Genomic DNA, 55,048 nt, shown 5'->3' with positions numbered 1-55,048 from the left:
TCACGTTCAATGCCTTGCTCCTGTCACGGCGGCGGCACGGTCCAGTAGCTCTTGAGCGTATGTGGTGTCCCCCACCGCTTGTAGGTCGCCGAGCATCGTCTCGACGTGCTCGTTGAGCCGGGCCGACTGAAGACGCTCGGCGAGTTCGAGCGCCCTGTGTGCGGTGTCGCACCCTGCTTCGACGTCCCCCTGCCGAAGGTGAGCAGATGCGGCCCTGGACAGGAACAGTGCTCGCGTGCGCTGGTCCGCGGGGTTGAGGGAGTCGTGCGCCTGGGTGAAGCTGGTGACCGCCCGCTGCGGCTCGTCCAGGTCGAGGTAGCAGCTGCCAGCTTGGCCGTGAATCTCACCCTCGTTGATCCAGTACAGCCAGTGCGGATCGCGTTCAGAGCGCCCCTGAGCGCACAGCTCGGCGGCTTGCCCGAGCGCGGTGAGCACTGCCTGGCGTTCGCCGAGCTTTGCGTGTCCGCGGGCCTGCCGGGTGAGCAGCATCGCCTCCAAGGCGGGGGCACCGAGGTGCTTGATCTTCTCGCGCGACGCCTGCGCCGCGGTTACGGCATTTCGCGGCTCACCTGTGGAGTAGCCGTGGATTGCCAAGTAGGAGAGAGCCCCGGCTCCGAGCCGTGCGTCGCCGGAGGCTTTCGCCGCGCGGAGCGCGGCGAGAAGGTAAGCGGGGGCGCGGTCCCTGTGCCCGGCGTCGAAAGCGAACCATCCTGTCTGGATGGCGGTGTCCGCGGTGATCGCGGCGAGCCGCCGACCGGTGTCCTCGTTGTACGACGCCTGCTCGACGAGTCGCTTGAGGAACGCCAAATGAGCGTCGCTGAGGTCGGCCAGAGTGCCGCTGCCGGCGCTCGCGTCCGTGATCCGCAGGTTGTCTGTGGTCTCCTGCAGGCTGTCGAGGAGCTTGTGCGTGAGCCGACTGCCCTCCGCGGCCCGAACCAGCGGTTCGGCTTCGGCAGTGCTCCAGTGATGTACGAACGCGGTGAGCGCCAGGCCGCTCACCGCAAGGAACCGTCGGCGGTCCATCGCGCTCCCTCCAACCGCGGTGCCGAGTGCCGCCACCATACGGCTCGCCGTCCACGGCAAGGCCGGATCGAGGTCCCCGGAGTACAGGTTCCGGGGCGGATGGATGCGCTGCGGAAGAGGGAGCGGAGCCAGTTCGGGGGGAACGCCGAGACCGGTGAGGAACTCGCCGATCTTGTCGATGTTGGTGAGGCGACGGCGTCCTGACTCAAGCATGGACAGGAACGCCTGGCTCAGGCCGGTCATCTGAGAAATGTCATCTTGACGCAGCGCCCCCTGCTGGCGGATCAGGCGTGCCGCCCTGCCGAAGTCCCACGACGCTAGGGCTTGCTGGACCTCTGGGCTGCGCCACACGCGTTCTGCAACGGCGGGGGCGTGTCGGTTCAGATTGTGAGAGCGAAGGCAGGCCGAGCACAGCGTTCCAGAGTTGTACTGGCTCAGTTGGCAGCCGCACTGTTCGCAGCGCCGCGGCGACTGCGCTAGCACCTATGCCTCCCCGTTGAACAAGTTCTTGGGGTCTCAACTACCCCTGAGAAAAGTGAAATCACTCCAGTGATATCACCTGGGAAATGTGTGCACCGGGCGTTTTCCCATCACTCTGGGACCCCCGCAGCGCACGGCGTCGACGAACCGCCTGAGAGCGGATCATTCGGGCGTATTCCTGGCCCCACGTGCTGTGGATCACCAGTTGACCCTGAACCTGTCCACCGGAGTCCAAGGTGTCCTCGGCCCGATACGTACGGATGGCACAGTCCCTGGCGCTGGATCGCCCGCGGGAAGCAGCGTGGCGGTCCCTCCCGCGTTGTGGACCGTGAAGAAGGCCGGCCTGAACGTAGGCCACGCCATCGTGTGCGTCCTGTTCGACGTCTTCCTGCCGGGAGCTCCGCAGCGCCGAGCACCAGGGACGGCGTGCAGGGCGCGGTCCAGCTGATCAAGAAGATCGACTTTAGACCGACCGTCGGGGCGCTGGCGAGGTTCTGGCTCCCCTCCCTTTGCCCCCGGGCCCCGGCGGTCTTCCACCTCCTGATGTGACCCGAGGACCTTGATGACGCCGATACCAACTGTGCCTCTGAGCCTGGCTGTGGGTTCGGCCACCACCGCCGCGGCCCTGGTGTCCATGCCCCTCGTGCTGACCAAGACGAGTGAGCAGGACGACCTGGCCGTGCGGGGAGTCGTCCACTGCGCGGGACTTCAGCGGCTGTACTTGTACGAGCGAGGGCGCCGTGGGTGGTCGTGAACCGGCTCTGGACCGGCATCCGGCCCGCGACGACGCCCAGCTACGGGTGGTGGTCGAGGACGCGGCGATGGGCCGCTGGGAAGGCGCGCGGGAACTGCTGGCTGCAACGGGAGCAGACTGGGACCGGCGCATCTTCCGCCTTCAGATCCTCGCCCGTGTCGGAGCACGGCTGACGTTTGCTGACACGTGGGCGCAGGCCGAGCCGCACTCTCCGCATGCTCTCGCCCTCCTGGCCCATGTCCTGGCCCTGCGGTCGATGGCCGGCGGTCGTGCACGGGGGCGCAGTGAGGCGATGGAGCATGCCTGGGTTGCCTGTGATGCCGCCGCGGACGCGATGCCGTGCGATCCGTCACCGCACGTTGTCATGCTCGCACTAACGCGCTTCCACTCGCCTCCCCGAGATCGTCAGTGGCGTGCGACGGTGCGGCAGCTGTGGGAGCAGGTCAAGCAGTGCGATCCGTGGAATCGCGAGGCGCACCACGAGCTCCTCACCTACATGTTCCCCTCCTGGCACGGCACAGGAGGGGAGATGTTCCACTGGGTGCAGGAACGGTGCACTCACGCCCCGCGCGGCCTGCCGGTGCATGTCCTGCCCCTGGTCGCCCTCGCCGAGTCGCACCGGCAGCGTATGCAGGTGGAGGGGCACCGCTACGGACTGACCGTTCATCCCTGGACGGACAATCCGTCGACCTGGCAGGCGTGGGACAACTGGTGGTCCTATCGAGCCCCGAACAGGCCGCACGCCGCATTCCACGAGGACGCCAACTACCTCGCCCACGCCCTGTCATTCGCGAACCGGCACCGCGAAGCCGGCGAAGTCTTCGACGCCATCGGCCCGTACGCCACCGACGTGCCGTGGAGCTACTGCGGAGACGCCCGAACGCTCTTCAACCGCCATCGTGCCTGGGCTGTCAAGGCTTCCGCGCCGTAGCCCGCACCGTCACCACAGAGCCAGCCGCCGTTTCCGGCCCATCAGTGAGCTCCGACGAAGATGAAGGAATCAGCCGAATGCCCTTGGACATACCAAGCGTTACCCCTTCGGAAGAAGAGCGCCTCGCCGAACTCGGCATCACTCAGACCCTGGACCGTTCCATGTCCGGGCGCCAGAACTTCGCCGTCTCGTTCACCATCATCAGCATCCTCTCCGGCTGCCTGACCATGTACGGCTTCGGTATGAACACCGGCGGCCCTGCCCTGATCATGTGGGGCTGGGCCATCGTGGGTCTGATGACCTTGTTCGTCGGGCTGGCCATGGCGGAGGTCTGCTCCAGCTACCCGACGAGCGCCGGCTTGTACTTCTGGGCCCACAAGCTGGCTCCCCGCAGGTCGGCGCCCGCCTGGGCATGGTTCACCGGCTGGTTCAACACCCTCGGCCAGGTCGCCGTCACCGCGGGCATCGACTTCGGCGCTGCCTCATTCTTGAACGCCTACCTGAACCTTCAGTTCGGCTACGCCGCCACCCCCGGGCACACCATCACGCTCTTCGGCATCATCCTGGTGCTGCACGCCCTCGTGAACACCTTGCGCGTACGCATCGTGGGCTTCTTCAACACTGTCAGCGTCTGGTGGCACCTGATCGGCGTGGTAGTGATCGTCGGCGCGCTCCTGCTCGTCCCCGATCACCACCAGACCCCGAAGTTCGTGTTCACCGAGTTCGTCAACAACACCGGCTGGGGATCTGCCGTCTACGTCGGCTTGATCGGCCTGTTGATGGCCCAGTACACCTTCACCGGGTACGACGCCTCCGCCCACATGACGGAGGAGACGAAGAACGCCTCGGTAGAGGGGCCGAAGGGGATCGTCCGCTCCATTCTCGTCTCCTGGGCGGCCGGTTTTGTGCTGCTGTTCGGCCTGACCTTCGCCATCCAGTCCTACACCGGTGCCCTTGAGTCAGGGACCGGTGTGCCGCCGGCGCAGATCTTCATGGACGCCCTTGGCGAGAGCACCGGCAAGATGATGTTGCTCATCGTGATCGGCGCCCAGCTGTTCTGCGGCATGGCATCGGTGACGGCCAACTCCCGGATGATCTACGCCTTCTCTCGCGACGGTGCCCTGCCCTTCTCCAAGGTGTGGCACAAACTGCACCCAGGAACGCGTACCCCGACTAACGCGGTCTGGCTCGCCGCCGGCGGCGCCTTCGTGCTCGGCCTGCCCTACCTGTTCAACAGCACTGCGTACGCGGCCGTCACCTCTATCGCGACGATCGGTCTCTACATTGCCTACGTCATCCCGACGCTGCTGCGGCTGCGTCAGGGGGATTCCTTCCAGCGAGGCCCGTGGCACCTGGGCCGCTGGTCCAAGCCCGTGGGCGTGCTCGCGGTGACCTGGGCCGTAGTGATCACCGTGCTGTTCATGCTGCCGCAGGCCGCCCCGGTGACCATCGAGACATTCAATTACGCGCCCCTCGCGGTCGGTGTGGTGCTCGCCTTCTCCGGTACGTGGTGGCTTGCCTCCGCCAGAAGGTGGTTCCTCAACCCGAGCCATCCGAAGAACAGCACTCCACCTCTGTCCGTCTCGCAGGGAGCGACGCGCTAGCTGACCCGTTGACGGCCTCCTGTGGTGGCGGATGGCTGGGGCAGCGACGACGTTGCGCTCTCGCTGCCCCAGCGATTCCTCGATCACCCCTACCTAACCCACGGCATTTTTGTAATCACCCAGAGTGTCGAGTGTTGCTGACAGAAAGGTGCACCACCGTGAAGCCCCTTCCCACCGCTCACTGCAGACTGCTGTCCGTGGTGACCGACACCTACACCGTCGTCGCTGAGCACCCCCGGCGCGACTCGCTCCGTTCATCGGTGTGGAAGATCAAAGGACTGGATGGAACACGGCGGTTCGCCAAGCAGAATGCCGGCGACAGGCTGCACGGTCGTGAAGTCGACGCGTACGACCACTGGACCGCCGCCCTTGGCCCAGACCGCACCTCGACGCTGGCTGCATCGGAGGCCGAAACGCGGACGCGGCTCATCACCGCTGTCCCGGGCAAGTCCGAGTACACCCGCCGTACTGTCGGGTGGTGACGCACATGCAGGAAGAGACCGTGCGCGGCGACGTGATCCTCGCCAAGGTCCTGTCCGACCGGTACGGCGTCGACGTGGACTCCGCTGAGCTTGTGCCGATTGGCACGGAGACCATCAACCGGCGCGTCACTCTGTCCGACTCTCGCCGGATCTTCGTCAAGCAGTACCGCACGTCCGCCGACGTGCGGCAAGCCAAGACCGCGTGGGCCATGTCGGAGTTCTGTCGCGCCGCCCACGTGCCCACCCCAAGAGTCTGGCCCAACCGGGACGGCGAGCTCCTCACACTCGTCGACGGCACCGCCTGGGTGGTGACCGATGAAATGCCCGGCCGTGTCGCGACCGAGCCGATGACCGTGCCGCGCGCCCAGTGCATCGGTCTGGTGCTCGGCCGCACGCACTTAGCCCTGGCGTCGTATCCGCCGCCGGGGCGTATCCGCCAAACCAGATGGCGGAGAGCGCCCCTCGACACCGCGCTCGCGGCGACCGAGGTCGTCCTGGCCCGCGCGACCGAACAACGTGATCCGCGGCTTAACCAACTTCGTGGGGAGCTTGAGCAGCGCCGAGACGACCTGCAAACCCATGTGCCTCGTCTCCGCAGCGGCTTGCCCGAACAACTCGTGGTCCAGGCTGGGCACGCCGACTTCACGCGCACGAACCTCCTGGCTCAGGAGGACGTGATCACTGCTGTCCTGGACTTCCAGGGAGAGACCTGCCTGCTTGCATGGGAGTTGGGGCGCGCAGCGTTCGACCCGCGCACCGTGGCGAACAGCCCGTCCTGGCGGCAAAGAGCTATCCGCCTGGTAGGGGCCTACCTGGTAGAGAACCCCCGACTGCCCTATGCCGACGTACGGGCCTGCGCCCGCGTTGCTCTGCTGTATCTGCTGTTCAGCCTGTACGGGGCCACCACCGCCGAACATGGGCTGCTCGCCCCGGCGGAGGCCGACCTGCGGCGGTACTGGAGCGAGCGACAGGTCACCATCCGTCGCCTCCTCGACGAACTCGAAGACATCGAAGCCGCGCTTGCAGCGATCAGGCCGCGCAAGTGGGACAGGCCATGACGAGAGCCCGTCCTATCCGAACTGCTCGCCCGTGGTGAGCTCACCGCTCGGAGGCGGTCCGCGGGCCAGGCGCTGGCGGTGCTCACGTGACCATGCTGTCGACTGCGTTCCTGCGCTACATGTCCACGTACGCGACCGGCCGCCGCGACCCCATTCAGCTTGGGCGCCCGGTCGCCGCTGGCAAGGAGACACATCATGCCTCGGAGGGAGTGGCAACTCCCCTTGGCCATCATTGTGATGGCATATGTCAGCAGCATGCGACGATCGAGGTGGCCCATGAGCATGGCGGGAGCAGTAAGGCTGATGATGACCGAAGTCCTGGTCCGACGGTTCACCCCAGGATTGCGCGCCGAGCTGGAGCAGCCGCTGAGCTGCCCAACGTGCGGGCAGTGGGAGATGCTGACCCTCGTAGCGCAGGGGCGAGACGCGCATATCGAGTGCTCCTCGGGCCATGCATGGACGGACTCGTACATCGTGGCCTCAACGGTGCGCCAGATGGATCACATGGCCGCGATGGGGGCGCCGGTCTGGTGCCCAGGTGTCAAGGTCTACGAGTCGCTGGTGCCGCGGTTGGACGAGGATCAGACTCTCTACCACGAACCCGCGATACCCGAGGCGCTGGACAAAGGCGAGTTCAGGAAGCGGGATTGGTGGATGGCCAGTGCCGCAGCTGTGGCAGGGTGGCCGGCCTTCACCGAGTGCCTCAGGTTCGCCCGGAAGCTGACGATCCATGCGCTGCCCGCCTGCGGAAGCCTGTACGAACGGCTGTACCCACGTGCTGGAGGCAGCGCCGTGGACGCGCACATGAGCATCGTGGTCCTCGCCCTCGCCATGCTCGAAGCCGCCTACCAGGCCGACACGACCAACATCGGCCGAGTGCCGCTCTCGGACGTGGAGGCCACGCTCCGCCCTGAGTGTGCTGGAGTCCTGCGAGGCATTCGGCCGCCGTCCCATCGCCGCGACTACGCCTCTCACCTACGGGTGACCGATGTAGAGCGTCTCGAAGAGGCCGACGGTGCCGAGTGGGACCGTTGGTGCCAGGCCGCTACCGACATCCTCAGCTACCACATAGAGGACCGGCGGGACTGGCATCGTCACGTCGCTGGACGCCATACCGAAGACGACGAGATCACTGTCTCCGACTGCTGCGCGCAGATGGACCTCCTTGACGACGACCTGACTTGGTATGTCGCCCCCGAGCCCTCCTCAACCGAGTAGGCGAGGTAGCGAGCAGCTACGGCCTGTCCAACGGGGCGTGACTTGGCTCCGTCGACTCCGGCCGCGACGCCTGCTTGACGATGTGGCGGAAGAGCTCACGAGCCACATCCGGGTCGTCGAGCTGCCACTCGTGGCCGACCGGGCACTTGAGCTGCGGCGGGCCACCGACGCAGCCCGTGACGACGAAGTCCCGTTCGGCCTCGCACTCCGGGCAGCGGATCACCTCTTCACGCGGCTCGTACGGCACCGGCCAACTGATGCTCGACTCGTCATAGCGGGGGCGAGGTGGCGGAGGCACATCGTGATGGAAGATGCGCATCGTGCCGTCGACTGCGACCCGCCAGTGCTCGCCCTCACGCTCATCCGACACGGCTGTCTCCGAGGATCTGGTGGCTGGCAACGGCGTCGAGCAGCGTGACCACCTCCGCCAGCGCGTCTCGGCCTGCATCGGTGCCGGCCAACGAGGGGGCGTCCAGCAGCACGGCGGCCCGAGTGAGCACCGGATATAGGCGGCAGTCGTCGATCCTCGATCGTGGCCCTGCCTCGCGCAGGACGGAGGTGATGGCTTCACGTGTCAGTGCGCCGTCCACGGTGACCCCCGCGGACAGGATCTGCGCGACAAGCTGTTCCAGCGAGGACGGCACCCACTGCCCCGACTCGCGTGCCCTCGCCAAGTCTCGGGTCCACGTCCTCAGCTGATCCATGAGGCCACGATCCCACGCCCGCCGCTTCGGCGGCACCTCATTGGCCATGCCGCAGTGTTGCGCAGAGTGCACAGCGTCTCGGCTGCCTCCACAGGACCATCCGCTATGCCGGAGACGCCAGCACCCTTGCGCTCGTGTCACCAGGCGTTGCATTCATGGCCTGGCTGTCCGATCCGGGAGCACCGCGTGCGGGGCCGGTCGGCGGTGAGGAAGATGGTGCCCTGCGCGATCCAGTGGCCCGTGCCGACCAGGGCGTCGTCTCGTGTGTCGTGCGCCAGCACGCGGAACTGCGGATACTCCTGCGGTGAGAGCCGCAGGAGTACGGCGGTCCCCAGGTCCGCGATGGCGGTGCGAAGCTCTACGCAGGTGTCGACGGAGATCCGCTTCGCCGGCTCCAGGAAGGCCAGTCCAGCGGCGAGGGGTGTAACCCAGGTGAAGGGCTGATCCATCGAGTCGGCTATCCGGACGCTCAGCGTTACGGTGAGGGTCCGATCGGTGGGGTGGTTGATATTGGCATCCGCCTCGCGGTGGCGCATCAGGCGGCTTCCGGCCTGGCCGCAGCCGGCCCGACCTGTTGCAGTGCGGGGCTCGCCTCGTAGTGGGCATACGCGCGCGCGAGGCGCCGGAGCCTGCGTGTTTCGTCGCGGAGGTCGGTAAAGGGTTTCGGTTCGTGCTCGCGGTGTGCTTGGCGAGGCGTGGGCTGCCAGTCGCTCCTCTTGGCCTGTACCGCGGCGGCGAGGATCGCGGCCTCTACGATCGCTTCGGAGTTCGGGGAGTCGAGGCGCTTACCAGCGGCTCGCAGTGCCTGTTCCGCCGCTTTCTGGACGGCCCGGGAGTGATACGGGCGCAGGGCCAGGATGCCGTCGGAGATCTCGATGACGCGACGGTGGAGGAGGTAGTCGGGCGAGTCATGGCCCGTGGTCCCGGGTAGCGCGACCTGCGGGTTGAGCGAGATCAGCTCGGACCAGAGCGGTTCGAGTTCGGCGAAGCACACCTTCTCCCAGATGCGCCAGCGCATCTGGTGCAGGGGCCAGGTGGCCGCTGGCACGGTGAGGCCGAGGACGACGAGCAGGGTGGCGGTGCCTGGGACCGTAATGGTGAACAAGCATGAGGTCGGGGAGGACACAGAGGCGCACGTGGTGACGGGCGCCGGTACGAGGTCCCAGCAGAACCGAACGGACAGCACCATGGTGATCTTGAACGCGCTGTACAGCAGGCTGATGGCGAGCCCTGCCGCGGCGGTGAGCAGGCCGAGGCGCAAGTAGCGGGACCGCGACGAGCGGGCCCGCCGCCAGGTCTGGCGCAGGAATTCCGCCGTCGCGACGGCCAGGTAGAACGTGCAGAGCAGGGTGAACAGGCCGAGCGTCGGGTGCATGTAGTCCAGCACCGGGGCGGCGGGGCCCCTCGATCTCGCCGAGGTCGCCAGGTACAGCACGATCACGGTGGTGGTGACCGCGACAGCCGTGGCCAGGTGGATCCGGATTCGGCGTCGGGCCTGTGCCGGTGGGCGGTTGAGGCGGAGCAGGAGGAGGCGCAGGCTGACCGCGACAGCGAGAACGGTGACGTTGCTGGTCAGGAGGGCCAGGTCGGGGCGGAGGCTGTTCTCCCACTTCTGGACCTGCGGTGTGAAGGCGAGGAAGGCTGCGGCGAAGGCGGCCATGACCCCGCTGAGTTGGGCCGCGCCGTCGGGACGCTGGTGGCGTCCCGTCAATCCCCAGTACAGCGCTGCCAGGCAAGCTGCCGAGGCGCCGGTGAGGAAGAACGCGGTCACCATGTCGCGGGGCCGGCGAGAAGCGTCTCCCAGCGATCGACCGGTCGTGTCGGGTGACCGAGAGGCTTGTGTAGCCCTTGATGGGCGCGCTGGACGATGAAGGAGGCCAGCATCTCGGCCTCGCGCTCATGCTCGGTGGTGTAGCTGGTGCGCCCGGACATCCTGCGGATGTCGCCGGGCTGGACGGCGTCACCGACAAGGTGGGCGTTGTCGCTCAGCGACAGGGTGCCCGGGTGGTCCCACAGGATGTGACTGATCTCGTGGGCGACGATGTGCATCTGGTGATGAGCCGATGTCCCGGCTTCGTAGAAGAGCCAGTCGGCGTCGTCCGTGGCGACCCAGATTCCGCAGGGGACGTTTCCCCCGCGGTGTGCGGGCAACGGCTCCAACTTGATCGGCCGGTCACGCAACTGGGCAACCGCTTCGCACAGCTGCTCGGCGTCGAAGCGCTGAGGAAGGTCGAGTTGCCGCAGGCGCTGTTCGCATGCCTTCCGCAGCTGGGTGTCGTGCATGGTCGTCCTGTCGGATGCCGAGCTGTGAAACGGATCCCCACCCCAACCGGAATCATCGACTCCAGTTCTCATCAAGGGTAAGCATCGGCCCACCACGGTCCAAAAGGATCATTCGAGCGGAACGTGATCAACCGGGCGAGCCCCCGGTCAGCTGTCGGATAGCCCTTCGGACTTCCTCACACGCTCGATCACGTCGCGCACGAGCTCCATACCTTCGGGCGAGAGGCCATCCGCGCGCAGCGCGACCTGCCTGATCCCGGCGTTCCGCATGGCTGCGCGGAGGGCCGCCTCGGCGGGGACGTCCGCTTCGGCGCGGTCGTCGAAGAAGTAGGCCGTCGGCACCCCGAAGAAGGAGGCCAGGGCCTGGATCTTCCCCATCCCATGATCCTCGGACACGGCCGCCCGCATCTTCTGGATGGTCCGGACCGACACTTTGCCCTTGCCGGACTCGGCTATCAGCCGGGCGACCTCTTCGTTCTTGTACGGACGCCCCTCGGGATGCAGGACCGTACCGAAGAGGTGATTGAGCTTCTCCGCGAGGACGAGCGCCCGCTCCTCCGCCTCTACCCCGCCACCCATCTGCATTCTCTCCAAGCTCGCACTCAACGTGATTCGACGCACTTTCCTGCGCGGCCGCCCGATTTACCCCGATCTGGAGATTGACCGCCGCCGCTTCTCGCAGTGTACGTTGACCGCGTTCGCGCAGAATTCTGCGCAAGATCGATGCCGTCGGCGCCCTCCTCCCGGTGGAGGCGGAGACGACTGGCCCAGCCCGTTCCGGCGCTTGGTGGCACGGACGGGTCATAAGCAAGAGGAAGACCTATGTGGTGGCGAAACCGCGACCCGCTCGCCCAGGCGATGTCGCTCCTGCCGATGGTTCCCCGCCAGCGTGGTGCCGCAGAGGACAGGCGCCGGAGACTGAGCCCGTTTCGTATGCCCCGCTTCAGCCGCGGCGGCGAGCGGGATCTGCAACGGCGGCTTCGGCGCCAGCTGCGTGCGCTGGACATCCAGCCGCCGCTGAACGTGATGGCGTTGTGCCGTGCGCTCTCCGAAGAGCGGGGTCGGCATATCGAACTGCGCCCGTACCCTCTGCCCATGCCCGGGCCGCTGGGCCTGTGGGTCGAGACCCCCGCCGCGGACCTGATCGTGTACCAGCAGCACACCACGCGGCTGCACCAGGACCACATCATCCTGCATGAGATCGGGCACATCCTGGCCAACGACGACAACAACGCTGGGGACCAGGAGGATCCGGCGGAGGGTTGGTGGGCCGCAATGCTCCCCAGCCTCACCTGCGGCGGTGTCCGCCGCGTGCGGCAGCGCTGCGCCTACGATTCCGAGGAGGAATGCGAGGTCGAGCTGACCGCCACCATCGTCCTGGAGTGGTCCTCCGTGCTGGACCGCATTACTCCGGCTGTCGCCCAGGACCCTGCTGTACGCCGGGTCAACGCGGCCCTCGGGGACCGGCGGGGGTGGCTGTGATGGTGAGCACCGTGTTCTTCGCCGCCCTCGCGACGGCCATCGTGTGGAAGATCCGCCAGATGGTCCGGGACCCCCGCAACGCCCCGCTGCGTTCGGTGACGCTGTGCCTGGTGTGTGCCGCCGCGTCGCACCCCCTGGCTCGGCCGGGCGGCTCCTCCGGAGTGGACGCGGTCGCCGGCCACGGGGCGGCCAAGCTGCTGCAGAACGTGCTGCTGCTGGCGACGGTCTTCTTCCTGATGTGCTTCTACCTGTATTCGGCCGCCGATGAGCAGGGCGGACGGCGGCGCGCTCGCCGGGAGGGAGTCGGCCTGCTGGTGGTGATCGCCGCGCTGGTGGCCATCGTCGAGAGCGACTCCCACCACCGGCTCGTCGGGAGCTTCTCCACCGCCGACATGACCATCCCCCAGGTGGCCGGCTTCTACCTGCTGGCGGGCCTGTACCTGATGTATGCGCTGAGCGCGGCCTTCTGGTGGACGCGCCGGTACGCGCGCCTGTCGCCCCGGCCGCATTCCACCGGCCTGTGGATGGCCGCCGTGGGCATGGCGGCGATGGCGGGCGCCTGCGCGGTGCGCGCCGTCTTCGTGGTCATCCGGAGCACGGGCGGCACGGTCCCACCGGCCGTGAACGCCGCCGTCGCCCTGCTGCTGGTGGTCTCGATCATGCTTTTCGTCGTCGGGGTCAGCTACCCCGTTGCCCGCGCCCGGCTGACCGTCCTGCGGATCTGGTTCCGGCACCGGCGCCTCCACCGCCGGCTTCAGCCCCTGTGGCAACTGCTGGCCGAGGCGTATCCGGACACCGTGCTGCGCCCCACGGCTCGGTCGTGGCGGGATCGGTGGCGTGCCCGGAGCGTGCACCGCCGCTACCACCGTCGTGTGGTGGAGTGCCGTGACGGGTTGGTGCGGGTCAGCCCGTATCTGCTGGCCCTGCCCGCACAGAGCGCCCCCGGTGCCATCCTGGACAGCGCCCCGCCCGAGGTACTGGCCCAGCGCCTGCGCGAGGTCCTCGCCGAAGGGGCCCCGGGCGCATCAGGCACAGTGGAACCGGTGGCCGCGGTTCCCGTGGCGATCCCCGCCCAGCAGGGCCGGGACGCCGATGTTGAGCAGCTGGTGGCGCTGGCCGATGTCCTCCGCGCCCCCGCCCTTCGAATCGAGTCGGCTGTGACGGCCGCGAACCACCGTGAACCAGGGAGTTACGCATGTTGATCTGCGCCGGACGAGTCCTGACCGGGGCGAGGGGCCAGTACGTGACCGACGGGGCGGTCCTGATCAAGGATGGTGCCATCGCGGCCGTCGGGCCCCGCGAGGAGGTCGAGGCCCTGGCCCCGGCAGGCGGGCCGCGCCTGTACTACCCGGCCGGCACGCTGATGCCTGGACTGATCGACGCGCACGTGCACCTCGCCTTCGACGGCGGCCCCGATCCCGTGGCCACGCTGCAGGGGCAAGACGACGAAGCGCTGCTGGAGGACATGCGTCTGCGCGCCGAGCAGCTGGTGCGCATCGGCGTGACCACCGCCCGAGACCTGGGCGACCGCGGCCACCTGGCGCTGCGGCTGAGTGAGGAGATCGCGCAGGGGACTGCGCCGGGGCCGCGCATCATCTCCGCCGGCATCCCCGTCACCCCTCCCAGCGGCCACTGCTGGTTCTTGGGCGGCGAGGTCTCCGGTATGCAGGAGATCCGCGACCTGGTCCAGCGCAACGCCAAGGCCGGGGCGCAGGTCATCAAGGTGATGGAGACCGGCGGCGGGCTGACCAAGGGCGGCGCCGCAAGTCACGAGACCCAGTTCACACCTGAGGAACTCGGCGCGCTCGTCGAAGAGGCCCGCGCTGCCGGGCTGCCGGTCGCCGCCCACGCGCACGGTGTCGACGGCATCGCCGCGGCTGTCGAGGCTGGGGTCGACACCATCGAGCACTGCACCTGGATGACCGCCGACGGCATCGAGGTACGCGACGACGTCCTCGCCAAGATCGTCGAGAAGGGCATCTACGTGTGCCCGACGGTCAGCCCGCACTGGAAGATGCTGCCCCGCTTCTTCGGGCCGGAGCGCACCGAGGCCATGTTCGGCGCCGTCCGGCAGATGGCCGAAGCGGGTGTGCGCCTGATCGCGGGTACGGATGCGGGGGTGCAGCGCGCCGGACACGACGGGCTGATCTCCGCGCTTGGGTTCTACGAGCACCTAGGGGTGCCGAACGACCGCGTTCTGGAGATGGCCACGACCCAGGCCGCGCACGCGCTGGGCATCGCCGACCAGACCGGGCGGATCGACCCCGGCTACAGCGCCGACCTGCTCATCGTGGACGGGGACCCCCTCACCGACCTCACAGCACTGGAGAACGTGCGGGCCGTGTTCGTACGGGGCGTCCGGCACTACCAGCCCGGCCAGGCATAGGCGCCGGCATGCGGCCGCACAGATATAGAGGACTACTGGCTGGGGCCGTCGCCGGGGCGGTCGGCCCCAGGCAGTTCTCGTTGTTGCAGCTCGGCGGCGACGTCGTTGATGAAGGCGAGCACGTCAGCGCTGAGCCCTTCGGCTCCCAGCCCGCGCGCCGCCACCTTGCCGACGTTGCCCGAGCCCAACAGGCGCAGGCCCTCGATGACCTGCCGCGCGGTGGCCTCATGGGGCTGGAAGTACATGGGCGAGACGCCGAACACCGCGGCCAGCCCGTCGCGCAAGGCGGGGGCCGCCTCGGTCTCGGCACCGGTGCGCAGCGCGCGGACCTGGGCCTCGGTTGCGATGGCCGCGCCCGCGTGCTCGTTGATCTGCTCGGCGATCTCCTGGTCCGAGGGGGGCGTCCGGGAGCCGGTATAGGAGTGAGCGAGTAGATAGCTGATCTTCTCGGCCAGGGACCGGGGGACCTCCGTGGCGACAGGCGGCGCCTCGCGCCCGAACGATCTCTCCTGTGCCGCCAGCAGCACCTCCACGCTCACCCCGTAGCCATCGGCCAGAGGCTTGACGAACTTCTCGCTGAGCGGCCTCTTACCGTTCTCGGCGTTCGCCACGGGGCCCGCGCTCTTCGTCCCGATCAGCTCCGGCACCTGCTGCCGGTAGATCCCCGCATCACAGCGCAGATCCGCCAGGTCCGGCAGCCCCGGGCGCGGGAACAGCTCGTCCAGATCCCGGCCGAGCACGGCAGCAAGGGCCGGCAGCTTCTCCGCGTCCGGCGGCCACTGGCCGGTCTCCCAGCTGCCGATCGACGAAGGCGCAACGCCCAACGCCTCCGCCACCCCACTCTGGGTGAGGTGCGCGGCGCGCCGTGCGTCGTATACGCGACGTCCATCGAATAGCCGAGGTGGCATGCGGCTCCAGTCCGATCACGGTTGCTGTCACTGAAGAAATCCCAGCCCATTGACCCGTTTCTCAGACTGGGATAGCTTCAGCTTAGCGAACGAGGGGTGATCCGTACACCTCGTCGCCGACCTGCCCCCGCCGCCCGAAGGAGAGTCCGCGTGCCTCCCTGCCTGATGCCACAAGCCGGTCAGTGCAGCGGGCACCGACAGCGCTCGGCGACCAAGGCGACATCGCACAGTGGAGGGCGGGCGGCCTCGCAGGCCGCCGGGCTGCGGAATTCCCGATCTCATTACTCGGTGCGAGCGCGCCTCGATCTCCAGCTGAATATGTCGAGTTGGCCTCGGAGTGGAGCAGCGCCCCCTATCCGCTGGAGTGTTCGCAGCGCCACGCATATGTTGCTGGTCCCTCGGCGAAGCCGCCGAACCGGAGCCGACACAACGGAAGGACGCCAGAAGCCAGACCAAGCGCCAAGCCCATGATTTCCAGCGGGAAATGAAACAGGCGCCCAGAAGTTAGCAGCTTCCGGGCGCCAGCCCCGCCACCCCGAAGGGTGCGGATTCATAACCGGGGCGAGTCGGCTGACCTTTTCGACGAGAACGGCCGTCCCACCCCACCTACGAGTAAGGAATTCTCGCATGCCCGAGTCCCGGACCGGAAGGGCCCTCGCCGCCCAGCCCGCCGAGGCCGTGGAACCCACCGTCGGCACCCGCCAGCACCGCCTGGCCACCCTCCTTGCGGACATGGTGCCCGGAGCCCGCACCATCCGCGTCTCGCAGCGCCAACCCGGCCAGAACTGGCCCAGCCCCTACACCCGCGCGTACGACACCCAGGGGCAGCTCATAGCCCTCAACCGAGCCCAGCGCGTGACGGTTGCCCGCTGGGTGATCCGGGCCCACCCCGACGTTTCCTGGGACGAGACGTACGACCTCGACCTGGCCACCGGCACCCTCCGTCTCGCTGCCGCGGTATACGCCACAACGGGCGAGGGCCGCTGACCATGGCCCGCATTCGCACCATCAAGCCCGAAGCCTTCACCAGCGAATCGCTCGCCGAGGTGAGCGTCCACGCCGAACGGACGTTCTTCGGCCTCCTCACCCAGGCCGACGACCACGGCCGTTTCCGCGACAACCCGGCCATCATCGCCGGGCTGCTCTGGCCCCTGCGCGCCGTGCACACCGCAGTGCATGTGGAGGAAGACCTGCAGCAGCTGGCCGATGCCGGGCTGATCTGCCGGTACACCGGATGCGACGGCCGCCGGTACCTCCACATCGTCACCTGGTTCGAGCACCAGAAGATCGACAAGGCTTCGCAGACCCGCATCCCGGCCTGCCCGGACCACCACGCCACACAGCGCTGCGGAGCCTGCAAGGGCACCTGCGCCGTGTTCGCCGAAAGCCGGGCGAACACTCCCGGAGGACTCCCCGAAGCTTCGGCGAAGGCTCCCCGCACCCTCGATCGGCCGTCGAAGACTCCCGCGACGCCTCCCGCTGACCAATCCGCGAGCACGAACGCCCAGCAGACGGCGCTCGACGGCGCCATCGATGCCCCCAAGCCCACTGCGAAGAAAACCGCAGGTCAGAAGCCTGCAAGCGATGACTCCCCGAGGGCTCACCGAATCCTCCCCGAGGGTTCGGCGCCTGGATCTAGGATCTTGGATCCTGGATCTACTAATCCTTCGGGGCGCGCGGCGCCCGCGCCCAGCCCATCGACGCAGGACCTCCTCGGCGAGTACGTCGCCGCGTGCGCCCAACGCCCGCCGGGCGATGTGATCGGCCACCTCGGTCGTATCACCAAGAAGCTCCTGGACGAGGGCATCGCCCCGGAGCACATCCGGGGCGGCCTGCAGCGCTTCGCCGCCAACCCCAAGCACCCCAGCGTGCTGACCAGCATGGTCAACGAGGCCATGAACGCCTCGTCGGCCGGTTTGGTGCGGCCGGAATCGCGGTCTAACCTGCCCGGCCACCGGGCCTGGGCTAATCCCGCCGACCCTGCCGCCGCCTACGCCGAGGAGCTGTGATGCGCGACCACGACGCCCAGCCCGTCGGCGGCATCGCCCGCCGCCTGGCCCACATCCTCACCTCCCGGGGCATCGACCCGGCCGCACGGCTCACCGACCCGGACGAACCGATCCCCGCCCTGCAAGCGGCGCAGGCCCGTATCCCGGCCCGCTACCAGGAGGCCGTCGCCGACCACCCCGCGGTCGCCGCCTGGGTCCGCGAGGTCACCCAAGCAGGCCGCCCCGGGCCCAAGGGAGCTCCGGGCATCGCCCAGGGCCGTTCGCTGCTGATCGTCGGCACCACCGGCACCGGCAAGACCCACCAGGCATACGGCGCGGTCCGGTCCCTGCTCCTCGCCGGCGTCCGGCTGCGCTGGAAGGCGATCACCGCCGCCGACCTGTACGCGGACCTGCGGCCCCGCCCCGGCCACGACGGCGAGCGGGAGCTGATGGACCTCGCCCGCTGTCCGCTGCTGATCATCGACGACCTCGGCGCGGCCAAGAGCAGCGAGTGGACCGAGGAGATCACGATGCGGCTGATCAACCGCCGCTACAACGAGATGCTCCCGACCCTGGTGACCACCAACCTCGGCATGGCCGACCTGCGCGCCCACATCGGCGACCGCGTCGCCTCCCGCCTGACCGAGATGACCGACAAGGTCATCCTCGACGGCCCCGACCGCAGACGCGCCCTCGCAGCCAACCGTCGCAGCATCGCTGCCACTGCTGTGCCGCCTACACGTACCGAACTCGCCGCACCAGCTGCTTCCACCGCGGCATCGGCTGCTCGCCGACTCAGCCGCTAACGGCCTGTTCGCGACCGCCGTCACTGGTCGCCTCCCTTACGTACCAATCCTCAAGACGCGTCTGCCCTGCCCGAACGCGCTCTGGGGGCAACGGAGATATCCCATGCATCACACCGAGAACGAGACGCCGCGCACCCTCGGCGACCTGACCTGGCACGACGAAGCCGCCTGCCGCTCCACGGGTCCCCACGAGGTCGATCCGGACGTCTTCTTCCCCGAGCCGGACGAGATCGACCGCATCCGCGCCGCCAAGGCTCTGTGCGCACAGTGCCCCGTCCGCAACACCTGCCTGGACGCCGCACTCGAAAACGGCGACACCATCGGGATCCGGGGCGGCATGACCGAAGAGGAACGAGCCTCTCTGCATCGCAACTTCCAGAAGCGCCTCAACTACGCCCGCGTCAACGCCGTCCTGGCCGGCGATGACATCCACCTCACCTATGCCGAGCGCGACGCCGTCGTCCTCGCCGCCTACCAGGCCGGAATGCCGGTCGAACAGCTCGCCCGGATTCTCAAGATCACCAAGGAGCACGCTCAGAAGCGGTACCGCAAGACCCGCCGCCGGATCCGCGACCGGGCGGTCGACCAGCAGAAGAAGGCGAACAAGGGCAAGAAGGAGCCCACGAGCCAGACCACGGTGCTCAAGCAGCCCAGGACGAAGACGTCCCGCGACGACCTTGGGACGGCCGCGTGAGCCACATCGTGCCGATACCCGCGCGGATCACCGGCTGGGACCGGGCCGCCATCGTCGCCCTCGGCGGCGCCGGATGCGCCCTGTCCTATGACGCCCTGCAGCAGATGGCCGTCGCCATCCACATCCGCGGACTCCTCACCTACGTCTTCCCCTTGGTCATCGACGGATTCATCGCCTACGGAGTGCGCGGCCTCCTGGTCCTGCGCACCGCCCCGCTCGCGGCCCGCTGCTACGTCTGGATGCTGTTCGGCACCGCGACGGCCGCGAGTATCTGGGCCAATGCTCTGCACGCTGTACGCCTCAACCAACAGCAGCCGCAAGGCGCGGGGCTTCGGCTCGGCGACGTCACCGTCGGCATCCTGTCCACCCTCGCCCCGCTCGCCCTAGCCGGAGCAGTCCACCTGTACATCCTGATCGCCCGGCGAGTCGCCGAGCCTGCTGTCCCCGGACATTCGGACACCACCAGTGTCCGAACTGGCCGGGTCACCGCCGACCGTCAGGACACTCCCGCTGGCCAGGACGAGCCCCGGCCGGCGCCGGTCACCTCCGGATACCCGGTCGAGCTGTCCGCCCCGGACACCAACCGCCCAGCGGTCACCGTCGGCCGGAACACCCAGGAGGCAGGTGCCTCGCAGGACCCGTCCGGACAACAGGGCGGTGTGGCCGAGCCGGAGCCGGAGCACGATGGCCGAACCGCTGACCTGGGCGGACAGTCGGCCAGCAGACCTGCCCCAGTCACCCGTCTCCGTCCGGCCGCTCCGCCTGCCGAACAGCCGGAGACTGGGCTGGTCACCGCTGCGGAGAACGAGGACAACCAGACTTCGGCCACCGATCCGGTGACCGAAGAACTGCTACCGATCGCCCGCCGGGCGGTCACCGAGGCGGGGAAGGCCACCCGCCAGGTCGTCGCCGATGCCATCCGCGGACAGAACCTTCCGCTCGGCAACGACCGGCTGACCGTCCTGATGCGCAGGCTTCGCGCCGAGACCAACACGACGCCGGTCACCAAAACGGGCTGACCGAACGCACGACGCACGGCCGGTGACCTGGCTGAACCGCATCGCCAGGTCACCTGCCACGCGCGCCACACCATCGACTTCTCCATACAGCGGAGGCATCACGATGCGCACCACACCGGCCACCCACGCCGAGGCCGACGCCTGGATCACCGTGCTTCGCGACTACGGACACCTCCACCGGGCCGAACCCGGGCCCGACGGCAGCTGGACTGTCCAGCGAACGCCGGTCAGCACACCCCGGACCCTCCATCACCCAGTTCTGGCCATGGACTGGATCGAGGAAGTCCTGCGCGAAGACCAGCACCAAGACACGGAGCCAGGCCGGTGACCGTCGACGACCCGCCGACACCGATCCCTTCACGTATATCCGCCCGCCACCACAACGGAGCTACGACCATGTCCACCGCCTTTCGGCCCGATATCTCCCGGATCTGCTCCATCGATGCACAGCGCGTCGAAGAAGCTCTGCGCGTCATAGCGCGGAAGTCCTCCACCTGGGTTGTCCAGACTCTCGCCCAGCATCGCGTGCCCATGCGCGTGTGCGACATCGCCGCGCAGCTGCCGTTCGTCCGCAGCATCTATGGGCTGCTTGAGGACATGCATTTTGCTGGCCTGATCAACCGCGCAGGCGGCCACACCGGAGTCTGGTACCAGCTCAGCGAGGGTGGTTGGGCGCTCTTCCCTGTGCACCGGGCCCTTTCTGAATGGTCCCAGGCATACCTCTCGCGCGGCACGATGGCAGATGCCGAGCGCGTCGAGAACGCCGTGCGCCGACTGCACCTGCGCCAGTCCACCGCCGTAATCCAGGTCCTCGACGCCTATGGGGCGATGCCGCTCATCCACATCTCCGAGGAGGCAAATCTGGGCCCGCAATACACGCTGAGGCGCCTGGAACGGCTTCAAAGCGACGGACTGGTGGCCCGATCCGGATCCCACCACATGCTGACCGCCGCCGGGCGAGCACTGGGTCCCGTCTACACAGCCGTCGAGCGCTGGAGCGAAGCCCATCGGCAGGGTACGGAGTCGGGCCGGTGACCGCCTCCGACATGCCGGGCACCACCTCTGAACTGCAGCAGGACCACTGTCCGGCACGGGGCCGAGCAAGCTGTACGTTCCGAAACTCCTCCGCTGCCACGGGCTGCGGAGGAGTTTCGGAACGGGTTGCCCCCGCCCCTGGGGGAGCGGGGGAAGCCCGGCACCGGGGGGAGCCGGGCTCTGGGGCTGCGACCGAGGGCGGGCCGCAGCCGGAGGGAGAGGACGCCGAGCGTTCCGCGCCGCGTACGCGCCCCCGCCTGCGCCAGAGCGTGCACCGCGACCAAGTCCGCAGCGTCCGCCTGACCCGCGACGAACTCGACATCGTCAAGCGCGCCGCCGAAGCCGTCGGCCTGAAGACCGCCGGGTTTCTCGCCGACGCAGCGGTCGCGGTCGCCCAGGCTCAAGGCGGCCCCAGGGCATGGTTGTTGGACCAGCGGGGACGTGTCGAGGAGCTGATGTCCGCCAGTGCCCAGCTCGCCCGCGTCGGCAACAACCTCAACCAGGTGGCCCGCATCCTCAACTCCGGCGGCCGGGCCGAATACGCCGACGACGCCGTCGCCCGCGTCCTGCGCGCCGCCGCCAAGGTCGAGGCCGCCGCCATCGAGATGGCGAGGCGCTGACACCGTGGTCCCGGACATCTCCACCGGCAGCCGCACGTACGGACTCCTCGCCTATCTCTATGGACCCGGCCGCCGGGACGAACACACCGACCCTCACCTCGTCGCCGCCTGGATGCTGGAGCTCGCACCCGACCCAGGCCGCAATCCGACCGCCACCCTCAAGCAGCTCACTGACCGGCTCGACCTCCCCGTCCTCGCCCTCCCCAAGGACCGCCGCCCGGCCCAGCACGTCTGGCACTGTCCTGTCCGCACCGCCCCTGGTGACCGGCACCTCACCGACGCCGAATGGGCCGAGGTCGCCCGCCGCATCGTCCACGCCACCGGCATCGCCGAGGAAGGCGACGACAAGGCGTGCCGCTGGATCGCCGTACGCCACGCCGACGACCACATCCACATCGTTGCCACGCTCAAGCGCGAAGACGGGCGAAGCCCCCGCCGCCACCAGGATGGCCTTCGTGCCCAGGCCGAATGCCGCAAGATCGAAGTCGAATTCGGCCTGCAGATCCTCAACGGCGGAGACGGCACCGCCGCCCAGCGCCCCACCAGCGCCGAACGCTCGAAAGCCGAACGCGCTGGACGAACCGAGACGCCGCGGGAGACCCTGCGCGAGCGCGTCCGCCAGGCCGTGGCCGGAGCCGCGAGCGAGGAGGAGTTCTTCCGCCGCCTCGCCGAGGCCGGCCTCCGCGTCGAAAAACGCCTCGCCCCCTCCGGCGACACCCTCGGGTACAAGGTCGCCCTCCCCGGCGACCGCAACCGCGACGGTGAACCGATCTGGTTCTCCGGCTCGAAGCTTGCCCCGGACCTCTCCCTCCCCAAGATTCGCCAGCGCCTCGACGCAGGACTGCCCGACGGTGACGCCTCCGTCATCGACCGCTCCGGCGAACGAGCACCACGTCCGGCTCGCGCTCGGCGTGAGGCAGCCCCTGCCGTCGAGGCGGCGGCTTCGGCGCTGAGCGCAGACGACGACGCAGACTCCACCGCACAACTGGTCGGCGTCGGTGAAGTGCTCGACGCAGTCGCCCAGACCTCGCCGGCCTCAACCCGCAAGGAACTCGCCGAAGCTGCTCGCGCCTTCGAACGCGCCACCCGCTCCCACATCCGCGCCGAACGGGCCGACAACCGCGCCATCCGCTCTGCCGCCCGCGGCATCATCCGCGCAGGCAACGCCCTCGGCAAAGGCGAGGACGGCGGTGCCACCGCGATGCTCCTGTCCACGCTGGTCCTCGTCACCATCGCCGCCGCCCGCTGGCACTCCGCCCGCGGCCACGCCCAGCAAGCCGCCGCAGCCCAGAAAGCCGCCCAACACCTTCGTGTCGCCTACCGGTTCGCCGCAGCCGCCCCCATGAACGCTATGTGCGAGCACGGCCGCAGCCTCCCCGAACCCGTACGACAGCGCTATGCCGGCACGCTCGAAGCCACCCTGCCCCAACAGGCGGGCCACGTCTTGCGCGAACCCGGCTGGGATGCACTGGCCGCCACCTTGGACCAGGCCGAGCGGGCCGGACACGACCCCGACGCCCTGCTCCAGCAAGCCATCGCGTGGCGCGAACTGGAGACCGCCGACAGCGTCGCCGACGTCTTGGTCTGGCGACTGCGACGGCTGGGCAATCTGCCCGCCACTGCCGACGCACCCCGCGCACGCAGGAGCCCGCGAACCTCTCAGCAGCGGCCCCTGCCACCGAAACCGCAGGCGCCCGAGACCACCGCCCGGACTCACCCCAGCGCTCCCCGGTCCCGAGGGACAAGGCGCTAACCAGCACAACAAAGGGCTGGACGCGGGCAGCCGCGCCTGTTACGGCTGGTTGAACAGAGACATGGAGACGAAGCAGATGCTCAGCAAGAACCTTCAGGCCCCCAGAACCGCTCTGCCCGAGACGGCATCCGGCGACGACCCGCTGCTGCGGCTCCAGCAGGAAATGCAGCCTGCCGACGGGAAAATCGGTCTTCGCGCCACCACGCACCCCGAAGAGATCGTCATCACCGGGATCACCGTCATGTGCCCGAGCTGCGGCGCCCGACGCGACTGGATGGTCATCTGTGACCGCAGCGAAGTAGGCATCCGCTGCCGCTGCGCGCACCAGTGGGTGGAGCGAGAGCTGACCCGCGCGGACTACCTGGCGATGATCGGCGAAGGCATCGGCCAGGACTACCCGAGCCTAGAGTCCGCAGCCCAGGCCGCAGGGTACGACGGCGTCTTGGCCGGTACCTACCTCGTTGAGCCTCGTGCGGAGTGAGGCTCAACATGAACGCCCGGGACTTGGCTGGGTCCCGCGCACCAGTTGGGTGAGCCTTCGCTTAGATGGCGGAGCCGCCAGCCAGTACGCAGCGATTCAGGACGGTGAACCCATAAGCCGAGAGGGCTGCCCCGCTGTGGGGCAGCCCTCTGTGGTCGGAGTGGATGGCCGTCAGGAAGAGGCCAGGTGGTTGGCGAGGTGCAGGGCGTCGGTGGCCACGGTCAGCGCGGCGTGGAGACCGGTGACCTCGTACAGCGTTGGGTGGACGATGGGAGTCCAGTCGCCATGAAGGCTCGGCCAGGTGGCGAGGATGACGGTGGTCGCGGCCAGCCCGAGGCGTGCGGTGACGTGCATGCCGCCGTCGCGGTCGGGCTGCCAGCTCAGCAGGATGGCGCCGGGCCGGATCGGTTCGGGTTCAGGGGCGGTGTCCCACACGGCGAGGATCGGCGTGCCGGGTTGTGGGGGGACAGAACGCACGAGAGCACCGCGTGCCGAAGCGGACATGGGAAGACGGGCCAGATCGCTGAGGGGTACGTACGGGTCCGGGCCGGTAGCTTCCGCCGAGAGATGTGCAGGGGCGCGGCAGGTCACACGTTCGCCCAGTGCAGCTCGGTGCGCACCGCGGGAGGCAGCACGCCCTCCTGGCCGTTCTCGGCGAGGTACACGGCGCCGTTCGGGCCGGGGACTTCGACGATGCGGCCGATGTAGTGGGCGTGGGGCCAGTCGGGGTTGATGGCGAGGTAGGCAGGCAGGTCGGGGTCGACAGTCTGGAGCTGGCGGATCAGTTGGCGGACGGTGATCTTGTGCGACAAGACGGCCTCCTGGAGGAAGAGTAAAAAGGGAGGGGGCGGGTGAGGTGCGCAGGGGTCTGGTCAGTCCTCTGCGTCGAGCCGCAGGAGCTCGCGCAGTACGGCAGGGCCCTTCGGCGACGGTGTGGATTTCGCCGGGAGCTGGTCGGCGCGGTGGCGTCTGCCCAGCTCGGCGGCGTAGGACTTGGTGGACGAGGGACCGCTGGCCCACTGCTTGCAGCTGCACCTCGCGAGGAATCGCTCCCGTCCGGTACATCCCTCGATGAGCGGCATACCGCCGGTGGTGTGCCGATGGTCGGCGGGGCAGATGGTGCCGTCGGCGTGATATGCGCTCACGGTGATCGAATGGCGGGACACGAGGCGATCTCCTGGTCAGATGCAGGCGCAGTAGCGGCTGGGGGCGGAGATGAGTGCGGCGAGGAATCCGGCAACGGCCTGTGCCGGAGTGTCCGGACCGAAGCTCTGGTGCCAGGAGGTCGTACCGTCCTTCCCCTTGACGTTGATGTGCCACAGCTCGCCGCGCGCCGCTGCCGGGTCCTCGGGGAGGAATCCCACGTACACGCGGCGGTCGGGGCTGGAACAGTGGACGTTGCTGGCCAGGTCGCAGACGACGTCCCACCCCTGGCCCTTGAGGAGGGCGGTGACGGGGCCTGCGCAGTGGCAGTCGAGCAGCCACTCACGCTCGCCGAGGGCGGAGAACGGAAGCGCGGCGGGAGCTTGGAACGGGGCGCTAGCGGTGAGCATCACGAGCAGTGATCCCTTCATTGACCTGCTGTTTTTCGCGGCGTCCGTACGTTGACATGGTCTGGGACGGGGTCTCCAGTCGTGTGCGGCGGTGTGCGTCTGCCGTGGGCGAACTGGCGGGGAACCGGCTGCTGATGTCCACGCAAGGGGGAATGAATCGGTCGCCCCAGGGGCTGTTCCGCGGGGGCGACCGATCGCTGAGGGAGGTTGGGTTGGAGAGCGAAGAGATCCGTACGTACAACGAGGCGGTCGACGATGCGGAGGCTGCGTCCCTGGGCCGGGCCCGCCTGGCCGACGGCAGACGGATCGAGCTGAGCGTGGAGGAGCTGGCGTGGCTGGTCGGCGCCGAAGCCACGGGCGAGCGTGGCACGGGTCGGCCGATGGACTCTGTTCGTCGTTCAACGTCAAGACCGGCTGCAGCCGGGTCGAGTAGCGGCCGCAGGCCCCGCCCCGCAGGGATGGAGGGGACGGTCTAGCGGTTGTCAGGGTTGGCGCCGGAATAGGGAGCTAACCCTGACAGTCACCTCCGGGAATTTCCCTTCTCGCTTGCATGGCGACCTATAGAGTTGCTCTTGGAGCTCCAACGCTTCACCTGGCGTGGCGAGTTGCTGCCACTCGACAGGGCGGCCGGGGTTGCCCCCGACCTCCCATACGAGTGGTATGCAGCAAGCGTGCCGCGCGAGCGTGAAGGGCGTCAGCCCATGGGGGCCCACCATGAAGAAGGAGCCGGACACCCCTGGTGGCGGGGGGCGGAGCGCAGACTCCGGCGTGCCGTCCGAGCAGCAACACCGTATGTGGAGCTGCTCACCCAAGGGGCGATCCTCGTGATCGTGCTCTGGCGAGGTGTTGGCATAACCGGCCTGTTGGGAGCAAGCCGGTTAGCCAACCTCGGGGCTCGCCACGAATATTCGTGGCGAGTCTTCTCCAATTACTAACGCATGACTTATCTCGCGGAATGAATGTCCGCCAACTAATCAGCGCTCACAATTGGCGACATAGTTAAGGTACCGCGACTCTAACTGACTTACCCAATACTTTGGATAAGTAGCGAGGGTTGAAATTACCTCATACGGGGCTATATGGGGCGGCAAAGTGCCTCGCTGCCGCAGATGCTGCCACCCGCGTGGTGGGCCCAACCGCTCCCGAGTCGGCCCGGAGTATCGATGCACGTCGGAGGTCATCGGCGGCGGGATGCATGTGTTGGCAGTGCGACGCTTGGCCCGCTGGCGGCCCTCGCCATCGCCGGGGCGCGGCCGAGGGCGCGATGGCCAGCGGAACGGGCACGGGCGGCCGTTGCGCGACGGACGTCGAGCGGAGTCGGCACTGGTGGGCGCATCGGCGTCACACGGGCCGCGGAGAGGTTGCGCTTGGGCATCTCGGCCTCATACCGGGGCACCGGGTTGGGGTCGGCGAGTGCGGCGGCGGTCGCGGCGATCAGGTGAGAGGGGGTGCGGGTGGAGAACGTGGCATGCCAGCTGGAGCGGTAGCCCTCGCGTCCACCACTGGCACTCCAGCGGTACTGGTAGCCGGACAGCTCGGCCTGGTGATCCAGCGCCCCTTGGACGTGGTGCATTTCCGCCAGTCCGTCGGGCGCGACGGTGACGCTGAGATGCGGCCCGCGATCGGTGCGCCAGCCGGCATCGACGAGCGGCTGGAAGCCTCGGTCCCTGCCGGTGCCGCCGTAGAGGTAGGTGTCGTGGCCCTGTGCGTAGTCGTGCGCGAGGGCGGTGGTGAAAGCGGTGACGAGTTCCGTGGGCGTGCTGTCGTCGAAGGTGGCCAGCCAGCGGGCCGGGCCGAATGGATCGGAGTGGACCGCGATCTTCCACAGGGCGGCGTCTTCGCCTTCGGGCAGGTAGCCGAGCCGGATGTGCTGTTCGGGCGAGGTGACGTAGACGTTCGCCAGTTCGTCGTGGTGGAGGTGGAACCCCTGGTCGAGAAGCGGCTGGAGGGCGGGGTCACCGGTGAAGGTGGCGCCGGCGAGGTAGACCGGGGCGACGTAGATGTCCCCGTCAGAAGCATGGTTGGGCATGGTGGATCGAATCTCCGAGGTGGGGTGCGGGCCGGGCCTCAGCGCTGGCGGCGTGACCGGCCGTGTGCGGCGAGCGGGGGCGGCGGGTTTACGGGCACAGCCCTGGCGGTGCGTGGCCCTGCGGCATACGAGCTGCGGGCCAGCGCCGCCGCGGTGCGCGGGGCAGAGGCCGTCCGATTCGAGAGCCGAACGGTCACCAGGGCTCGGTGGGGCACCGGGATCTCACTGGCTGTGCGAAGCACGGGGTCGGTGCTGGTGAGGGCGGTAGCGGCGGACGCCCGGAGGTGCTCCGGGGTGGAGCTGCTGAAGAAGGCGCGCCAGTGCGGGTAGTGGATGGGGTCGAGGCCGGCGGACAGCCTCCATGTGGAGTTCTCCGGATCGAGCAGCTCGTCGTACTCGTGGATCCATCCGCTGCGCGTGCGGTGAACGGCGAGGCCGTCCGGTGAGACGGTCCGGTAGGGGCGGGCGCCGTGGGCCAGTTGCCACTGGTGGTGCCTGAGCACGTCCTCGGGACTGGTGCCGGTGTGGTGTTTGCCGCCGCTGAAGTAGTCCTTGAAGTGGTTGGGCAGGCTGTGGACCAGGGTCTCGGCGAACGCGGCGACGATCTCGTGGGGCGTGCGGCGGTCGAACGTGGTGATCCAGTCCGGCACGCCGAGCGGGTCCTCGGCGTAGGTGATCGTCCACCCGCCGTACCGGCTCTCTGTGGGGTTGGCAATGCGGACGCGCTGGCAGGGGCTCGCGTAGTACGTGTCCGTGCCGAAGGCGACGGTCTTGGTCCAGCCTTCGGCGCTGTCGAGGATGCTGAAGACGGCGTCGCTGTTGCCGGGGCCTGCGAGGTAGACCGGGCTGACGAGGACCTCGGTGTCTGGTTCAAGGCCGTGTGGAGCGGTGCTGAGCATGGGGAGTGCCTCGGGGTGCGGGGTGGTGCGCGGGCGCCCGCGCGACGCGCGGGGGATCGCGCGGGCGCCGTCGCGGGGCGGTGTCTGACTGCGGGCATGGGGATCACCTGGTTCGTGACGGGTGGGAGAGCGCCGTGACGTACGTCGGGACGCTCGGCTGCGGGGCTGGCGCGTGCGAGAACATCCCTGGGAGGGATCGTCGTACGGCAGCGTTCGCTCGTGCCGCGCTGGCCGTCTGCTGAGTCACCGGGCTGCGCTCGACCGCCGGGTGTTGGCGGGTGAAGGCCGCGAGTTCGGCGTACACCGGCCCGAGCGCCTGGGCGGCGGGCGTCAGAGTGTACGAGGCTCGGGAATAGCTGCCGACGGGTGTGAGGAGCTGATCCTCCTGGAGTTGCTGGAGGCGGTAATAGACGGAGATCGTGGCGAGCCCTGCGGTTTCCCGCAGTTCGCTCGGCGGCAGTGGGCCGTGATGCGCGAGGGCGTGGAGGATGTCGACCGCGCCCCTGCCGCGTAGCCGGCGCAGGGCATCCTCCGTCCGCTCCGCCTCGGGGAGCGCCGGACCGTCATCGGCGAAGTGCGCGCGGTGCCAGGAAGCGAGCGTGCGGTGCGCGGGCTGCGCGCTGCGGCCCAACGGAGAGACTGTGTAGACACCGCGTTGCGCTCGATCCACCAGGCCGCTCGTGTGCATCCGCCACAGGACGTTATGCGTGTTCTGGGTGCCGAGCCACGGCAACGCTGACGCAATCTCCGGCAACCGCATCTCGCCGTGCTGCTGGATGGTCTGCAATGTCCAGGTGGTCCAGCGGGGAGCGAGCCGGTCGATTGCCTGGTTGACGGGCTCGGCGTGGTCCAGGGCCGGTGTGTGGAGGTCGGGCATGTCCAGTTCTCCGAGAATCGATTGGTCGTCAGCGGGGGCGCACGGCGCGTGCCGCACGCGTCTGTGAGGCGGGAGCCGAGGGCGCCTGCGTGCTCGGGGCGGATCCACCACGGCCGCTGTGCGGGGAGCGGGCCGTAGCCGCCTGGGCGCGACGCCCGAGAGGCTGCGTGGCGGCGGATGCTTCCCGCTCACGCTCCAGCCGGCGCGCCGCGGTGCGGTAGGCGGCCTGGTCCTGACGTTCGCCGACGGCCAGGAGGTAGATCTCCCTCCTGTGCTGGGAGGAGGCCGGGGCGTCCCGGTACTGGATCACCAGCCGCCACCGGGTTTCCGGATCGACGTAGACCTTGTGGCAGCCCGCCAGTTCGCGATGCAGAGCGGCGCCGCGCTCGTTGCCGTGGACCAGGTGCTGCAGTTCCAGCAGGGCCAGGTCGCGAATCTCCTCCGGGACGGACCGCAGGTCGGCGAGGGCCTCGGGATGGGCCGCGAAGGCGTACCGGGCCCGGCTCACGGCGCGCTCCGCCGCAGACGTGTCGGAGCGGTCGCCGATCGGGGTGGTGCGGCTGGGGCCGGGGCAGCAGTGAGGCCGTTGGCTGTGACAGTCGAGCGTGCGCGAGCGGCCTGTGCCCGGCGGTCGGCCGCGCTCTGCGGGGCCGGGGCCAGCGGGAAGGGCGTATCCCGTTCCATGGCCCAGGTATCCGCTGCTTCGGCGGTGGCGAAAGCTCCCTCCCGGACCGTGTACGAGCGCAGGTCCTTGGCGGTCTCTTCGAGGAAGAGGCGGTAGGGAGCGTCCGCGGAGTCGGGGTGGCTGTCGTAGAGGAGGGTTCGCACCTCGACGCCGACGTCGGAGAAGTACGAGGTGTCGGTGTAGTGGTCGATGACCTTGTATCGGTCGCCGGGGTTGGCCCTGAGGAGGTCCTCCAGCTGTTCCGTGAGCGCGTCCGCGGGACGGGGCCCGTGAGCCTTAGACGGCTCGACGGCCTCTTGCGAGCAGCCCTGGCGGACGAGCCAGTTCTGCGCCAGGGGAACGACGGGATGGCGCGCGTACTCGAAGTCGAACGTTCGCCGCTCGACGTCCCGGGTGATGTGCAGCGAGACGTACTCCGCCGTACCGGGGATGTCCCAGGTCGCAGCGCGGTCGAACAGGAGTAGGTAGGTGTCGCGGCCATCGGCGCTGTGGTGGTCGGCGAGAGTGACGAACATGTCGTCCGAGAGCGTGACCGAGAAGAAGTCCTCCTCGATCCGCTCGGCGGCGGGATCGAAGCCGTCGATCCGGTAGTCCGGCGACGCGGGTTCGTGTGTGCCGACCATGTCAGGCTCCGGCGGGCTCGGGCGAGGCCAGGAGCCGGTGGTTGGGGCGGGCAGCGCTGGTCGTGCACGCCCCGAACGGCCCGTCGGGCGTGCGGAGCTGGAGTAGCGCCGGGTCGAGGTGATCGCGGTGCCATGTAGAGGGCCCGGTAAGGCCGGCCTCGACGTCGGTGAGCTGCTGCCAGGCGAGCCACAGGGCGTGCAGCCGGGCCACGGCCTCGGGGTGCTCGTGCCACTGCTGGCACCACGGGCGGCCGGTGGTGATCTCCCGCCCGTAGACCGGCAGCAGAAGGTGGTGCACCCAGGTGGTCAGTGCGGCGAGTTCCTCGGCGTACGCCTTGCCGTCGAGCGCGAGGATGAAGATCGAGGACGGCGCCTCCGTCCCGGTGGCAGCCGAATCGCTGCCCGCCGGGGCGGAGGCCAACGTGGCGCCTTCCGCGCGACCGGGCTCGTCTTGTTCGCCATCCTGGTGGGGTGGCTGTTCGTCGGTGAGCCGGGCGAGCGTCTCGCCCTGCTTGCGGCTCTCCGCGACGAGCTGTGTGACGGTGGAGACGAGGTCGTCCAGGTCGTGGTCCGGTATGCGCACCGGCTCGCTGTCGTGAGCGGGTTCAGGCATCGATACCCCTTGGCGTGAAGGTGTGGGGTGTCGAGGTTCCGGAGAAATCCGGGTTTGGCCAGGCCGGAAATCTCGTGTAGAAGGCGCATCAGAGCGGTGTGTGGTGGCGGCAGAGCGGCCGGGGCGGGGCGAGGATCTGCAGGGCGCGGGCGGCCTGTTGCGGTACAACGCCATTGCCGAGGGCGGCTAGTTGGGCGGGCCGTCCCAGTCCCGGGGTGGCGGTGACCCAACCGGGGTCGAGGCCCTGCATCCACTCCACGAACAGCGGGCTCAGGCGGCCCGCGTCATCGGTCGGCCGCGGTGCGGGGCGGGTGATCTGCTCCCATCGGGCGATGGCGGCGGCGTATGGCCCCCAGGCCCCAGCCCCGCCTCCGCGCCCGCCGGCTCCGCGAACAGCGCCAGCAGCTCCGTCGGCGGCGCCCCGCCCACGGGACTCTTCCGTCCCCGACCCGTGCGCATGCGCACCGCGCCAGGTGGGCGTGAGAGCTGGGCTGCTGCTGACGACAGGGTCACCTCCCCATTGCCGTGGCGTTGGTTCGGTGAGCCTTTGATCCCGTCGGAGGCTACGGGGGTGGGCAGGAGCCACTCGACCTCGTCCGCCAGGTTCGGGCCGTGGCCGCCCTGCTTCCGCTTCGCCGGGTGCTGGCTGCCGCCGTTGGTCGCCAGGTTGCTGGTCGGCGTCTTGAGCAGCGGCGGTCCGCCCGGATGGCCAGGCGGCGAGGAAGATCCGTTCGCGTCGGTGCGGGGCGCCGACGTCGGAGGCGCGAAGCACGCACCACCGTGCATCGAACCGGAGGTCGGCCAGGGAGCCGAGTACGGCACCGAGTGCGCGCACAGCAGGCTGACCTGCGGCGTCTCCCAGACACCACGGGCAGGGTTCCACCTCGCCAGGGGAACCGGCGGGGGAGGACAAGAGTCCTCGGACATTCTCGATCACCACCAGGCACGGGTTGAGGGCTTCGATGGCGCGCACGACGTGATGCCACAGGCCGGACCGGGTGCCGTCAGCCAGTCCGGCGCGGCGGCCGGCGACCGAGACGTCTTTGACAGGGGAAGCCGGCCGTCAGGACGCACACCCCGGGAACGGTGGTCCAGTTCACGGTGGAGATGTCGCCGAGGTTCGGCACCGTTGGCCAGTGGCGGGACAGGATCCGGGCAGCCCCGGGGTCGTTCTCGGCGTGCCAGGCGAGCGTGCCCCCGAGGGCGGCCTGGGCACCGAGGTCCAGGCCACCGTACCCGGAACACAGGCTCCCGATCGACGGCGCGGCGAGCGGCGCCGGCGGGTCAGCGGGCATGGTGGGGCGCGGGGGTGTAGGCGAGCCGGGTCGGGGCCTGCGCTGGGGCGTGGGGTTCTGGAGGGAGGCGGTAGATCGAGTTCGTCGGGCGGGCTGATCGGCTCAGCGCCGCCAGGATTCGGGGCGGGGTGCCGTCCAGCCGGTCCGCCGCGCCACGCAGGGTGTTGCTGACTTCCCGCAGGTTGTCGCGGACGTACACCATCCGCTCCTGGACGACGAAGAACGTGGCCTGCCGTGCGTTGCGGAGGTCTGCGGCGTCGGGGGCTTCGGCGTACCGGTGGAGGAAGCCGAGCTGCTGGAACGCCTCGGTGTAGTTCTCCATGGCCCGCCCCGCGGGCACTGCCGCCGCGGTGTAGGCGTAGATGACCGGCGCCAGATCGAGCCCGGGGTCGTCATCGGTCACACGGAGGAGGACCTCGTCGGACAGGTCCTTGAACAGCCCACTGAGCATGGCGAGATGCTGGGAGGCGGTGACGAGGTCAGGCAGGCCGCTCGGCGACCCGGGAACGCCGATCTCGGCACGCAGTTCGTCGAATTCCCGGGCAACGAGGTACAGCTCGCCCTGTTCCAGGGCTGCGCGGCCAGTGTGATCCTTCATGCGGGGCTCCGGCGGTGATGACGGTCGGGAACGGTGGGACGCGAGGCTGCAGGGTGAGCGGTGGCTGGGACGGCGTCCGTGAGGCGGCTGCGGGATCGGGCTGCATCGACGCGGGCGGCCGGTGGAGGAGCGCCCGGTTGGCTGGTGGGGCGGCTTGGCTCCGGTTCGGCGCCGTTGGCGATGCGCCAGCGGCGGCGGACGTCATCGAGCGGGCCCAGGGCGTGCAGTGCGTAGCCGATCAGCCGCCCCGGTGCGAGGGATTCATCGTCGGCCAGCGCACGTATCTGCCGGGCCGAGGTGGCGGCGGTCCGTACGAGTGAGGCTTGGACGACCTGTTCACCGAGGTACTCGGCCGATCCGGCGATGGAGTTCGGGTCGCAGATCCGCAGGACGCGCTCGGTGTCCAGCGTCCCGTTGGCGAGAGCGCCTCGGCGCTGTGTCTCCCACAGCACGGTCAGCTGGTCGATGGGCTCGCCCCGGTGGTGCAGGGCGCCCAGGGAGCGGTAGATCTGTTGGTGGCCTGCGTCGGCGAAGTCGCCGGGGTGGAGCCACCCGACGACGTCGCGCAGCTTGTCGGGCCGGGCGCTCAGGCAGCCGAGGAGGAACTCCTCATCGGCGAGGACCTGCTCGTCCACCGGCTGTGGCTGCTCCGCCGGCGGCTCGCTCGTTGCCGCAGGCTGTGCGGGGCGTGGTTCGGTGCCCCAGCGGCGGGCGAGGTCGGCGAGGACGTCGGACAGGACCTGGGCGTAGTGGATCGTTTCTTCTGCTCCGCCGCGAACGCACTCGGTGCGAGCGGCCTGGTGGAGGCGGGTGGCGTGCTCGGCCACGCTGCGGTGGATGGCGCCTTCCAGGACCATCCGCCCGTAGACCGGGCCGTGGGCGGGGCGAGGGCATGCGGACGTCAGGGAGTGCACGTACGACGCCGAAAGCCCACGGGTCCGTGTACCGGCCTCGCGCACCGTGTCGTTCACCCACGCCAGCGGGACGGGCGCCCCGGCCTCAGTGGATGCGGCCGGGTGGCCGTCGGCCCGGAGCTTGAGCATCGCGGCGTAAACGGCCGCGTGAGCCGGACGATAGAAGTGATCCGGCCGCAGCCAGGAGGAGAGCCGGTCGAGCTGCCCGGGCTCCAGGAGGACCGCGCCCAGGACCGCCTGCTCGGCTTGGAGGAGGGGAGTCACCGTCGAGCCTTACGTACGGCCTTGTCGACGGGGTGGCGCTCGGTGCGCAGTTCCGTGACGGCGCGGTTGGCCGCGGTCATGTCGGCGGCGAGGCGGTCCAGTTCGCTGGTGAGGGCGGGGTCCGAGGCGAGCACGGTTCCGCTCGGGGTGACGAGCCACCAGTGGCCGCCGCGGCGTACGGCGGGAGTGCCGGCGAGCCGCTCGGACCCGCGGACGGAAGCCCAGGACGGTATGGCGTGAGACATCGGGAGCACCTCAAGACGAAGGGGAGGGCCGAGCAGCGGCCCGGGGCATGCGCGAGGCCGTCTTGCCGCTCGTCTCGTCCGGACGGTGTCCGCGTACAGGCCGGTCACGCGGCCGGACCGAAGTCGTCGCGGCGCAGGTTCTTGGCCAGAGCACGCTCGGTGATGGCCGCGGTCGCCTTGGCGGAGGCGGCACCGAGCCGGTCCGCGTCCGGCTCGCGGTACCAGGGCTTGAGGTCGAGCAGGGCGGGGCGGATGCCGGTGGCCAGCAACAGCGCGGAGCCCTTGGGCAGCGCCCGGATCGCGTCAGCCGGAAGCACGCGCTCCTGGCGCATCGAGACCGACGAGGACTTCCCCGACTCGCTGGTGGACACCGACACCGTGCGCACGTCGTGGTCGCCGACCAGGCGGCTGAGTTTGTCCGCGAAGTCGGCGTCGTCGATACCGCTGCCGACGAGCTTGACCGTCGCCGCCGACCACAGGGCATCCATCCCGGCCTCGCCCCAGACGCGGACGCCCTGGCGGTAGGACTGGAGGATGGTGATCGGGATGACGCCCCGGGAACCGAGGTGCGAGTACAGGTCCGGCAAGTCCGCGATCTTGCACACGTTGGCCGCCTCATCCAGGATCGCGAGCAGTGGGGCGTCGAGGCGCCCGCCGTCGCGTTCGGCCTGGATGACGGCCGCGCGCATCACCGCGTCGGCGGCCGCGGCGATGATCGCCGAGGCCGATCCGCCGCCGTCCTTGGACAGCAGGAACAGGGTGTCCTTGCTGGTGGCGAACTCCTCCGGCTTGAACTGCCGGACCTTGGCCGTGCCGCTGGGCGGGGTGACCCAGGCGGCGATGCTCGGATCCAGGAGGCAACTCGCGTACTGCCGTGCGGTCTCGAAGATGCCGTCGCGGGTCTCGACGGCACCGGCCACGGTGCCCTGAAGCTGGGCGGCGACGGCGTCGAGCCCGGCGTCCTGCAGCAGGTCGATGGGCGTGCGGTCGGCCGGTGAGGCGAGCCAGGCAAGCACGTCGGTGATCGGGCGGCCGTCGCGGGCCGCGGCGAGGAACAGCGCGGTAAGCGTGTTGGCAGCGGCGGTGGACCAGAAGTCGCCCGCGCTCGACTCATCCACGGAGGCGGTCACGAAGTGCCCAGCCAGCCGCCGAGCCCCGGCGAGATCGTGGGCGTCAGCGAGGATGTCCCACCACACGGTCTGCGGGGCATGGGCGATCTGCTGCGGATCCAGCGTCCACACCGTCCCGACCTCGGCGCGCTCGTCGAGCGTCGCGGTGTAGGCATCGCGCGCCGCCTTGTTCGAGGTCAGCAGCACCGGGCCGGGTGCTCGCAGGATCGCGGGTATCGCGAGTCCGGAAGTTTTCCCGGACCGGGGTGCCATGATCGCGAGGATCACGTCTTCCCAGGATGAGCGGACTTCCTTGTTTCCGGGCTTCACCGTGCCGAGCAGCACTCCGCAGTCGTCCGGCGCGACGTCCTTGGGCTGGGTGCCCTTGAGACTGGGCCGCAGCTCGATCGCCTTCTTGGCGATCTTCTTGGGCAGCAGATCCGCCAGGTCCCGCTGATCGGCCAACCCCTTGGGATTCCCGCGAAAACGCAGCCAGACCTTGGCGCCGACGACGGCAGCGGTCGCGAGAGTGGCGGCGGGGAGTACGTAGCAGGCGGCGATGAGGGCGGGCTGAGCGAGATGCGGCCAGACCTGCTCCGGGCGCAGGAGCGCGGTGGTCGGCTGGAAGGCGGCCCACGGATCGGAGCCGACGACGACGTTGATGAGGTTGCCGAACAGCCAGGCAAGCGAGCCCCCTGCCATGCCGAGCCCGGCGATGCCGAGCAGGAGGTAGAGGAGGACGTCGGTGCCGGTGGTGGTCGAGGGCGTGCTGGTACGCGGAGATGGCAAGGCAAGGTCCAAGGAGGTGCGGAGCTGTGGGTGGTGGCGAGGGGGTGAGCTCTTCTGGCGATCACGAGCGGGCTCCTAGCGGCTGTGGCGGTGGGCAAGGCATTCGGCTGTTGGGGCAGGAGGACCGGTGAGCGTGCCCGGCCCGGTTTGGACGTGGCGGACATGGGGCCTTCCGAAGGCGGGCTAGAAGTAGGGGTTCTCGTTCGGGCGGTCGCTCTCGGTGGCCGCTTCCAGCAGCTCGGGCAGATCGGCGGGGTCGGCTTCGCGTTGGTCGAGCCACCACCCGGCGCGCGTCAGGGTCCGCACCGCGTCCTCGACGGTCTCCCACTCCGCCTCGCTGGTGGTGCCTTCGAGGACGAGGGCGGTGTAGGCGGCGGAGACGAGCTGGTGGCGGCAGCGGATAGCCCAGGCGACCGCGCGGTCGGTGCCATCCAGCGGCGGCATGCGGTACCGCGCAGACCACTTCTCGGCCTCGGCCTGCTCGGCGGCCCGCTTCTTCGCGAGCCATTCGGCCTTCGTCTCGGTGTGTTCGTCCCGGGCGGCTCGCCAGCAGTCGGTGCAGTCGCGCTGGGCGAGCCAGCGGGCGTACCCAGCACGTTGGTCGGCCGGGCGGTCGGAGAGATCGGCCTGGGTGGTGTGTCCGCAGGCGCGGTCGATGGTCCAGAGCTTCTTGACGGCCATGAGCCGGACTCCTTGTGCGATTTGAGGGCAGAAGTCAGCGCGTACGGCTGTGGCTGGGCGGCGCGGCCGGCGGGTGGGCCGGTCCGTCCTGTTGCGCTGGGAGGTTGGCCGGGCGGTTCGGGGAGGACGCCACGGCTGCGCGGGACCGGGCGGTGTGCGTCACCGCCGGGATGTCGTGCCGGGCGGGGAGCGGCACCTCGGCCAGGGGCGGAGTGTTCTCCGGTGTCACGTCCGGCATCACCGCCAGGTCGAGCTGGGCGTTGACGAGCTGGTCGCTGAGGAAGGCGACGTGGTGCGCGATGGTGCGTAGATGCTGGGACAGCTCGCGGCCGTTGGGGGTGCCGAGCCGTTCGCACCAGGCGGCGGCCGTGTCGATGAACTCTTCCAGGTCGCCGACGGCACCGTGGTGTTCGTCGAGGATCTGCTCCAGGACGTCGGCGACGTCGGCCGAGCGGCGCAGCTCGTGCAGCTCGCCGGTCAGGGCGGTCAGCGACTGACCGGGCAGGGTCTCGCGTACGGGCACGCCGTCCGGTGTGGGGATGGGCGGCGGGAGCATGATGCGCGGATCGGCGGCGACCGACAGCCCGGCGTCCTGGAGTTCCCGGGTGGCGCTGGCCACCGTCCGGACCGCCGTGTTGTGCGGGGTGTCGTCCGGCAGGAGGTAGACGTCGAGGTGCTTGCTGTAGCGGAAGTGGTGCTTGCGTAGGACCTCGTCCAGGAAGGGGCGGTCGTCCGCGACGGCGGCGGCCACACCGAGGTCGGGATGGACGCCGAAGGCGACATCAGGCTCAAGCTGGAGATTCATCGCAAGGACTCTCTTCGGGTGGATGTTCTAGCGGGCGCGGACCGGCTGATGGACAGCGGAGGCAGGCCGGCATTCGACAGCGGCGGCGGACCTCTGTGGCGGAGGGGCGCCCGCGCGGGCCGGGGAGACAGCAGTGGCGGCCTGGGCCCGGCGCTGCTGGGTGGACGGAGTCGGATCGGGGTGCCCGTTTCCGCGGATGTAGGAGAAGGCGTCGAACGCCATGGTCGTGTTGTCCAGCCGGGTCTCGACGTATCGGAGGTCGCCTTCGCCGTGGAGCAGTACGCCCTCGTGAGTGCGTGTGTCGGTGCCGACCGCGCGCAAGGTGCCGTCGGGGTCGCGTACCTGGTCGTGTACGACGATCCGGGCGGCACGGATATCGGCGTCGAGCGCACGGGCGGAGGCGTATGCCGCTTCCTCGCCTCGGCTGGGGACGAGACGGGTGGCGGGCTTGAGGTCGTACGCGACGTCGGAAGTGACGCTGTACCGGGCGGCGCGCAGGGACTGGACCGCCTGCTGTCCGCGTCGGGTCAGGTCGCGGTTCGGCTCGATCAGGGCGTACAGCCTGCTGCCGGGCACTCGCTCGAAGCCGACCAGCCGCAGGGTGTGGTCGGCGACGTGGTTTTCGTGTGATGTCGCCGCCACGATGCCGTACTGGTCGTGGTGGCCGATGGTGATGTGCGGACGTGTTTCCGCCACGAGAGATGCACCTCGCAGTGGTCGGGCCGTGCGGAGCACGAGGATGTGCCCCGAAGGGGGATTTGGCGGTGCCGGGGAATCTGCGCTAGGGGGAGGTCTGGCGCTGTTCGGGTTCAGCGATGACGGGCTCCGGTGCGATCGCCGGCCGGGGGCTGTCGACGATCCAGGCGCCGGGACTCGTCGAGGGGGCCGAATGGTCCAGTGGCCAGGGGGATATGGCCATGGGCGGCGTTGGCCTTCGCCGCGTCGCTGTAGAGCTGGACGAGCCGACGGATGGCACGGCGGATCATGTGTCGCTGAGGCATGGAGGGCGGATTCCTTGTAGATGGCTGTGGAGGCGGGATTGCGGAGGGAGCCGAGCGTGGCGTCGGCTCCCTCCGGCGCATGGGGCCTGGTCAGGGGCGGGCGCTCATGGCGTGCATGCGGGCGTCGGTGTCGAACAGCTCGCGTTCCCGCGGGTGGAGGAGATGTTGAGTGATGAAGGACCTGCCCGCGACCTTCCATAGGCCGCGTCCCTTGGTGAGGGCGGAGACGGCCTGGGTCTCGACGCCGGTGAGCCCCAGCAGGGCTGCGGCGGAGCTGAGTTGGTCGGCTTCCTGGCGGTAGATGATCCGGGTGGAGCAGTCGGTGAGCAGGCCCTCGGCCAGCGCACGACCTCGGGAGCCGGCGTCGCCGGCGGTCAGGAGGTCGCTGAGGCGGTGGATGACCATGAGGTTGGCGATGCCCAGGCCGCGGGAGAGCTTCCACTGGCTTTGCATGCGCTCCAGCAGGGCGACGTGCCGCATTACGCGCCATGCCTCGTCGTAGATCACCCAGCGCCGCCCTCCGGTGGGGTCGGCGAGTGCGGATTCCATCCACGCGGAGGCGCAGGTCATGGCCAGGACGAGCGCGGTGTCGTCGCCGGCACCGCCGAGGCGGGATAGGTCGATGGAGAGCATCGGCGCGCTCGGGTCGAACGCCACGGTGCTCGGTGCGTCGAACATCCCGGCCAGGTCGCCGTGCACGAGCCTGCGCAGCGCGTGGGCCAGGTCGTCTGCTGCGTGGCCGAGGCGACCGGAGAGCTCTCCGAGGGCTGCGTCCAGGCGCTCGGGCGAGCCGAGGACGTAGGCGACCTCGCCCAGCAGCGGAGTGGTGGCGTTTGCCTCGGCGGTGGTGACGACTTGGTCGAGCGCCACATCGAGGGCGGTGTGCTCGATCGGGTGCAGGTCCCGCCGCAGAACCGTCTTCGCGAGCGACCCGAGGAGGAGCAGACGCCGCTTGCGAACTTCGCCGCTCCAGTCCTCCTCGCTGACGCCGTACGGCCTGGCGGGCGCATCCAGAGGATTCAATCGCCCTGGCAGGCCCGGCCCCAGAGCGATGGTCTGCCCGCCCAGCTCCTGGGCCACGACGGTCCACTCGCCCTTCGGGTCGCAGGGTACGTAGATCCGGTATCCGAAGGCCACGGCCCGCACAGCGAGGGACTTGGCCAGGGCGGACTTGCCCATGCCGATGATCCCGGCGAGCAGGATGTTCGGATTGGTGAAGCCGTCGAGGCGTCCGTACAGGGCGAACGGGTCGTAGGTGAAGGCCGCCTCCGCGTGAACGTCACGGCCGATGTAGATGCCCTGAGCGCCGAGCCCGCCTTCGGCGAGGAAGGGATAGGCCCCGGATGCGGTCGCGGTCGTCATGCGGTGGGCGGGGAGCCCCAGACGGCCGCCGCGGGCGGAGGCCGGGCCGGGCCGCCCCGCCGCCGGGTAGGTCGCGCGCAGCTCCGGGTCGATGTGGGGAGCGGTACGGGGGGCTTCGGGGCGTGCGGCGTGCCGGGCCTGGTCACGGGCGGCGGCGAACTGGTCGCGGGCAGCGCGAGCGGTGCGCCGGTCGCTGGTGCGGGGGACGAAGAGCGGGCTGGCGCTGGCGCGAGTGCGAGAGGGCATGGCGGTGGTGCTCCGGGGTGGTCAGTGGCGGATCAGGCCGGTGAAGGGGTCGCGCAGGTCGGCCGGTGTGTGGTCGCGGCGGACCTGGGCGGCGGTGGCCAGGTGGCGCTGGCACACGGTGAGTTCGGGTGCTCCCTCGGGGAGCCGGGCCCGGCACGCCTCCCGGGTGGGGACGCGGCCGCTGCCTGGGTGAGGGGCCGCGTGGTAGGCGGCGTGGAGGTGCTCGGCTGCCTGCCACAGCCGGATCCGGCACGCCCGCAGGTGGTCACCCTCGGCCTCGGCCACCGGCGTGGTCCGGGCGGAGTGGGCGTCGCACAGTCCGTACAGGGCGACGAGGTGTGCGTGGAGGGAGTCCAGCTCGGCGCGGCTGGCAGCGGTCGGCGCGACGGGCATGTTGATGGCCCGGTGGAAGTCGAGCGCGGCCGTGGCGAACGGGACGAAGTCCTGTGCCAGTTCGGGCAGGGGCTCGGTCGGCATGGGGTGGGTGCCCTTCGGTAGAGCGCGGTCGGTGGTGCGTGGGTGCGCTACGGGCGGGCGAGCGGCAGGGCGGCGCCTGTGAACGCTTCGGCCTGCTGCCAGGTCAGCAGGCGCAGATCGACCAGGGCGGCGACGGCTGCGGTCTCGATGGCCGCGCAGGCGGCGTTGAGCTGCTCGTCGGTGTCCGCGCTCACCGTCAGCAGGCCGGTCATGGCGACGTCGGCGTGTCCGGCGATGAGCTGGCGCTCGCGCTGCTTGATGTCGGCGTACTCGATCGAGTCCTCTTCGGAGTCGACCTGGCCCTTGCGCTGCCGCTCGGCGGCATCCGCGATCACGGTGGCCTTGCGGCGCTGCACGTCCTTGAGCGCGGCGTCCAATCCCTTGGGCGCGTACGTCAGGGAGAGGGAACGGCGCACGCCGGAGGTGAACAGGAGCTGGTGCAGGAAGCCGGGGCTGGTCTCGATCCGCGGCCAGTTCTCGATCCAGAACGTGGCATGGTGGGCCGAATCGGTCTGGATCCGATCGGCCTTCTCCACCAGGACCACAGGGCCGGCGGCCGCAGGATCCGCCTGCGGACGATCCGAGGAGGACCACTGGTCCAGCGCGGCGGACGCCTTGGGGTCGTAGGCGGTACGGATCACCGCCGCGATCTCAGTCGCGGACAGCCACGGGCTGGGCGCGAGACCGGCGTTGCGGGCGGCCTGGTCGAAGGTGGACGTCAGCTGCGCAAGCACGGCGAAGCCGCCAGTGAGCCCGCCTCCGGCCTGGTTGATCAGTCGGCGGGCCGCCTTGAGGTCGAGAGCGAGCGCGACGTACGCCTCGTGCGGCGCGGCAGCCGGCCCCGCAGCCGCCAGGAGATCTCCGTAGACGGGCCCGGCAAGGTGCGCCTGGGCGTTGCCGTGCTCGTGCCAGTAGCGGTTGAGCGCGTCACCGGAGTCCGGGACGGTGCGCTCCAGGACCTGGACCCGGGCGATGTGCCCGGTACGCGCCAGAGCAGCGAGAGTACGGCCCCAGCCTGCGACGTTGCTCGACTGGGTGGCCGGGTCGAGCAGGGCGAAGGCACGGGAGGAGACACGCACCACGGACGTCAGGGTGTTGTTGTGCGGGTCGTGCACAGCACCAAGGCGGCCGTCGGGGGAGGTGACCACACGCAGGGAGGCCGCAGTGCCAGGGAGGTGGAGCACGCCCTCGCGCCGAGGTCGGGTGGCCGGACGGGTGAGCCAGATGAGCTGGCCCCGGAAGCGGCGCAACGCGTACCGCAGGGCGATGGGCGCCCAGTCGGCGAGGGACCGTCCGCGATGGCGGATGAAGACCCCTGCCAGGATGGCGGCCCACAGCGGCAGGAGCATGAGGGCCCCGGCGACGCCCGAGGTGAGCAGGACCGCGAGCAGCAGCAGACCGGTGACGGTGACGACGACAAGCTGGGGAGCGGTCAGGCCGAGCAGCACGCCACGGCGCGAGCGGTGCGGGAACTTCACGGTGGCCGGGCCGTCGGGATGAGAGGTGTCGGAGAGCATGGCGAAGCCGTCCTTGGAACGTGAACAGAGAAAGATGAGGAGGGGCGGGGGCGGGCGGGCCGAGCGCGGCGCCCGCCCCCGTCATGCGCGGGCTACGAGCCCGATCCACCCGGAGGCTTGGGGTAGATCCACCGCTGCGGCGTGGTGCCGCCCTGCGGGGAAGGACCGCTCGCCGAAGGTGATCCACTGCGCCGTGGCGCAGGCGGGTCCATATGCGTGACCCGCGGCGGCGCGACCGAGGCGCCCTGGGGAGTCGGCCCGGAGGAGACCGGTGCCGAATCAGCCTCCGAATCCGATGCGGCTCCCTGACCCGGGCGCTGGATCAGGGGCTGACCGCGGTCGCCGTCCGTGGGAGGCCGCCGGATCAGTGCCCGCCCCTTGTCGCCCGTGGCGTTCGGGTCCTCACCGAAGCGGAACGTCTTCGGCGACGGAGCACTGGCCCCTCCGGCAGGGTCGATACCGGAAGTGACACCACCGGCACCCTGGCCCGGCACCTTCGCCGGCCCCTGGGGAGCCGGCACCCCGATCCCGGCCTGCAGCGCAAGCGAGCCCGCGGTCTTGGCCGCGCCGCCGATGGCCGCCATGCCCGCGACACCGGTGCGGTGCACGTCGTCGTTGCCACCGCCCTCGGAGGCCCAGTGCACGAACTTGTACGTGGCGTAGGGGCACAGCATGACGAGGATCAGAACGACGATCCCGGCCATGGCGTCCGAGACGGCGGCGAGCCCGCCGCCGGAATCGGACTTACCCATGGCGGAGACCCCGATCAGGAACACGACCGTCATCAGGAGCTTGCTGAAAACAAGGGTGGCGGTGGCCTCGATCCAGCCCCGCCGCCAGCGCTTGGCGACTTCCCAGCCGCCGCCGGCGCCCGCGAACACCGCCAACGTCACCAAGATCAGGATGCCGACCTTGCGAGCCACCATCACGGCCCAATACACGAACGCGCCGATCGCGGCTCCGATGGCCACGAAGGTCGGCACCATCCAGCCCAGTTCGAACATGCCGTCGTACTGACTGACCTTGATCACACGGCGGATCGCATCGCTCACCGAACTGTGCGCCGCCTTGAACAATCCGGCACTCAGCGCGTCCACCACGGTAAGCGCCACGGTGGTGCAGGCGATCGCGCTGAACGCGAAGAAGACACCCGTCATGGTGCCGAACGCGGCTTGGACCAGAGCACGCTCGTCGCGACGCCAAGCGGCTCGGATGAGCTGCAGGATGAACGTGCCGACCGTCAGGACCAGCCCGATGGGCAGCAGCAGCTCGTAGTTGTCGCGGAACCAGGTGGCGTTGAGATCGACCCGGGTTGTGGTGTCGACCGCCTTCGCGGCCAAGTCGGCGGCGCTTGCGGCAAGCTCTCCCATGGACTTGGCGATCCACTCACCGATCATGCCGGTGATGGACCCTGCGGGATCGCTGGCGAAGTCGATGACATCGCAGGCTTTGTCCACCAGAGGTACGTCACAGACCCCCATCAGGGTCCTCCTTCCTTGCGCTGCCGGGGGTCACGGAGCGACCTGGGGAAGCACGCCGACCAAGGCGCACGACTGCTTCGGACGGCACTGGACGGCGACCGTCGTGGATCGGGCCTCGGCTCCGGCACCCGAGCCCTTCCAGGCGATGGACTGCGTGCCGCTGACCGTGACGGCGTACACGTACGCCTCGGTGATCGCACCCGGGTCCTGAGCCAGGGCTGCCTTGAACGCCTGCGGGAAGTGGCCCTCACCGATCTTGGCGCCGGAGCGCTGGCGGTTGTCGTGCATCCGCGACCACAGCACCGGGCTGGGCACCTGCTTCGTTACCGACTCCCAGTCGGCGTACTTCTTCTCGCCGGTCATCCACCGCTTGAGCCCGGCCAAGTGCTCGGCCTGGGAGGAGGAACGGGTGTCATACGTCCAGAGGACCTTGGTAGCCGCCTTCGCGAACTCGACCGGGTCGCTCGTCTTGGGCGGTGCAGGGACCGCCTCGCGCTCGCGGGGAGTTGACTCCGGGGTCGGGGACGGCTGGGCGGACTGCCGGGTGGGGGAGGGCTTCGCCGAGCCCGTGCTCTCGGGGCGCGTCAGATACGCGACGAGCCCAGCGACGGCCAGCAGCACGGCGAGGACGATGCCGCCGATCAGCGCGCGTTGGAACACCGAGAAGGGCGGTCCGTACGCGCGCTCCTGCGCGGTGCGGGAACGATTCTTTGACATCAGTGGACCTGCGTTCCCATGGCGCTGAAGAACGCGACGATGCCGTTCGCCGCGCCGAGCAGCAGCGCACATCCCGCGGCGACGACCGTGCCCTTCTTGCCGTTGGCCTCCGCCTGGTGGCCACCGCTGTGGTGGCCCCAGGCCCAGACGAGGGCGGAGACGGCCAGGGCGCCGACCACGGCGATGATGCCGAAGAGATTGATCGAGGAGATGACGTCCTTCAAGACGCTGAGGCCGGGGAGCCCGCCCTCCTTCGGCGAGACGCCGGGGTCGTATGCCAGGTTTTGGGCGTGCTGCATGAGCTTCACTTAGAACTCCAGTGCGATTTTGGGGCATGCGAGGGCCCGAAGGGTGGGTGGAGCGAGAGGGAAGGGGAGGGGGAAGCCGGTCAGACGACTCGGCGAGCGGCGAGGATGTCCGGCCGCCAATCGGTGAGGGTCGAGATCTTGACCACGTCGCCGGTCTCGGGCGCTTGGAGGATCAGTCCTCCGCCGATGAACATCCCGACATGTTCCGGCCGGGAGGCCGTGCCGCGGGTGAAGAGCAGATCGCCCGGCTTGAGGGCCTTGACGCTGACCGCCTTGCCCTCCTTGACCTGCGTGTACGTGGTCCGGGAGATCGAGACACCGCCGGCCTTGTACGACGCCTGCATCAGAGACGAGCAGTCGCACCGGCCCATCGGGTCCTGACCGCGCGGATCAGAGCACTCGCCGCCCCACTGGTATGGAGTGCCGAGTTGCCCGAGGCCCCAACGGATCGCCTTACGGACCGACTTGGGTGCACCGGGCGGGATCTTGTAGCCCTTGGGGAGGGACCCGGCGGGGACCGGGCCGAACGTGACCCCGTCCTCTCCCGCGCCGCACCCGGTGGCCGCCGGATCGGCGGTCGGCTCGTCCTTGCCGCCTTTGTCGCTGTCCTTGCCGGAGCCTCCGTGCCGCGACAGCGACTTGGAGATGGCCTTCTGAAGCGCGGTGGCCAGGGGCTCCCACTTGGCGTAGGCGTCCGGGAAGCCGGATGCCTGGACCGCCTGAGCGGCCTGGGTGACGGTCATCGACTCCCAGCCCGAGACCCTGAGCAACCCCTCGTAGAACTTCTTCGAGGCGTACACCGGATCACGGACCTGAGCGGCGGTCCCCCAGCCCTGGCTGGGACGTTGCTGGAAGAGACCGAGGGAATCCCGGTCACCGTAATCCAGATTCCGCAGCCCCGACTCCTGCAGAGCCGTGGCCAGCGCGACGATCTGTCCCCGCGCCGGCACCTTCATTGCTACGCCGGTCGCCTGGATCGTCTTGGCGTTCGGTATCTGCTCCTTCGGGGCATCCAGCCCCGGCACGGACACCGACCCCTTTCCATCGCCCTTGAGGATCGATTCCACCTGCTTGGCCACCGCTGAGGCATCCACAGCCTGCGCATCACCATCGACGCAAGTGGCCTCCGCGCTGCTGGCACCACCCAGAGCAACGGCGAGCGGCACGATCAACAGCATCGGGCTGAGCGCAACAGCCCCAGCTATGGCGACGACCTTCTTCACGGTCGCAGGCCGGACGCCGAGCGACGGGTGGGAGAACCGAGCCCCGGGGAGGGGCGCGCCTGGGCATGCTGCATCAGCAGCTCCTTACTCGTAGGCAGCGTGGTGCCGGCGTTCTCGTCGAAAAGGCCACCGGCACCACGCCGGTCAAACATTCGAAAGTCCCCGAAGGGGAGGCCGCGCTTCGGAGCTGCTAACTCCGAAGCGCCGATCCCTTTATCGCAATGCGGCAGCCAGCCGCGCTCGTAATCTCAGACGCCACACGGTGAATTCCTCTCCCTCGCATCCGTCAGGGGTTTCACGGGTGCCGAGCGGGCCGCCGATTGGACGAGGCAACACGCATCAGCACAGCTCAACAGGGCCGGAACCAGGGCCCGTCCTGCGAACACGCCGAGACTGTAGAGACAAAATCCGGCCGCACCAAACGAGCTGTGATCATGAAAGGAACGGTCAAGATCACGCCATTGGGTGCGGCCGGAAAAAGGCGTTAACCTCCAGCCCACTGCTCGCCCCAGGCAGCCGCCCGTGCGGTTGCCCCGAGCAGCACCGGCACGCATATCCCGTTCCACGGATGCGTGCACGTAGCCGTCCTCCGGAAAGAGAGATCCGCCTAATGTCGTCGTACACCCTGCACCGAGGCGATGCGCTCACCGTCCTGAAATCCCTCCCGGACGAGAGCGTCGACAGCGTCATCACCGACCCGCCGTACAACTCCGGCGGACGTACCAGTTCCGAACGCACCGCCCGCACCGCACGGGCGAAGTACACCAGCGGCGACGCCCGCCACGACCTGGCCAACTTCCCCGGCGAAAACCGCGACCAGCGCTCCTACCGCAGTTGGCTGACCGAGCTGCTCACCGAGGCATACCGCGCCAGCCGCGAACACGCCGTCGTCATGGTCTTCTCCGACTGGAGGCAGGAGCCGACCACGTCAGACGCCCTGCAGATGGCGGGCTGGACCTGGTCGGGCACCATCCCGTGGATCAAGCCGGCCTCACGCCCTCGGAAGGGCGGGCCGAAGCAGGACTCCGAGTTCATCCTCTGGGGCGTCAAGGGAAGCCTCGACAACACCCGGGACCTCTACCTGCCCGGCCACTACATCGCCTCCCAGCCACGCAAGGACCGCGTCCACATCACCCAGAAGCCCGTCGAGGTCATGCAGCAGCTCGTCCAGGTCTGCCCGCCCGGCGGCACCGTCCTCGACCCCTTCACCGGCTCAGGATCCACAGGCATCGCCGCGCTGAAGGAAGGCCGCAATTTCGTCGGTGTCGAACTCTCCGACCACTACGCCACCATTGCTGAGCAGCGGCTGCGATGCGCACTGACCCAGGACGACTTCGAACTCGCCGGGCCCGAAGAGTGAGACCGAGAAGCCCCAGGCAGCAGGGCCGTGACGCAGAAATGGGCGGTTGTTCCACCACTCTGGTGGAACAACTGCCCATTGTCATTGATCTCTCGCAGCGAAGGTTGAGCGCTGTCACCGAAGATTGGTGACGGCTAGGTTTCCTCAACCAAGGTTGAGTGGCCGCTGAGGCCCACTCGGCCTTCTAACGATCTTTCTGCCGTGACACCAGGGTCCAAGACGGCGCTGCCCCCGGTTTCAATCGATCTTCCCTCAGCCGATCGCGGGGACCCTCGCCTCTTTCCCGTCGCCGAAGCAGGGCCCACCTGTCACCGAGTGCTGCGGTTGATCAGCACTTACTCTCGGGCTCGTAGGACGCATCGGCAGCGGCGTCCTGGTGGCCATAGCCGGACAGCAGCAGAGCCGTAGCCTCCTTGCGGATCTCGCACGCGGTGCTCTGGGAGACATCGAGCCGCTCCATGACCGTGGTCAGTGGCACGACATCGTGCTCGATCTTGTCGACCGGCGCGTCCGGTTGTGCGGCCAGCAGCATGCGCGCCACCCGGCGTGCCGAGCGCTGGCGCGGCGTGAGCCGGGCATAGTCGTCGGCGGCCTCAGCGGCAGCCTCGGCACGTGCGGCATCCGCCCTAAGAGGTCATCTCATTTGGGCTGTTGGGTAGGCTGTCGGTCGTGGTGGGGATCGTTGAGCGGCTGGTGCCGGATGAGTTGTGGGAGCTGTTCCAGCGGGTGGTGCCGGAGGCGCCGTCGCGGCCGCAGGGTGGTGGCCGACGTCGGCATGGTGACCGGGAGGTGCTGGCCGCGATCGTGTTCGTGGCGACGTCAGGCTGCACGTGGCAGCAGTTGCCCTCTGCGTCGTTCGGGCCGTCAGGGGCGACGGCTCATCGGCGCTTCTCGGAGTGGACCAAGGCGAGGGTGTGGGCCAAGCTCCACCGCCTGGTCCTCGACGAACTTGGCTCCCGTGGCGAGCTGGACTGGTCCCGCTGCGCGATCGACTCGGTGAACATGCGGGCCCTGAAAAGGGGGACCTGACAGGCCCGAATCCTGTGGACCGGGGCAAATGCGGCTCGAAAATCCACTTGATCACCGAACGGACCGGTCTGCCCCTCTCCATCGGAATCTCGGGAGCGAACCTGCACGACAGCCAGGCTCTGATCCCTCTGGTCAAGGGCATACCGCCGATCCGCTCCCGCCGCGGACCCCGACGACGCAAGCCAGGAAAGCTCCACGCCGACAAAGGCTACGACTACTCCCACCTGCGGCGATGGTTAAACAGGCGTGGCATCACCCACCGCATCGCACGCAAGGGCATCGAGACCTCCCAGCGACTGGGGCGCCACCGCTGGACCATCGAACGCACCATGGCCTGGCTCGCCGGTTGCCGCCGACTCCACCGACGCTACGAACGCAAAGCCGAGCACTTCCTCGCCTTCACAAGCATCGCCTGCACCCTCATCTGCTACCGCAGACTCGCCAAATGAGATGACCTCTAAGTTGGGCGGTGGCCAGGTCCAAGCGTGCGGCCGTGTGGTCCGCTCGTTCGGCAAGGCAGGCGTAGACGCGTGCGACGTCAGCCAAGGCGCGGGCGGCAGCACGGTCACCCCGGACCCAGGCAACGTACGCCTGGCGGGCCAAGTCACGGGCGGTTCCCACGTCGTCGCAGGTAGGTTCACTCGAAGACAGATGCCCGGCAGCGTGCATGGCGTCAACAGGGTCGGTCGGGGCCGGAACCCGGATCGTTTGAGAGCCCGAGTTGGAGACGGGGTGCATACCTCACCCAACGATCCTGCGCAGCATGTGTGTCGGAGATCCGACCCGGCGGTGCGTGACGTTCTCGTTGCCCAGGCCAGCACCGCTGGGACGCAGCTGTCTGTTGCCGGCCAGCGCCCGTCCATCAGGGACCAGCCGCGCCACGAACTGCCAGCCCGCACGGTCCGGCACTCAACCTTCGGTGCGACAGGTCAGCCATACGGGGGACTTATACCGCCTCGATACTTCGCTGGACCAGATCGGTCGCTCGTGCGAGGTCTTCGCGCGAGCCGATCCGCACCTCGACGCCGTCCTTGATGCCGAGGGCCCCGAGGCCACGCATGTCCCGGGAGAAACCCTCCTGCAGCTCGACCGTTTCCGGATTCAGCCTCAGATTGACCACGAGCAGCCGGTTGCGCGGCTGCACGCGCACCGTGGCCACGTTCATGAACCGCCGGTAGGCGACATAGTGGAGCTGGGACTCCTTGAGCACATCCCGGTGCGACAACAGCAGCTCGTCGAGGTCTGCGTACAGCTCCTTGAGGTCCTCGGGCGACTCGTCGAGATACTGCTGGACCGACTTCGGCGCCGGTGACGCTGCGCGGGCCGATCCCGACGTTCTGGCCCGCGCAGAGGTGCGGCTGCCGCCGGCCGACGCGATGAGCTGCAGCGTGAGCACATCCTCGAAGACCCTGTACGTCACCAGGTCAATCCGGTGGCCGATCATCTCCACAGCCACCGTGTCGTGGTGAGTGAAGGCGCCAGCGACGCAGACGATCCGCGGAGCGCTCCAGTCGATCTTCCCGGCGGCTTGGTCGCCGAGCTTCTCCCGGGTCAGGCTCTCGAACTCGTGGTGGTGGTCGTGGAGCCACCACAGGTATGAAAGCCCCTGGCTGATGACGTTCTGGTCGCGGTGGCGCTTGTACTCGACGATGACGGGCGCGCCGTTCTCGTCCAGCCCGAGGGAGTCGATCCGGCCTCCGTGATGGCCAGTGCGGTACTCAGTGGCCAGGAAGCGGATGCCGAGCATCGCCTCCATGTTGGCCTCGATCAGCCGCTGCAGCTCCACCTCCACCCCCACGGCCGCCGCCGGCACTTCTGCGGCCTGCCCGCCTCTCACCCTGAAGACCTTCAAGTTGCTCACCTGCCTCCCTCCACATTCGTGCTGACTCACTAGTCGCACAATCCAAATGTGGAGGGGGCTATTCCCGGCATGTGTGGACCCCGGTCTCGGGAGCGGTGAGACCGGGAGCCTCTTCTCCCGCGCACCAATGACGACGGGTTCACGGCCCTTATGGGTCCAGCAGATCTCCGGGTCAGGCGTCCTCTGCGGGGAGGGCTTCAAGCAGTTCGTCCACTGGGACCGGGTACTTCGTCTTCATCAGGTCGGAGTAGGAGCGAACGGCCCGTGTGATCTGGGCCTTTGACCTAGGTGCCATGTGAACGAGCAGCAACTCGTAGAGAAGCTGCCCGTTCTCCTTCGCCGTGGCCATTTTTCCCTGCTTAGGGCCATCGGGGGTCTCAATCCAACAGGATGAGAACGGAGCCGCTGACATGCGCCAGTCGAGGTCTGCAAGCCGCTTCATCAGCTCGGGCCACTCCAGCGTTTCTTGCTCCAGGAAGTGACGTACTGCCCTTGCCACCTGCACCTGGACGATCGGACGCATGAAGGGGTGTCCTGCCCCATCGCGGCCCTTTGGAGCTCGTACATCCTTTGGCGCTACAGCATCCGTGTAGCGGCGCCGCAGGTTTCCGCACGCGTCGAGAAGTTCCTGCATACGTGTGGCCAGGATCTCGTAGCTCTGGTCCAGGATTTCGTCTGCTGCACGCTGAGCCGACCTTCCGGCGGCGCAAGGAAGGTCGAATCCAATCTCCTTCACGATGTCGTACAGGACTGGGATGCTGGTCCATGCGGGGCTCGTGGCCGACACCTGGCGTGAAGCGAGTCTGAGTTCACCGTCGTCCTTGCCAACCTTGGTGAACACGATGACCACGTTGGTCTGGCTGAGGAAGGAATCTTCATCGAGCAGCCGTCGGGTCAAGATAGCAAAGCTGTCATCCTCGTCGAGCGCGATATTCTCGCCTGCACTGGTCGTCTTGGCATTTCGGTTGATGTTGGTGAACAGTCGCCTCGTCCGCTGGCGCCCCTCGGGAGTATTGAAATGAGGGACGACAATGACGGTGATGTCTTCGCTGCCAAGTTCAGGGTCTCGCTTAACCGCGTCTTTGATGGCCTTGAGTCGGTGTTGGCCATCGAGAGCGAAGAACTGGTGCGTTCCGTCAAAGGTGAGGACCCCGAAATTCCGATCGATACCCTCCAGTACAGCCTGGTTCGCTGCATCCTCGTCCATGGTCAGAGGGAGGTAGTCAGGGTGCCCGCCCCACACCGCCACGATCAGCGCGCCAAGGAATCGATTCTCGTTGGTCAGGAGGTATTCGGTAATGTCCTCGGTGCGATTTCCCACGCCTCGCTGAATCATCGTGCCCAGATCACGGTTTCCGCCAAGTTCGTGAGCGAAGCTGATCTCGCGTGCCACTTGGGCATAGCTCATGAGGCAAGAGTAGTAGGTCCAATTTCCCACCTTTGCCTCGAAGGCGGGAACGAACGTTTTTGATGCCATGGCGGTACCTCGATTTCGGGGTGGCGACTAGCTTCGGAGCGCCGGCTTGCGGGGGCCGACTACCCGGGCGCGCAGCTTGGGGCTCTTCTGTACGTTGGCCGGCGGGTTGTAGAGGTCAATCAGCCGGGTTTCCAGATTCTCTATCTGAGACCGATCAGCGATGGTTGTGAACCAGTACTCCAAGGGCCTCAGCGTGAGGTAGTGCGTGAGGCGACCGCGCCGTGTGTCGGGAGGCTGGGTGGCCCACAGCGCCTCAGGGTTGCCGCTGAGGTACTTCTTGTACTCCCGGTACCTGTTGCGAAGTGTGTTCCCCTGCTGTCCGGCTCCGCCGGCCTGGCCGATGTACAGGATCTGGTGAAAGCTGCTTGGCGAGTTGTCCGCCATGGCGAGTTTGAAGGTGGGCCGCCAGACGAACATGTAGAGCCCGGCTTCCTGAGGCAGGGAGTCTGCGAGGTTCTCAACGGCTAAAAGCCGCTCCCATGGCGAAGCGTGGACGCTCAGGTCGTCCTCGAGGACCTTGTGGGCCGGTTCGTCGAGCATGGGGACGATGCCGAGTTTGATCTCAACGGCCGGGCTAGGCTCGAGCCGATGTCGGATCACGGAGTGACCGAGGTTGTGAGCGGTCGCCATGCCTCAGCCAGCCTCCACTGCAGTGACGGTAGATACGAGGGTGACCATCCTTGCACGCCCCACTGACAGTCGGTGAGATTAGACAAAAAAGCCCTGGTTGGTGATGGCTAGTCACCAACCAGGGCCTTTGCGGAACTTGCTCAGAGGTGGCAGACCGAGCAGCCCGCCTCGTCGTCGTCGCTGTCGAGAGCGTCTGACAGGACATCCAGAAGCGGCCGGTTCGGCTTGACTCGCTTGGCCGCTCGCTCCATGGCGGCCTCGTGCTTCGCCTGGATCTCCTCGCGGCGCGCTATCAACTCGGGGAGAGACTCCCCCTGTGACCAGGTGTAGTCACGGCCCTGCATCGCCGTGTGCCGATACCGGACCTTGTCTTCGTAGGCGACGGCCTTGTCGTACAGCTCTGGGTGCCGGTCCTTGAGGCCGACCCACTCGTGCTTGCGCTGGAAGAAGCAGAAGTAGCAGCCCGAGCGGGTGCGCCACTCGTAGTAGCCGGGCAGCCCGATGCCAGCCTCGTCGAGGATGCGCATGACGCCATCCTTGTCGATGCCGTCCTCGCGGAAGGGGAACACGGCCTCGATGTTGGGCTTGGTGCTGACGTAGCCGAGCCGGTTCTCATCCGCGCGGATGGCGACGTAGGAGATCACCTCGTCGTCGCCGACCCACTCCTCCAGCGGCTTGATCTTCAGATTCTTGGTGCACCAGCGCATCTGCGGACTCGGCAGGGTGCCCTGGTACACCTCCATCCAGTGATCGAAGTCGCGATCGGCGTTAAGCCGCACGATGGGCTTGCCGAGGGCTGCTTCGAGGCGGTTGAGGTACTCGTAGGTCTCCGGAAGCTCTGCTCCCGTGTCACAGAAGAAGTACTCCATCTCCGGAACCCGGTCGCGCATGTGGATCGCGAGGGCCGAGGAGTCCTTGCCCCCGGAAATGCCTAGGACGTGGCGGACCTTCTTGGGGTTTGTACCGTCAGGCATGGTCACTCAGTCCTTTCTGCTGCCGTCGTTGTCGCGGGCTCGGTGACGCGCTGGGCGAGGGCGGCGAGCAGGATGCGGGCGCCGTCGGGACCGAGCATCTTCTCAGCTTGCTCCAGGACACTGACAGCGAGGTCCTCGGCCTCCTGCCGGGATTGCTCCGGAACGTAGATCAGCGTCCGCTGTTCGGCGCCGTCCTTGTCGGTCAGGGTGAGGAGCCGCGCTTCGAGCGCCTCGCCCCTGTCGCCATCCGTCGGGCTTTGGTACAGGTGGCTCACTCGGTCGAGGGCCGCGGCCATCTCCTTCACCCGGCGGGGGAAGATGGCCGCGTCTGTGTCGGACCAGTCGCCGAGAGCGGAGTTCGACAGCCGTACGATCACCGGGTCGAGCCAGTCCTCGTCAGCCAACCCTGAGTTGAGGGCGATGGCAACGAATCCCTTGAGCTCCAGGCTCAAGGAGACGCCGGCGAAGCCCTCCAAACGGGTGGCGATTGCACGCCGTAGCGCTGGCAGCGAAGCCGGCAGGCGGAATTCCCTGCTGATGGTCTCAATAACTTCTGCTCGCAGCGCTTGTTCGGCACCAGAGATCTCGTCGACTGCAGCCGCGAGCCGGTCCGCATAGCCCTTGTTCCCCGGGGTGGCCCGGCGTGCCTCTGTGGTGATCGGGTCCATGCCGAGAGCCCTGGGCAGCGCATTGAACAGCAGGTCGTCGGGGTCCTGCGCCACGAGCAGTGCTGAACGCACGGCGACTGCATCCGCGCTGATGCGCCGAGTGCGCCTGGCGTACGGGGTAAGCACCATCACCCTCTCCAGCAATGCCCTGGTGACCGCGAGCAGGGCCGGGTTGCGCAGGGCTTGGGAACGAGGCGATTCGACCTTGAGGGCAACAGACAAGCTCTTCACGACGCTCTGGCGCAGGCCGTCCCCGAGAGGGGTGGATTTCACGGCGAATCGCTGGGGAGCCTTGACCATGCGCTCAACGATGTCCGGCGTCAGCCGTGGCAGGTAAGAGCCGTCTTCGAATAGCGCCACATCCTCGCTGCGCACGATGAGTGCCGTGACGACGAGCAGGGGCACCACGCCTGCCTTGACCCCGTAAGGCGGCACCATGACGACACGGATGATCTCATCGAGCCCGGTGCGCTGGTGCGCCTTTGTGAGCGCGGTCTCCAGGGCATTCCAGACAGGGAGGGTGTGAGGGTGCGCTTCGCTGGGCCGCGAGAACCCGTAAGGGAGGAAGGAGGTCGACGCGTCGTCGGGTGCACTGCGGTTTTCCCTGTGCAGGCCCATGTACTCCAGCGCACCGCTGTACATGGCCCGCTCGGCGGGGTACTTCTCGATCCCGAGGTGCGGTTCTCCAGACTTGAGGAGCATCGCGGTCAGCAGCTCGCGGCGAGACTTTGCGCCCTGGCTCGTGAGCTCGTGTCGGCCGAGCATCTCGTTGCGGATGTGTGGGGCGGCGGAGAACACCTGGTCGCAGGCAAACGACACGAGACCGCTGAGGCTTCGACCTCGAATCGTCTCGCCCTCAGAGGAATCGGCCGGCATGCCTGTGCGCCACAGCCGCCAGGTGGCGCTCGCGGACAGCGGGAAGAACGCTGCATCAAGCAGTTCTGTCAGCTCGCGTTGAGCGGCTGCCGCGCGTCCCTTGACCTCACGTGCAGCGACGGGGTCCAACGATGAGTCCAGCAGCAGTTCTTG

The 55,048-nt window shown here is 68.6% G+C and carries 62 protein-coding genes and 1 pseudogene (2 of these 63 only partly in view); 20 read left to right on the top strand and 43 right to left on the bottom strand.

The features are described from left to right. Both ACWD6P_RS10765 and ACWD6P_RS10760 read right to left on the bottom strand, forming a co-directional pair. Positions 1-4, bottom strand: the 5' end (the start) of a protein-coding gene (locus tag ACWD6P_RS10765; RefSeq protein WP_451443687.1) for an HAD family hydrolase. It extends 728 nt beyond the left edge of the window; the window shows 4 of its 732 coding nt (coding positions 1-4); its start codon is at positions 2-4; its stop codon lies beyond the left edge, outside the window. Between the two features lie 2 nt (positions 5-6). Next, on the bottom strand, positions 7-1,374 hold the full coding sequence (locus tag ACWD6P_RS10760) for a helix-turn-helix domain-containing protein (RefSeq protein ID WP_451443714.1): 1,368 nt from the start codon (positions 1,372-1,374) through the stop codon (positions 7-9). 869 nt (positions 1,375-2,243) lie between these two features. Here ACWD6P_RS10760 and ACWD6P_RS10755 point away from each other — a divergent pair. The 5 genes from ACWD6P_RS10755 to ACWD6P_RS10735 all read left to right on the top strand — a co-directional run bounded on the left by ACWD6P_RS10755 (position 2,244) and on the right by ACWD6P_RS10735 (position 7,550). Continuing rightward, entirely contained in the window at positions 2,244-3,188 is a 945-nt protein-coding gene (locus ACWD6P_RS10755; protein ID WP_451443686.1) for a hypothetical protein, read from the top strand. A gap of 77 nt (positions 3,189-3,265) precedes the next feature. Further along, complete coding sequence (locus ACWD6P_RS10750; RefSeq protein ID WP_451443713.1) at positions 3,266-4,792, top strand: amino acid permease; 1,527 nt, start codon at positions 3,266-3,268, stop codon at positions 4,790-4,792. Positions 4,793-4,989: 197 nt separating this feature from the next. Next, positions 4,990-5,274 (top strand): hypothetical protein, encoded by a 285-nt coding sequence (locus tag ACWD6P_RS10745; RefSeq protein ID WP_451443685.1) that lies wholly within the window; start codon positions 4,990-4,992, stop codon positions 5,272-5,274. A 5-nt stretch (positions 5,275-5,279) separates the two neighbouring features. Continuing rightward, complete coding sequence (locus ACWD6P_RS10740; RefSeq protein WP_451443712.1) at positions 5,280-6,332, top strand: phosphotransferase enzyme family protein; 1,053 nt, start codon at positions 5,280-5,282, stop codon at positions 6,330-6,332. A gap of 195 nt (positions 6,333-6,527) precedes the next feature. After that, positions 6,528-7,550, top strand: coding sequence for a hypothetical protein (locus tag ACWD6P_RS10735; protein ID WP_451443684.1), 1,023 nt, complete (start codon positions 6,528-6,530; stop codon positions 7,548-7,550). A gap of 16 nt (positions 7,551-7,566) precedes the next feature. On the opposite strand, the gene ACWD6P_RS10730 is transcribed toward ACWD6P_RS10735, so the two are convergent. From ACWD6P_RS10730 to ACWD6P_RS10705, 6 genes are all read right to left on the bottom strand, one after another. Continuing rightward, positions 7,567-7,920, bottom strand: a complete 354-nt coding sequence (locus ACWD6P_RS10730) for a hypothetical protein (protein ID WP_451443683.1) — start codon at positions 7,918-7,920, stop codon at positions 7,567-7,569. Continuing rightward, entirely contained in the window at positions 7,910-8,254 is a 345-nt protein-coding gene (locus ACWD6P_RS10725) for a hypothetical protein (protein WP_451443682.1), read from the bottom strand. The genes ACWD6P_RS10730 and ACWD6P_RS10725 overlap by 11 nt, the downstream gene beginning before the upstream one ends. A gap of 137 nt (positions 8,255-8,391) precedes the next feature. After that, positions 8,392-8,790: a hypothetical protein gene (locus ACWD6P_RS10720; protein WP_451443681.1), complete on the bottom strand. Its 399-nt coding sequence runs from the start codon at positions 8,788-8,790 to the stop codon at positions 8,392-8,394. Next, positions 8,790-10,028 carry an MAB_1171c family putative transporter gene (locus ACWD6P_RS10715; RefSeq protein ID WP_451443680.1) on the bottom strand — a complete coding sequence of 413 codons (1,239 nt, stop codon included), beginning with the start codon at positions 10,026-10,028 and terminating at the stop codon, positions 8,790-8,792. Before ACWD6P_RS10715 ends, ACWD6P_RS10720 begins: the two co-directional genes overlap by 1 nt. Beyond that, positions 10,022-10,537, bottom strand: a complete 516-nt coding sequence (locus ACWD6P_RS10710) for a regulator component (RefSeq protein ID WP_451443679.1) — start codon at positions 10,535-10,537, stop codon at positions 10,022-10,024. Before ACWD6P_RS10710 ends, ACWD6P_RS10715 begins: the two co-directional genes overlap by 7 nt. Positions 10,538-10,684: 147 nt before the next feature. Then, entirely contained in the window at positions 10,685-11,143 is a 459-nt protein-coding gene (locus ACWD6P_RS10705) for a hypothetical protein (protein ID WP_451443678.1), read from the bottom strand. 327 nt (positions 11,144-11,470) lie between these two features. Here ACWD6P_RS10705 and ACWD6P_RS10700 point away from each other — a divergent pair, with 327 nt between their 5' ends. The 3 genes from ACWD6P_RS10700 to ACWD6P_RS10690 are packed head-to-tail and all read left to right on the top strand — an operon-like array spanning position 11,471 to position 14,405. Further along, positions 11,471-12,019 (top strand): hypothetical protein, encoded by a 549-nt coding sequence (locus tag ACWD6P_RS10700; protein WP_451443677.1) that lies wholly within the window; start codon positions 11,471-11,473, stop codon positions 12,017-12,019. Next, complete coding sequence (locus ACWD6P_RS10695; RefSeq protein ID WP_451443676.1) at positions 12,019-13,221, top strand: MAB_1171c family putative transporter; 1,203 nt, start codon at positions 12,019-12,021, stop codon at positions 13,219-13,221. The genes ACWD6P_RS10700 and ACWD6P_RS10695 overlap by 1 nt, the downstream gene beginning before the upstream one ends. Next, a complete protein-coding gene (locus ACWD6P_RS10690) occupies positions 13,215-14,405 on the top strand; it encodes an amidohydrolase family protein (protein WP_451443675.1) in 1,191 nt (396 codons plus the stop codon). The genes ACWD6P_RS10695 and ACWD6P_RS10690 overlap by 7 nt, the downstream gene beginning before the upstream one ends. A 32-nt stretch (positions 14,406-14,437) precedes the next feature. Here the strand turns inward: ACWD6P_RS10690 and ACWD6P_RS10685 are convergent, their stop codons facing one another. Continuing rightward, complete coding sequence (locus ACWD6P_RS10685) at positions 14,438-15,313, bottom strand: helix-turn-helix domain-containing protein (protein ID WP_451443674.1); 876 nt, start codon at positions 15,311-15,313, stop codon at positions 14,438-14,440. Positions 15,314-15,940: 627 nt separating this feature from the next. On the opposite strand from ACWD6P_RS10685, the gene ACWD6P_RS10680 reads away from it, so the two are divergent. From ACWD6P_RS10680 to ACWD6P_RS10635, 10 genes are all read left to right on the top strand, one after another. Beyond that, entirely contained in the window at positions 15,941-16,300 is a 360-nt protein-coding gene (locus tag ACWD6P_RS10680; RefSeq protein ID WP_451443673.1) for a hypothetical protein, read from the top strand. A 2-nt stretch (positions 16,301-16,302) separates the two neighbouring features. Then, the gene (locus tag ACWD6P_RS10675; RefSeq protein WP_451443672.1) at positions 16,303-17,322 is read left to right on the top strand and encodes a hypothetical protein; all 1,020 of its coding nucleotides are present in this window, start codon (positions 16,303-16,305) and stop codon (positions 17,320-17,322) included. Then, complete coding sequence (locus ACWD6P_RS10670) at positions 17,322-18,107, top strand: ATP-binding protein (protein ID WP_451443671.1); 786 nt, start codon at positions 17,322-17,324, stop codon at positions 18,105-18,107. Before ACWD6P_RS10675 ends, ACWD6P_RS10670 begins: the two co-directional genes overlap by 1 nt. 103 nt (positions 18,108-18,210) lie before the next feature. After that, positions 18,211-18,801: a WhiB family transcriptional regulator gene (locus ACWD6P_RS10665; RefSeq protein WP_451443670.1), complete on the top strand. Its 591-nt coding sequence runs from the start codon at positions 18,211-18,213 to the stop codon at positions 18,799-18,801. Then, on the top strand, positions 18,798-19,820 hold the full coding sequence (locus tag ACWD6P_RS10660) for a DUF2637 domain-containing protein (RefSeq protein ID WP_451443669.1): 1,023 nt from the start codon (positions 18,798-18,800) through the stop codon (positions 19,818-19,820). The genes ACWD6P_RS10665 and ACWD6P_RS10660 overlap by 4 nt, the downstream gene beginning before the upstream one ends. 103 nt (positions 19,821-19,923) lie before the next feature. After that, on the top strand, positions 19,924-20,148 hold the full coding sequence (locus ACWD6P_RS10655; RefSeq protein WP_451443668.1) for a hypothetical protein: 225 nt from the start codon (positions 19,924-19,926) through the stop codon (positions 20,146-20,148). 68 nt (positions 20,149-20,216) lie between these two features. Beyond that, positions 20,217-20,855, top strand: a complete 639-nt coding sequence (locus tag ACWD6P_RS10650; RefSeq protein ID WP_451443667.1) for a winged helix-turn-helix transcriptional regulator — start codon at positions 20,217-20,219, stop codon at positions 20,853-20,855. A 269-nt stretch (positions 20,856-21,124) separates the two neighbouring features. Beyond that, positions 21,125-21,475: a plasmid mobilization protein gene (locus tag ACWD6P_RS10645; protein ID WP_451443666.1), complete on the top strand. Its 351-nt coding sequence runs from the start codon at positions 21,125-21,127 to the stop codon at positions 21,473-21,475. Positions 21,476-21,479: 4 nt separating this feature from the next. Next, entirely contained in the window at positions 21,480-23,228 is a 1,749-nt protein-coding gene (locus ACWD6P_RS10640) for a mobilization protein (protein WP_451443665.1), read from the top strand. Between the two features lie 61 nt (positions 23,229-23,289). After that, entirely contained in the window at positions 23,290-23,709 is a 420-nt protein-coding gene (locus tag ACWD6P_RS10635; RefSeq protein ID WP_451443664.1) for a hypothetical protein, read from the top strand. Between the two features lie 171 nt (positions 23,710-23,880). Here the strand turns inward: ACWD6P_RS10635 and ACWD6P_RS10630 are convergent, their stop codons facing one another. The 28 genes and pseudogenes from ACWD6P_RS10630 to ACWD6P_RS10495 form a co-directional block, all read right to left on the bottom strand. Next, on the bottom strand, positions 23,881-24,186 hold the full coding sequence (locus ACWD6P_RS10630; RefSeq protein WP_451443663.1) for an esterase: 306 nt from the start codon (positions 24,184-24,186) through the stop codon (positions 23,881-23,883). A gap of 110 nt (positions 24,187-24,296) precedes the next feature. Then, the gene (locus ACWD6P_RS10625) at positions 24,297-24,521 is read right to left on the bottom strand and encodes a hypothetical protein (RefSeq protein WP_451443662.1); all 225 of its coding nucleotides are present in this window, start codon (positions 24,519-24,521) and stop codon (positions 24,297-24,299) included. A 60-nt stretch (positions 24,522-24,581) separates the two neighbouring features. After that, positions 24,582-24,875, bottom strand: a complete 294-nt coding sequence (locus ACWD6P_RS10620) for a hypothetical protein (RefSeq protein ID WP_451443661.1) — start codon at positions 24,873-24,875, stop codon at positions 24,582-24,584. A gap of 15 nt (positions 24,876-24,890) precedes the next feature. Next, positions 24,891-25,262 carry a DUF317 domain-containing protein gene (locus ACWD6P_RS10615; protein WP_451443711.1) on the bottom strand — a complete coding sequence of 124 codons (372 nt, stop codon included), beginning with the start codon at positions 25,260-25,262 and terminating at the stop codon, positions 24,891-24,893. A gap of 1,177 nt (positions 25,263-26,439) precedes the next feature. Continuing rightward, positions 26,440-27,291, bottom strand: coding sequence for a DUF317 domain-containing protein (locus ACWD6P_RS10610; RefSeq protein ID WP_451443660.1), 852 nt, complete (start codon positions 27,289-27,291; stop codon positions 26,440-26,442). 38 nt (positions 27,292-27,329) lie between these two features. Then, complete coding sequence (locus ACWD6P_RS10605) at positions 27,330-28,190, bottom strand: DUF317 domain-containing protein (RefSeq protein ID WP_451443659.1); 861 nt, start codon at positions 28,188-28,190, stop codon at positions 27,330-27,332. 103 nt (positions 28,191-28,293) lie between these two features. Beyond that, entirely contained in the window at positions 28,294-29,067 is a 774-nt protein-coding gene (locus ACWD6P_RS10600) for a hypothetical protein (RefSeq protein ID WP_451443658.1), read from the bottom strand. A 28-nt stretch (positions 29,068-29,095) separates the two neighbouring features. Further along, a complete protein-coding gene (locus ACWD6P_RS10595) occupies positions 29,096-29,575 on the bottom strand; it encodes a type II toxin-antitoxin system RelE family toxin (protein ID WP_451443657.1) in 480 nt (159 codons plus the stop codon). Continuing rightward, on the bottom strand, positions 29,572-30,375 hold the full coding sequence (locus ACWD6P_RS10590) for a hypothetical protein (RefSeq protein ID WP_451443656.1): 804 nt from the start codon (positions 30,373-30,375) through the stop codon (positions 29,572-29,574). The genes ACWD6P_RS10595 and ACWD6P_RS10590 overlap by 4 nt, the downstream gene beginning before the upstream one ends. Position 30,376: 1 nt before the next feature. Continuing rightward, entirely contained in the window at positions 30,377-30,988 is a 612-nt protein-coding gene (locus ACWD6P_RS10585; protein WP_451443655.1) for a DUF4913 domain-containing protein, read from the bottom strand. Between the two features lie 88 nt (positions 30,989-31,076). Then, a complete protein-coding gene (locus ACWD6P_RS10580; protein WP_451443654.1) occupies positions 31,077-31,247 on the bottom strand; it encodes a hypothetical protein in 171 nt (56 codons plus the stop codon). Between the two features lie 498 nt (positions 31,248-31,745). Beyond that, a pseudogene (locus ACWD6P_RS10575) lies at positions 31,746-32,000 on the bottom strand (DNA cytosine methyltransferase); the annotation flags it as partial. Beyond that, entirely contained in the window at positions 31,993-32,283 is a 291-nt protein-coding gene (locus ACWD6P_RS10570; RefSeq protein WP_451443653.1) for a DNA cytosine methyltransferase, read from the bottom strand. The pseudogene ACWD6P_RS10575 and the gene ACWD6P_RS10570, both read right to left, overlap by 8 nt. Next, positions 32,273-32,881 carry a hypothetical protein gene (locus tag ACWD6P_RS10565; protein ID WP_451443652.1) on the bottom strand — a complete coding sequence of 203 codons (609 nt, stop codon included), beginning with the start codon at positions 32,879-32,881 and terminating at the stop codon, positions 32,273-32,275. The genes ACWD6P_RS10570 and ACWD6P_RS10565 overlap by 11 nt, the downstream gene beginning before the upstream one ends. Continuing rightward, entirely contained in the window at positions 32,878-34,059 is a 1,182-nt protein-coding gene (locus tag ACWD6P_RS10560; RefSeq protein ID WP_451443651.1) for a DnaB-like helicase N-terminal domain-containing protein, read from the bottom strand. The genes ACWD6P_RS10565 and ACWD6P_RS10560 overlap by 4 nt, the downstream gene beginning before the upstream one ends. Further along, positions 34,056-34,304 (bottom strand): hypothetical protein, encoded by a 249-nt coding sequence (locus tag ACWD6P_RS10555; protein ID WP_451443650.1) that lies wholly within the window; start codon positions 34,302-34,304, stop codon positions 34,056-34,058. The genes ACWD6P_RS10560 and ACWD6P_RS10555 overlap by 4 nt, the downstream gene beginning before the upstream one ends. Positions 34,305-34,408: 104 nt before the next feature. Next, the gene (locus ACWD6P_RS10550) at positions 34,409-36,202 is read right to left on the bottom strand and encodes a type IV secretory system conjugative DNA transfer family protein (protein WP_451443649.1); all 1,794 of its coding nucleotides are present in this window, start codon (positions 36,200-36,202) and stop codon (positions 34,409-34,411) included. Positions 36,203-36,385: 183 nt separating this feature from the next. Further along, positions 36,386-36,883, bottom strand: coding sequence for a hypothetical protein (locus tag ACWD6P_RS10545; protein ID WP_451443648.1), 498 nt, complete (start codon positions 36,881-36,883; stop codon positions 36,386-36,388). A 34-nt stretch (positions 36,884-36,917) separates the two neighbouring features. Beyond that, positions 36,918-37,688 carry a hypothetical protein gene (locus ACWD6P_RS10540; RefSeq protein ID WP_451443647.1) on the bottom strand — a complete coding sequence of 257 codons (771 nt, stop codon included), beginning with the start codon at positions 37,686-37,688 and terminating at the stop codon, positions 36,918-36,920. A gap of 27 nt (positions 37,689-37,715) precedes the next feature. Next, the gene (locus tag ACWD6P_RS10535; RefSeq protein WP_451443646.1) at positions 37,716-38,384 is read right to left on the bottom strand and encodes a hypothetical protein; all 669 of its coding nucleotides are present in this window, start codon (positions 38,382-38,384) and stop codon (positions 37,716-37,718) included. Positions 38,385-38,497: 113 nt separating this feature from the next. After that, positions 38,498-38,689 (bottom strand): hypothetical protein, encoded by a 192-nt coding sequence (locus ACWD6P_RS10530; protein WP_451443645.1) that lies wholly within the window; start codon positions 38,687-38,689, stop codon positions 38,498-38,500. Positions 38,690-38,779: 90 nt separating this feature from the next. Then, positions 38,780-40,297, bottom strand: a complete 1,518-nt coding sequence (locus ACWD6P_RS10525) for an ATP-binding protein (protein ID WP_451443644.1) — start codon at positions 40,295-40,297, stop codon at positions 38,780-38,782. A 21-nt stretch (positions 40,298-40,318) separates the two neighbouring features. Next, positions 40,319-40,774 (bottom strand): DUF6238 family protein, encoded by a 456-nt coding sequence (locus ACWD6P_RS10520; protein ID WP_451443643.1) that lies wholly within the window; start codon positions 40,772-40,774, stop codon positions 40,319-40,321. Between the two features lie 47 nt (positions 40,775-40,821). Beyond that, positions 40,822-42,291, bottom strand: a complete 1,470-nt coding sequence (locus tag ACWD6P_RS10515) for an SCO6880 family protein (protein WP_451443642.1) — start codon at positions 42,289-42,291, stop codon at positions 40,822-40,824. A gap of 92 nt (positions 42,292-42,383) precedes the next feature. Beyond that, the gene (locus ACWD6P_RS10510; RefSeq protein ID WP_451443641.1) at positions 42,384-43,772 is read right to left on the bottom strand and encodes an SCO6881 family protein; all 1,389 of its coding nucleotides are present in this window, start codon (positions 43,770-43,772) and stop codon (positions 42,384-42,386) included. 30 nt (positions 43,773-43,802) lie between these two features. After that, positions 43,803-44,489 (bottom strand): hypothetical protein, encoded by a 687-nt coding sequence (locus ACWD6P_RS10505; protein ID WP_451443640.1) that lies wholly within the window; start codon positions 44,487-44,489, stop codon positions 43,803-43,805. Beyond that, positions 44,489-44,788, bottom strand: coding sequence for a DUF6112 family protein (locus tag ACWD6P_RS10500; protein WP_451443710.1), 300 nt, complete (start codon positions 44,786-44,788; stop codon positions 44,489-44,491). The genes ACWD6P_RS10505 and ACWD6P_RS10500 overlap by 1 nt, the downstream gene beginning before the upstream one ends. Positions 44,789-44,877: 89 nt before the next feature. Beyond that, the gene (locus ACWD6P_RS10495) at positions 44,878-46,020 is read right to left on the bottom strand and encodes a C40 family peptidase (RefSeq protein WP_451443639.1); all 1,143 of its coding nucleotides are present in this window, start codon (positions 46,018-46,020) and stop codon (positions 44,878-44,880) included. A 610-nt stretch (positions 46,021-46,630) separates the two neighbouring features. Here ACWD6P_RS10495 and ACWD6P_RS10490 point away from each other — a divergent pair. Beyond that, positions 46,631-47,380, top strand: coding sequence for a DNA-methyltransferase (locus tag ACWD6P_RS10490; RefSeq protein ID WP_451443638.1), 750 nt, complete (start codon positions 46,631-46,633; stop codon positions 47,378-47,380). Between the two features lie 328 nt (positions 47,381-47,708). Here ACWD6P_RS10490 and ACWD6P_RS10485 read toward each other — a convergent pair whose 3' ends face one another. Next, complete coding sequence (locus ACWD6P_RS10485; RefSeq protein ID WP_451443637.1) at positions 47,709-47,912, bottom strand: hypothetical protein; 204 nt, start codon at positions 47,910-47,912, stop codon at positions 47,709-47,711. A 146-nt stretch (positions 47,913-48,058) separates the two neighbouring features. On the opposite strand from ACWD6P_RS10485, the gene ACWD6P_RS10480 reads away from it, so the two are divergent. Next, a protein-coding gene (locus ACWD6P_RS10480) for an IS5 family transposase (RefSeq protein ID WP_451443709.1) occupies positions 48,059-48,858 on the top strand; the annotation gives its coding sequence in 2 pieces (ribosomal slippage) (positions 48,059-48,398 and positions 48,398-48,858; 801 coding nt in all). 497 nt (positions 48,859-49,355) lie between these two features. On the opposite strand, the gene ACWD6P_RS10475 is transcribed toward ACWD6P_RS10480, so the two are convergent. From ACWD6P_RS10475 to ACWD6P_RS10455, 5 genes are all read right to left on the bottom strand, one after another. Further along, positions 49,356-50,270 (bottom strand): DUF5655 domain-containing protein, encoded by a 915-nt coding sequence (locus ACWD6P_RS10475; protein ID WP_451443636.1) that lies wholly within the window; start codon positions 50,268-50,270, stop codon positions 49,356-49,358. Between the two features lie 172 nt (positions 50,271-50,442). Continuing rightward, complete coding sequence (locus ACWD6P_RS10470; RefSeq protein ID WP_451443635.1) at positions 50,443-51,747, bottom strand: DNA sulfur modification protein DndB; 1,305 nt, start codon at positions 51,745-51,747, stop codon at positions 50,443-50,445. 27 nt (positions 51,748-51,774) lie between these two features. Beyond that, positions 51,775-52,377: a hypothetical protein gene (locus ACWD6P_RS10465; RefSeq protein WP_451443634.1), complete on the bottom strand. Its 603-nt coding sequence runs from the start codon at positions 52,375-52,377 to the stop codon at positions 51,775-51,777. Between the two features lie 140 nt (positions 52,378-52,517). Continuing rightward, the gene (locus ACWD6P_RS10460) at positions 52,518-53,351 is read right to left on the bottom strand and encodes a phosphoadenosine phosphosulfate reductase family protein (protein WP_257850774.1); all 834 of its coding nucleotides are present in this window, start codon (positions 53,349-53,351) and stop codon (positions 52,518-52,520) included. A 2-nt stretch (positions 53,352-53,353) separates the two neighbouring features. After that, on the bottom strand, positions 53,354-55,048 hold the 3' portion of the coding sequence (locus ACWD6P_RS10455; protein WP_451443633.1) for an ATP-binding protein. The gene runs 1,869 nt beyond the window's last position; the window shows 1,695 of its 3,564 coding nt (coding positions 1,870-3,564); its start codon lies beyond the right edge, outside the window; it ends in the stop codon at positions 53,354-53,356.

It is taken from the genome of Streptomyces sp. NPDC002446, assembly GCF_053595675.1.
The sequence above is the reverse complement of the archived record's forward strand: the minus strand, read 5'-3'. Positions and strand labels throughout refer to the sequence as shown.

Excerpts from the sequence above, each read along its gene's own strand:
- ACWD6P_RS10460 (WP_257850774.1), bottom strand. The coding sequence starts at position 53,351 with ATGCCTGACGGTACAAACCCCAAGAAGGTCCGCCACGTCCTAGGCATT.
- ACWD6P_RS10735 (WP_451443684.1), top strand. The coding sequence starts at position 6,528 with ATGCCTCGGAGGGAGTGGCAACTCCCCTTGGCCATCATTGTGATGGCA.
- ACWD6P_RS10615 (WP_451443711.1), bottom strand. The coding sequence starts at position 25,262 with ATGCTCACCGCTAGCGCCCCGTTCCAAGCTCCCGCCGCGCTTCCGTTC.
- ACWD6P_RS10665 (WP_451443670.1), top strand. The coding sequence starts at position 18,211 with ATGCATCACACCGAGAACGAGACGCCGCGCACCCTCGGCGACCTGACC.
- ACWD6P_RS10525 (WP_451443644.1), bottom strand. The coding sequence starts at position 40,297 with ATGCCCTCTCGCACTCGCGCCAGCGCCAGCCCGCTCTTCGTCCCCCGC.
- ACWD6P_RS10750 (WP_451443713.1), top strand. The coding sequence starts at position 3,266 with ATGCCCTTGGACATACCAAGCGTTACCCCTTCGGAAGAAGAGCGCCTC.
- ACWD6P_RS10635 (WP_451443664.1), top strand. The coding sequence starts at position 23,290 with ATGGAGACGAAGCAGATGCTCAGCAAGAACCTTCAGGCCCCCAGAACC.
- ACWD6P_RS10485 (WP_451443637.1), bottom strand. The coding sequence starts at position 47,912 with ATGCTGCTGGCCGCACAACCGGACGCGCCGGTCGACAAGATCGAGCAC.
- ACWD6P_RS10690 (WP_451443675.1), top strand. The coding sequence starts at position 13,215 with ATGTTGATCTGCGCCGGACGAGTCCTGACCGGGGCGAGGGGCCAGTAC.
- ACWD6P_RS10720 (WP_451443681.1), bottom strand. The coding sequence starts at position 8,790 with ATGCGCCACCGCGAGGCGGATGCCAATATCAACCACCCCACCGATCGG.
- ACWD6P_RS10540 (WP_451443647.1), bottom strand. The coding sequence starts at position 37,688 with ATGAATCTCCAGCTTGAGCCTGATGTCGCCTTCGGCGTCCATCCCGAC.
- ACWD6P_RS10500 (WP_451443710.1), bottom strand. The coding sequence starts at position 44,788 with ATGCAGCACGCCCAAAACCTGGCATACGACCCCGGCGTCTCGCCGAAG.
- ACWD6P_RS10670 (WP_451443671.1), top strand. The coding sequence starts at position 17,322 with ATGCGCGACCACGACGCCCAGCCCGTCGGCGGCATCGCCCGCCGCCTG.
- ACWD6P_RS10650 (WP_451443667.1), top strand. The coding sequence starts at position 20,217 with ATGTCCACCGCCTTTCGGCCCGATATCTCCCGGATCTGCTCCATCGAT.
- ACWD6P_RS10695 (WP_451443676.1), top strand. The coding sequence starts at position 12,019 with ATGGTGAGCACCGTGTTCTTCGCCGCCCTCGCGACGGCCATCGTGTGG.
- ACWD6P_RS10715 (WP_451443680.1), bottom strand. The coding sequence starts at position 10,028 with ATGGTGACCGCGTTCTTCCTCACCGGCGCCTCGGCAGCTTGCCTGGCA.
- ACWD6P_RS10605 (WP_451443659.1), bottom strand. The coding sequence starts at position 28,190 with ATGCTCAGCACCGCTCCACACGGCCTTGAACCAGACACCGAGGTCCTC.
- ACWD6P_RS10490 (WP_451443638.1), top strand. The coding sequence starts at position 46,631 with ATGTCGTCGTACACCCTGCACCGAGGCGATGCGCTCACCGTCCTGAAA.
- ACWD6P_RS10725 (WP_451443682.1), bottom strand. The coding sequence starts at position 8,254 with ATGGATCAGCTGAGGACGTGGACCCGAGACTTGGCGAGGGCACGCGAG.
- ACWD6P_RS10685 (WP_451443674.1), bottom strand. The coding sequence starts at position 15,313 with ATGCCACCTCGGCTATTCGATGGACGTCGCGTATACGACGCACGGCGC.
- ACWD6P_RS10655 (WP_451443668.1), top strand. The coding sequence starts at position 19,924 with ATGCGCACCACACCGGCCACCCACGCCGAGGCCGACGCCTGGATCACC.
- ACWD6P_RS10565 (WP_451443652.1), bottom strand. The coding sequence starts at position 32,881 with ATGAAGGATCACACTGGCCGCGCAGCCCTGGAACAGGGCGAGCTGTAC.
- ACWD6P_RS10710 (WP_451443679.1), bottom strand. The coding sequence starts at position 10,537 with ATGCACGACACCCAGCTGCGGAAGGCATGCGAACAGCGCCTGCGGCAA.
- ACWD6P_RS10675 (WP_451443672.1), top strand. The coding sequence starts at position 16,303 with ATGGCCCGCATTCGCACCATCAAGCCCGAAGCCTTCACCAGCGAATCG.
- ACWD6P_RS10740 (WP_451443712.1), top strand. The coding sequence starts at position 5,280 with ATGCAGGAAGAGACCGTGCGCGGCGACGTGATCCTCGCCAAGGTCCTG.
- ACWD6P_RS10510 (WP_451443641.1), bottom strand. The coding sequence starts at position 43,772 with ATGGGGGTCTGTGACGTACCTCTGGTGGACAAAGCCTGCGATGTCATC.
- ACWD6P_RS10465 (WP_451443634.1), bottom strand. The coding sequence starts at position 52,377 with ATGGCGACCGCTCACAACCTCGGTCACTCCGTGATCCGACATCGGCTC.
- ACWD6P_RS10515 (WP_451443642.1), bottom strand. The coding sequence starts at position 42,291 with ATGCTCTCCGACACCTCTCATCCCGACGGCCCGGCCACCGTGAAGTTC.
- ACWD6P_RS10505 (WP_451443640.1), bottom strand. The coding sequence starts at position 44,489 with ATGTCAAAGAATCGTTCCCGCACCGCGCAGGAGCGCGCGTACGGACCG.
- ACWD6P_RS10600 (WP_451443658.1), bottom strand. The coding sequence starts at position 29,067 with ATGCCCGACCTCCACACACCGGCCCTGGACCACGCCGAGCCCGTCAAC.
- ACWD6P_RS10590 (WP_451443656.1), bottom strand. The coding sequence starts at position 30,375 with ATGGTCGGCACACACGAACCCGCGTCGCCGGACTACCGGATCGACGGC.
- ACWD6P_RS10680 (WP_451443673.1), top strand. The coding sequence starts at position 15,941 with ATGCCCGAGTCCCGGACCGGAAGGGCCCTCGCCGCCCAGCCCGCCGAG.
- ACWD6P_RS10700 (WP_451443677.1), top strand. The coding sequence starts at position 11,471 with ATGCCCCGCTTCAGCCGCGGCGGCGAGCGGGATCTGCAACGGCGGCTT.
- ACWD6P_RS10545 (WP_451443648.1), bottom strand. The coding sequence starts at position 36,883 with ATGGCCGTCAAGAAGCTCTGGACCATCGACCGCGCCTGCGGACACACC.
- ACWD6P_RS10520 (WP_451443643.1), bottom strand. The coding sequence starts at position 40,774 with ATGCCGACCGAGCCCCTGCCCGAACTGGCACAGGACTTCGTCCCGTTC.
- ACWD6P_RS10530 (WP_451443645.1), bottom strand. The coding sequence starts at position 38,689 with ATGCCTCAGCGACACATGATCCGCCGTGCCATCCGTCGGCTCGTCCAG.
- ACWD6P_RS10570 (WP_451443653.1), bottom strand. The coding sequence starts at position 32,283 with ATGCCCGCTGACCCGCCGGCGCCGCTCGCCGCGCCGTCGATCGGGAGC.
- ACWD6P_RS10555 (WP_451443650.1), bottom strand. The coding sequence starts at position 34,304 with ATGTCTCACGCCATACCGTCCTGGGCTTCCGTCCGCGGGTCCGAGCGG.
- ACWD6P_RS10470 (WP_451443635.1), bottom strand. The coding sequence starts at position 51,747 with ATGGCATCAAAAACGTTCGTTCCCGCCTTCGAGGCAAAGGTGGGAAAT.
- ACWD6P_RS10610 (WP_451443660.1), bottom strand. The coding sequence starts at position 27,291 with ATGCCCAACCATGCTTCTGACGGGGACATCTACGTCGCCCCGGTCTAC.
- ACWD6P_RS10585 (WP_451443655.1), bottom strand. The coding sequence starts at position 30,988 with ATGCCTGAACCCGCTCACGACAGCGAGCCGGTGCGCATACCGGACCAC.